This window comes from Chondromyces apiculatus DSM 436, from assembly GCF_000601485.1.
Taxonomy (GTDB): domain Bacteria; phylum Myxococcota_A; class Polyangia; order Polyangiales; family Polyangiaceae; genus Chondromyces; species Chondromyces apiculatus.
On sequence record NZ_ASRX01000071.1, the window covers coordinates 1 to 56,618 of the forward strand.

The following is a 56,618-nucleotide window of genomic DNA, read 5'->3' on the forward strand; positions in this document are numbered from 1 at the left end:
GAAGGAGGACCGCTGGCACGAGAAGGAGGACTGCTGGCACGAGAAGGAGGACTGCTGAGGCGAGAAGGAGAACGGCTGGCGCGTGGAGGACGGCTCGCCGCGACGCGGGAGCGAAGAGCATCGTGCACGCTCGAGCAGGTTGAACGTGCACGCGATGACCGCGGTGCGATCGACCCACAGGATCGTCTCTACGAAGCCGCCACCGAACTTCGCCGGACAGCGGGGCAAGGGCAGCGGCGTCGAGCACGAGCGGGGACCGGGGCGGGCCCGCTACGCCTGCAGCACCTCGTCGAAGTCGCCGGGCCCGGAGCTGGGCAGTCTCTGCGTCGCGCTGAGGTAGCGTCGGGTCTGGGCCTGCCAGGCGAGGTAGCCGCTCATCCAGGCTGCCATCACCTCGACATAGGTATCCACGGCGGCCCGCTCCCGGTCGGGGAGCCCGAGCTGCGCGCGCATGGCCGGCACCTGACGGGCAAGTTCCTGGAATCGGGCGCAGCGCTCTGCGACTTCTCGGCGGGCCGCTTCTATGGCGGTGCTCCTCGATGGGCGCCGGTTTCGCGCTGCCTTCTCGGAGTCCAGGCGATGTTCGATTCGGACGAGCACTGGGGTTGGTTCAGACGCCTCGCCGCTCCCTGGCATTCACGTCTCCTGCTTGCCCGCGGGGCGCTCCGGGCGCAGGCCGGCGAGGACGATGTCCACGTACCGGGCGGCGGCTTCTCTCGGTTTCTCTCCGGCTGCCGCGGCGTGCTCGATGCCGCACACCAGCCTTCGGAGGTCGCTGACCGTCACGTCGCGCCGGAGCGCCTTCTGCTTCCTGGCGCGGGTGACCAGGGTGGCGGCCTTGTCCTCCAGGGCGCGGAAATCGGCGGGGGAGGCGGCGAGGATCTTGGCGACGAGGGGCTGGTGGGTGAGCAGGTCGACCCAGCGGCGGAGGAGCAGGTCGAGGGCGGCGCCGGCATCCTCGCGCTGGAGGGCGTCGTCGATGAGGGCGCGGAAGGCGGCGAGGTCGTCCTCGACGAGCGCGACGAGGAGGGCCTGTTCGTCCTCGAAGTGGCGGTAGACGGTGCCCACGCCGAGCTGGGCCTCCCGGGCGAGGGCGTTGAAGCTCGGGACGGTGCCGGCGCGCGCCATCTCCCGGGCGACGGAGAGCAGGTGCTCGCGGTTCTGCCGGGCGTCGGCGCGCTTGGTGGCCATGCGCGGAGCATACCCGGAAACGGATAGGTTGTCCGTTTCGGGTTGCGGGCGGCCGTGAAACGGATTAGTTATCCGCTTATGCGAACCGTGATGATCACCGGGGCGAACAGCGGCATCGGCTTCGAGGCGGCGCGGATGCTGGCGGAGCGGGGCGACCACGTCGTCATGGCGGTGCGCGACCGGGGGCGCGGGGAGGCGGCGCGCGCGTCGATCTTGCAAGCGTCTCCGGGGGCACGGGTGGATCTGGAGCTGGTCGACCTTGGCGACCTCGACGCGGTGCGGGCGCTCGGGGCGCGGGCGCCGAAGCTCGATGTGCTCGTCAACAATGCCGGGCTCGGGACGATCCCGCTCGCGCGGACGAAGGAGGGGGTGTACCTCCAGTTCGGCGCGAACCACCTCGGGCACTTCCTGCTGACGGCGCTGCTGCTGAAGCACCTCGAAGGAGGCGCGGATCCACGGGTGGTGACGGTCAGCTCGGGCCTGGCGAGGAAGGGGACGTTGAAGCTCGACAACCTCGATGGCAGCCGCGGCTACACCCAGGGAGGCGCGTACGTGCAGAGCAAGCTCGCGAACTCGCTGTTCGCGGCGGAGCTGGATCGCAGGCTGCGCGCGCGGGGATCGGCGGTGAAGAGCGTGGTCGCCCACCCGGGCATTGCCGCGACGCCACTGCAGACGAAGCCGACGGGCCTGATGGGCGTGGGGTCGCGGCTCGTGAGCGCGCTCTTCGGGCGCCCGGCCGCCGAGGGCGCGCTGCCGACGGTGCACGCGATCGTGGGGCAGGACGTGCAGGGCGGCGAGGCTTATGGCCCCGGGAGCAAGCGCGGGGCGCCTCCGCAGCGAGAGGCACCGTGGCCGGCGTTCGCGGATCGCGCGTCGGCACGGGCGCTGTGGGAGCGCTCGGAGGCACTGGCGCAGGTGAGCTGGCTCTGAGCGACGCGGATGCCTCTCGACCATCCCCTGCTCGCTCCCGTGGTGGCCTCGCGGTATGGCTCGGGCGGGAGCACGTTGATGAGCGATTTCAGGACACCGTTCGGACCGCAGGTATTCACGCCCGCAGACGCCGCGTTCGAGCAGCGCGTCCGCGAAAGCTTCGCGCGCCAGCGCGCCATGAGCACCCTCGGCGCAGCGCTGACGTCGGTATCGCCGGGCGAGGTCGTCATCGAGCTGCCCTTTCGAGAGGACCTCACGCAGCAACACGGCTACCTTCACGCGGCGATCATCACCGCCATCGTGGACAGCGCATGCGGCTACGCCGCGTACTCGCTGATGCCTGTGGACGCCGCCGTTCTGACGGCGGAGTACAAGGTGAACTTCCTCGCACCTGCCGCTGGCCGCAGGTTCATGGCCTACGGGCGGGTGACGAAGCCCGGTCGGACGCTCACGGTCACCACAGGTGACGTGGTCGCGGAGACCGAGGGGGGGCTGAAGCCCGTCGCGACCATGCTGGCGACGATGATGACCGTGAGCGGTCGGGGATTTTCGGGCTGATGTCGCGCCTGGGATCGCTGGTATCGACGCGTGGCTGCCGGGGCGCCCTCAGTGCGTGACCGCCTTGGAGAAGACGTTGACGATGACCACGCCCACCACGATGAACCCGAGCCCGATGATCGCCGCCAGGTCCAGGCGCTGGCGAAACACCACGGCGCCCACCGTCGAGATGAGGACAATGCCGAGGCCGCTCCAGATCGCGTAGGCAATACCCATGGGTATCGTCTTCAGCGCATGCGAGAGAAAGTAGAATGCGCCCATGTAACAGATCACCATGGCCACGGTTGGAATCAGCCTGGTGAACTGCGCCGACTTCTGCAGGAGCGTCGTGCCCACGATCTCCAGCGTGATTGCGAGCCCCAACGCTCCATAGGTCATGACGGATGGGTTCATGGTTTCCTCGTCAACGTGATGAGCTGCCTTCGTAGGGTTTCAGCGGGAGAGCCATGCAGGTCATGCGCATCGAAAAAGCCCGATAGCCACATGCCGTCGACCGCGTACCGCGCCAGCTCCAGCATCGGATCGGCGTCGACGCGGCCCTCCTGCTGCAAATGGCCGTCGAGCCACTCCACCCACTTTCGCTTCAAGGATGGCTCGGTGAGGGTGGACATCATCAGGGCCGACCACCCGCCCCGGTCCTCACGTCCGATGAGATCCAGCGTCCCGTTGATGTAGGCCCTGGTGAAGCGCCCGAAAGGCTCCGGGTCGGAGGCCATCTCGCGCTGCACGATCTCCTCGAACGCCTGCATCAGATCGTCGAAGATCGCCTCCACGAGCGCCTGCTTCGAGGGGAAGTGGTGCAGCAACCCTCCCTTGGTGACGCCCGCCGTCTCCGCGACCTCCTGCAGGCTGAGGCCGGCCACGCCCTGCTGACCGCAGAGACGCGCCCCGTGCTCCAGGAGCCGCCGCCGGACGAGGGCGGGCTCCTTCTTGCGCTCGTACGCTCTCGTCACTCAAAGAAGATACCAACTGGTAGGTTTCTTCGCAAGGGGGAATGATTCCGGTGGGTTGGCGGCGGCTCGGGGGGCGGGGGTGCATCCCGGGAGGTGCGGCTCGGCAACGGCTCTCGGCGACTGCCTGGAAGGGATGACGGGGTCGTCTCCTGCGCTCTGACCGCCAGCATCACCTGCGCTGCAAGGGCTTCAGAAATGCCCCACGAGTGCTGCTCCGGCGCCCTTGTCTCCGGCCCATGGCACCACGCCCAGGTCGCGGCGCGACTTCCGTTCCTCTGCGTCGCTCGGGCGCGCCGGTTCCGCCGTCACGATCCCGTAGAGCGCGCTGCCCACGCCGAGGAGCCCGGCAGCCCCGAAGCCCAGGGCAAGCCCCAGGCTGCGGTTCCACTGCGCCTCCAGGGCCGTCGCTTTCGCGTCATCGTAGCGATTCCAGTCACAGAGGTTCGCCGGGCAATCCTCGGAGACTGTCCCCCGCACGGCTGCGTGGTTGATGGCGAAGACCAGCCCGGCGCCCAGTGCCAGGAGGCCGGCACCCCCTGGTATCCAGACCCAGCCTGGCACCTCGGGACCAGCGCCACCCGGCCCGGCCGTCACCTCACCTCGGGACGGGGGCGAGGCGCTGCTCTCGCCAGAGGGTGACATCCGGGCGCCCCCCACGCGCCGCGGGGCTTCCGGGAGCGCACGCGCCGCGCCGGTCTCCGGGGAGAGCGATAGCTCGACCGTGAGGGATTCGGCCACCTTGACGGTGACCTGGCGCGGCTCGGCCTGGAACCCTCTGGCTGCCACGACCAGCAGGTGCTTCCCCGGGTTCACCTTCCAGGGCAATCCCAGAGCTTCCGCGGGAACTGCCTTCCCATCGACGAGGACCTGCACCTGCACGCCAGCCGGCTGCTTCACGGTGATCACCAGCGCCGGGATCTGGTTCGCCAGTTCCTCCGCCAGCTCCGCCGCTGCACGGCGTGCCCTCGTGAATGCCATCGTCTCGTCCGGGGTGGGCGGGATCTTCGTCACCCCCAGCGCAACGGCGCGCGCTTCCATGAGCCTGCCGAGCGCCACCAGGCCCTTCGCCAGATCCAGCCCCGTCGTGGGGACTCCCATGATGGCGTGCGCTGCCTGGAAGTAGCGCACCGCGACCTCACCGTCGCCCGCCTTGAGCTTCTCCCGCCCCTCCAGGAGCAGCGCCCGCGCCCGCTCCCGATCCTCGGCCGTCGGCTCCGCAGCCTGCGCGCTGGCGGAAAGGACCGTTACAGCCACGGCCAGCAGCAGCGTCCAGCCTCGATGGCGGCGAAGCGTCGTCGGTGTGGTTCTCATGCTCCCTCCTCAGAAACCAACGTCGTCGCTGCCGTCACCTGCGGGCGATCGTCGTGGCCTCGCCGGTTTCTTCGTGCTCATCCCCTCGGGCCTGGTCACCGCTCCGTCGGCATGACCTGCAGGCTGGCCAGACCACCCGACCGGGGCGGCCACCGCGTTCACGTTGGTCGCGGCCGGAGTCTTTGCCGGTGCAACCCCGGTGGAGAGCGCCGTGTCTGGCGGTGAGAGATCCGCGTTCGCGCTGACGCTCGGGACCGGGGCCGCAGCGGCGCTGACGCTCGGGACCGGGGCCGCAGTGGTTGCAGGGTCCGTGGCTGCGGCAGCAGGCTCTCCCTGCGCCGGAATCAGACCCTCCGGCACCTGCTGCACCTGCTCCGCGATACTCGCGGGGCCGCCCGGCAACAGCGCTGCTCCCACCAGCGTGAGCGCACCCAGAGAGAGCGCGACGAGCGCGAGCGAGCGGTGCTTCGGTCTGGCGTGTGCACCCGCAGCGACAACACCCTGCAAGGTCCGTCCCTGGGTTCTGTGCTCCGCGATCTCGTGCGGCGTGCTGTCAGCCGCCTTGCCAGCTCCTCCGTCAGTCACCCGAGAAGCTGCACTCTCCTCTGGCGCTGCTACCCAGGGCGCGGAGGTCGCCTCGTGATCTCCCTCGGAGGCCATCGCCCCCTGCCCCCCCTCGGCGCCCACCACGGCTGCCTCCAGCGCCTCTGCCATCTCCCTGGCAGACGCGAACCTGGCCGCAGGATCCCGCTGCAAAGCCCTCGTGACCCACGCATCCACGGCCGGCGGGATACCTGATCGCAGCGCGCTGGGCGCCACCAGCACCCCGGAGCTCACGGCCACCGCCAGCGCCCCGAGGGTCTCGCCGGTGAACGGCAGCTTCCCGGTCAACATCTGATACGCCACCACCCCGAGCGCCCACAAGTCCGCGCGCGCATCCACGTGCTTCGAGCTGAGGAGCTGCTCCGGGCTCATGTAGTACGGCGTGCCCAGCATGCTCCCGCTCTCGGTCATGCCCGGGTCGCCCTGCACGTTCTGCTTCGCGATCCCGAAATCGAGCACTTTCACGAAGGGCTCGCCGTCCAGATCGAGCAGGAAGAGGTTGTCGGGCTTGATGTCGCGGTGAATGATCCCGAGCTGGTGGGCCCGACCCAGCGCCTTCGCCGTCTGGCTGACGATTTGCGCTGCTTCGCGAAACGACAGCCTGCCGAGCCTCGTAATGCGCCGCCGGAGATCCTCTCCCTCGAGCAGCTCCATCACGATGTAGAGCGAGCCGTCCGCCGCCACCCCGTGATCGAACACCTGCGAAACGTGCGGGCTCTTGATCTGGGCGGCGGCCGCGGCCTCGCGGCGGAAACGGGCCACGAGGACCGCGTCCTGCGCGGCAGCAGGCGTCATGAATTTCACCGCGACCTGGGTGTTCAGCCCCAGGTGCTCGGCCACCCAGACACTCCCCATCGCGCCCTGCCCCAGCGGACGCACCAGCCTCAGCGTGGGCGAGATCTGCTGTCCGGCCATCCTTGCCGCCCTCTCCATGGGACCCGACTTCACGGGGCCCGACTTCACGGGGCCCGATCAGACCGAGCATCCAGCCCTTGGGGGAGAGAGTTTGATCCTGCCTGTCCCACCAGGTCAAGAACGTTTTCAAGCTTCTAATGAGCAAGAGTATGAGCAAGGGTATGAGCAGGGGTATGAGCAAGGGTATGAGCAGGGGTATGAGCAAGGGGTTGAGCGGGCGTGTTACGTGTGCCTTGCGGGAAACGTGTGCATATTTGTCGTTTTTGAACCCTCCGCGTCGAAGCACAGAAGTGGAGAAGGATACAGTTGCTCCTCTACCGCATTATCAGTTAGAGTCCCCACCGTGCATGTGGACACCTGGCCTCCAGCGGATTTAGAGACCCCCCGCGTTCTCCGGGTGGCGCTTACGATTCTAGCTCGAAGCGTGCGCATGTACCCCAGCGGCAACCTGGCAACGACGGAGCATCTACCATGCGCATCCATGAACTCTTCTGTGCGGCCTCCTTGCTCGTGGGGACGCTCTTCTTCTCGGGGGCGTCCCGGGCCAACCCCAATTACTTCGAGTACAAGACCAACTATCCTCCCGTTGGCAACAACGGGGAGATCAACGGGTCGCTCGGGGCTGGCACGGCCCGCAGCTTCGTGGCGTCGGGGCTGATGGGGGCGAAGTTCTTCGGCAACGCGAACGTGGCAGGACAGGAGGGCGCTCTCCTGAACGCCTGCAAGAGCATAACCCCCGCAAATTCGACGTGGCCCGAGCGGTGCAGCTTCGGCCAATTTCAGACGGTCCTCAACGACACATTTGGCCAGAACTGGTTCGCCAAGTCATACAGCCCTTCCCAGCAGAGCATCGCCATCAACGCCCAGCTGAATGCCCTCAGGATCTATCAATCGCCTTCGCTCGTTCCAATTTATGGCCAGGCCGATCACTGGGCCACCGTTTACGAGATGCGCGTGGATCTGAACATGGGCGAGGCACTCGTTTACGTGAAATTCTACGATGGCGGACCCGAAGTGCTGCCTGGTACCCCCGCCGGTGAACAGGAGTCGGACGGGGGGTGGAACTATTACGAAGACGGCGTGGGCCAGGCGAGCGGCGCTACGTGGAAAACCACGTTCTACAAGGTCCTCACCAGCGTGGGCACCAGCGACCCCTATTACAACAAGTACCTCGTCGCCTATGATCCGCCCAGCAAGTCGCCGCAACTGCTCGCCATGGACACCGAGAGGATCCAGTCCATGTCGACGACGCTGGTGCCGTTCCCGGGAATCGTCGCCGCCACGGAGAGGATGGACGCCGGGCTCGCCGAGGCGCGCGTCTGGGATGCCATCTTCCTTGCCGGCATCGATGACGATCCTCTCTTCTGGTCCGCCCTGGAGAAAGGCACGGCTGGCGAAGCACGGGAGATACACGGCTATAAGCCCTCGGGCGAAGTGTGGGACTACTTCCTGGTGCCCATCCTGATCAACGACGGGGAGGTCTCGGCCATGGTGCAGCTCGCGAAGAGCGACGGTGCCCTGGAGCAGATCTGGATCCCCTCAAAGCCGCTGCCGTTCCTGGGCATCAGCAGGCAAGAGGCATTCGCGCGCGCCGCGGAGATGCTGCTGCCGGATGAAACCCTCGCAGGGGGTGAGCTCACGTGGGATCCAGCGCTCAATGACGCGCACTGTCGATCGCCGCTGCTGCCGTACTACCAGTTCGACATCCACGGCAAGGAGGGCGAGCTTCGCGGTGGGGTCATCGTGGCGCTCGACGATGGCGTCGCGCGCGGCGTCAAGGCGCTCACGCCCCAGCGTGAGATCTCCGCGGGCTGGTAATCGCAGTCAGACGCACTCAGGGCAACGACGGGGGTCGCCGGATCGCAGGGCCGGAGGGCGGGCTTGCGCCGGCTGAAGGTGAGGAGAAGGGTGGATGAACAAGGCAACGCCGTCACCCGCGGGAGGCCACCCGCCGACCCGCAGGGTCGAGATGCTGCTGGCTTTCCTGAGCACCGCAGGGCTGATCATCCACTGCGCACCGGACCTGAAGGTGGTCGCGCCGACCAGCAGCGGGAGCACGGGGAGCGGTGGGGACCCGACAGGCGGCGGAACCGGGGGTGAAGGTGGCGTCCATGCCGGCGGGGGGACCGGGGGAGTGAACTGCAGCGCACCCCTGAGCGCATGCGGTGAGCGATGTGTGGACCTGTCGATGGATCAGGAGCACTGCGGTGCTTGCGATCATGACTGCCTGGGCGGAGCGTGCTTCGAGGCCACCTGCCAGCAGGTCGTGCTCGCCACGGACCAGAGTGAGCCGCAGGCGCTCGCGGTCGACGCCAAGAGCCTCTACTGGGTGGACAGGTCCGGCGGGAGGGTGAGGAGGAGAGCTCACTCGTCTGGCGCGCTGACCGACCTTGCTTCCGGCCAATCCGGGCCATTCCGGGTGGTCGTGAACGGGTCGCATGCCTTCTGGACGAATCGCGACGACGGTTCGGTGATGAGAGTAGCCCTCGAAGGCGGCAGCCCGGAGGTGCTCGCGACGGGTCAGGCGGAGCCGTATGCCGTCGCGGTCGATCAGAGCTCGATTTACTGGACCTGTAGCGGGAATGGCACCGTGGTCCGACGAGCGCTCTCCGGCGGCGCCATCGTCACCATGGCCTCTCAGCAAGGCACCCCCACCGCGCTGGTCGTCGACGCGAACCTGCTGTACTGGACGAGCTTCGGCGGAGGCGCCGTGCGCAAGCAACCGCTCGGTGGTGGTGGACCCACGAACCTCGCGACCCTGCTGGATGGCCCCGTGGATCTCGCGGTTCGCGCGTCGACGGTGTACTGGCTGAATACGACGGGCGGGGAAGTGATGCGGGTCCCCACGGCGGGCGGAGCGAGCACCCTTGTCGCGAGCACCGAAGCTGGCCTGGAGCGGCTCGCGGTGGACGAGACTCACGTGTACTGGACTGACGGCATCGCCGGGACACTCTCACGCGCTCCACTGGGTGGTGGTGCGGTCGAGGTGCTGGCCGACGGTATGGTGCAGCCCCTGGGGATCGCCATTGATGATCGCGCCGTCTACTGGACGAGCATGGACGCGAACGGGTCGATCATGATCATGGCCAAGTGAATGCTCTGCACGACCCCTGTCCATCGCCAGGGCACGGAAGGTCAGTACCGTGAGAGAGCGGCGCACATTGAATGAACCTGTGAACGCGCGTCGAAGGCGCTGAAAAATTCATCGCTACACTGTCAGAGGGGGCTACCATGATCACCGGACCTGAGGAGCTGTACGCGCAGGACAGGCGTGCATACAGCCAGTTCGGGTCTGCGTCGGCCATTGCTGGGAACACGCTGGTCGTCGGGGCCCGCAGCGCGCTCGACGGGACGGGGGCCGCGTATGCCTTCGTTCGCGGCGAGAGCGGGTGGATCGAGGAGGCGGAGCTGCTCGCCCCGGATGGTCAGGTCGGGGACGACTTCGGCTTCTCCGTGGCCATCTCCGGAGATACGGCGCTCGTCGGGGCCTTGTTCGCCAAGGAAGGCCCGCGTCATACGGGGGCGGTGTACGTCTTCTCCCGAGAGAGCGGCGCCTGGGTCCTGGAAACCAGGCTGGTCGGCAGCGAAAGCGCCCCGTTCGGTCTGTTCGGATGTAGCGTGGCCATCGACGGCGATACGGCCGTGGTGGGTGCTTTCCAGGTGCATGAGAAGACCGGGGCTGCCTACGTCTTCGGTCGGGTCGGCGGCACCTGGCGCGAGCAAGCGATGCTCGTGCCGGAGGAAGCCAAGAGCTTCGATGACGTCGGTATCTCCGTGGCGATCTCGGGCGACACGATCCTCGTCGGGGCCGATACGAGGCATGAGCAGGGAGAGGCCTCGGGAGCGGCTTATGTCTTCAAGAGAGAGGACCAGGTCTGGCACCAGCAAGCCAAGCTGACGGCGAGTGATGGCAAGGAGTACCGGTTCTTCGGCAACCCTGTCGCCCTCGAGGGCGACACGGCATTCGTCGGGACCTACCTGGCCGATGGCGCGGCTCCAGGGTCAGGTGCCGTCTACGTGTACGAGCGGACTGGTGCGCTCTGGCAGGAGCGCACCAAGCTGTCGCCGCGGGACGGTCGGTCGGGAGACGCTTTTGGAATCTCGCTGTCGACCGCACCTGGCAAGCTCGTCGTGGGGTCTTCGCAGGTGGATGACCAGGGGGAATCCTCCGGGGGTGGTTATGTCTTCCTCCAGACGGAGGGGGAATGGAGCGAGTATGCCAAGCTCACCGCGGGGAACGGCGCGGCGGGTGACAGGGTGGGGACGTCCGTAGCGATCGACGGCAACGCGGTGGTGGCCTGTGCACCATGGCGAGATGGCGGCTTCCTGGATACAGGATCAGCCTACGCCTTCCAGCTCGATACAAAGCTCGAGGAGGGAGAGCCTTGCACCACCGCTGCCGACTGTCGCTCCTTCGAGTGCGTCGATGGAACGTGCGGGCCGACCGGCTCCACGCCAGTCCAAGGTGAGACCCAAGATCAGGCGCACGTCGATGAGGGTGGTGACCCTGGGTCCGGTGATGCACCCCTCTCGAATACCTCTTGCCACCAAGGCTACGGCACCCCATCCGTGGCGTGTACCGAGTGGTTTGCTGGCGGATGTCACGCCGGAATGGTGGCGCATACGAGCACAGAATCGGCAGGCCTCTGTCTCCTCGCCGTGATCGCTGGTTGTCGATTCTTCAGGCGTCGAGGTGGCCGGTATCGGCTGTTCGGCTAGGCGCGAGCCTGGAGGCGCCCCCGACGGGCACGTGACGGGTCCGGTCTCGGCCGGCCCGGTCGCGGAGCGCGGAGCGCGGAGCGCGGGGGGAGGGGCGCTCCAGAGCGTCGAGGCGGAGCCTGCCTTCCTTCGCTCAGCCGCCTTCGCGGAGGCGGAAGCGCTGGATCTTGCCGGTGGCGGTCTTGGGCAGCTCGGTGACGAAGGCGATCTCGCGGGGGTACTTGTGGGGGGCGAGGCGGCCTTTGACGAAGGCCTGGAGGGCGAGGACGAGGTGGTCGCCGGGGGCGTGGCCTTCGCGGAGGACGACGAAGGCGCAGGTGCGCATCAGGCCGGAGGGGTCGACCTTGCCGATGACGGCGGCTTCGAGGACGCACTCGTGCTCCTGGAGGACGATCTCGACCTCGACGGGGGCGACGTACTGGCCGCTGACCTTGAGCATGTCGTCGCTGCGGCCGGCGTAGACGTAGTGGCCGGTGGGGAGGCGCTGGTACTTGTCGCCGGTCTTCATCCAGTCGCCGAGGAAGGTGGCGCGGGTCTTGTCGCGGTTGCGCCAGTACAGGAGGGCGGTGGAGGGGCCCTTGACGTAGAGGTCGCCGATCTCGCCGTCGGGGACGAGGGCGCCAGTCTCGTCGCGGAGGGCGACGTCGTAGCCGGGGACGGGGACGCCCGTAGTGCCGTAGACGACCTCTCCGGGGCGGTTGGAGAGGAAGATGTGGAGCATCTCGGTGGAGCCGATGCCGTCGAGGATCTCGGCGCCGAAGTGGGCGGTGAAGCGCTCGCCGACCTGCTGGGGGAGGGCCTCGCCGGCCGAGGTGCAGACGCGGAGGGCGACGTCGGCGCGGGCAGGGAGGGCAGGGGAGGCGAGCATCGCCAGGAAGAGGGTGGGGACGCCGCAGAAGAGGGTGGGCTTGTGGCGGGTGAGGCGGGCGAAGATGGCGTCGCAGGTGGCGCGCTCGGCCATGAGGACGGTGGTGGCGCCGACGCTGAGGGGGAAGGTGAGGGCGTTGCCGAGGCCGTAGGCGAAGAAGAGCTTGGCGGCGCTGAAGACGACGTCGGACTCGCGGATGCCGAGGATGGGCTTGGCGTAAAGCTCGGCGGTCCAGTGGAGGTTGCCGTGGGTGTGGACGGTGCCCTTGGGGCGGCCAGTGGAGCCGGAGGAGTAGAGCCAGAAGGCGATGTCGTCGACGTGGGTGTCGGCAGGGGCGGCGGCGGGCGGCTCGGCGAGGAGGGCGTCGAGGTCGAGGTCACCGGGGGCGCCGTGAGCACCGGGGGCGCCAGGAGCCCCAGGGACACCGGGAGCACCGTCGGCAGCGGCGTCGCGGGCGGCGGGCTGGGAGACGAGGAGGCGGAGGGAGGTGCCGGAGGTGGTGACGGCGGCGCGGAGCTTGTCGAGGAGGGGGCCGGAGGTGACCACGAGCTGGGCGCGGCTGTGGCCGATCATGTAGGCGTAGTCGTCGGCGGTGAGCAGGGTGTTGACGAGGACCGGGACGACGCCGGCGTAGAGGGCGCCGAGGAAGACGACGGGGAGGTCCACGGTGTCGAGCATGGCGACGAGGATGCGCTCCTCGCGGCGGAGGCCGAGGCGGAGGAGGGACGAGGCGAAGCTCCTGATGCGGTGCTCCAGCTCGGCGTAGGTGAGGGTGCCGAGGTCGTCGATGTAGGCGACCTTTTCGCCGCGGGCCTGGTTGAGGGCGAGGAGGTGGGCGGCGAAGTTGAACTGCTCGGGCGGGGCCTTGGGGGCGAGTTCCATGGCTTCCTCGGGGAGGCGACGCGGCAGGGCGGCGTCGCACGGGACAGGGGTCGGGAGCTACGAGGGGACGTTCGTTCCGGATCCTGGGGCGCAGGAGGCTGCGCAACCTGACGCGGCAGGCTGCGCGACGTGGCGCGGCGGGCTGCGCATCTCCAGGGAGTAGCACGTGGCGCGCGCGCCGAGCCTGGATTGTGCTTGCACGATCGGGAGGAGGGGCGGCTACCCTCGGGGGGAGGAGGCGGGGCAGGGCGCTGCGTTCGAGCTCTTCCGGATGTGCCGATGGGAGACCCTGCCAAGAAGCGCGCGACGTACGCCGACCTGGAAGCGGTGCCGGAGCACCTCGTGGCCGAGTTGAGCGCTGGCGTGGGGCACACGTTCCCGCGGCCGGCGTCGCCTCAGTGCAGGGCGGCGGGGCGCCTCTGCATGACCGTGGGACCTCCGTTCGACATGGGGAGCGGCGGGCCCGGGGGCTGGCACATCTACGTGGAGCCCGAGCTGCACCTGGGGGAGGACGTGCTCGTGCCGGACCTCGCCGGGTGGCGCCGGGAGAGGGGGCCGCAGATGCCGCGGGCGCCGTTCTTCACGCTGCCGCCGGACTGGGTCTGCGAGTTCCTATCGCGCTCGATGGTTGCCGAGGACTTCTACCGCAAGGTGTCGGTCTACGAGGCGGCGGGGGTGACGTGGCTGTGGTACATCGAGCCCACGATGCAGGCGCTGGACGTGTATCACCTCGGGCCGCAGAAGCGCTGGACGTTGCAGATGCGGATCCAGGATGTCACCACGGTGCGTGCGCCGCCGTTCGACGCGGTGGCGCTAGACCTGACGGCGCTATGGGAAGGGCTGGCGGACGAGGCGCCCGGAGGCGGCTGAGGCCACCCGGAGAGACAGCCGTCGCGGGAAGGTGGCTGGAGGTCATCCCGACGTCGGCAAAGCATGACGTCGCCAAGCCCAGCGTCTCGCGCGCTCCGAGCACCCAGAAGGGGAGAGTGTGTCTCCGGGTGACGGCCCATCCCCTGGGTACCGCGATAAGGATCAGGATTGACCAGGGACGAAAACATAAGACAGACTGTGAGGCACCCAGCGGCCCTGCATGACGGCTTCATGCCGTCGACGCGGGGCTCCGCTGACGTTGTCGTCCCACGCAATCCCCCATTGTAGGAGGGATGTTGTCGATCCTGTTGATGGCGAGCCAGCGCCCATACGCGCCTCATAATTAGTTGCCGTCCCAGAAGGCTGTCTCCAGCGGTGGGCGGAGCCTCTGCCGACAGTGGCGCGAGCAGTTCCGACTGCGATAGCGCAGGGTCTGCGATGCAAATGTGCCTTGTTTCACAGATGGAGGCGCTTGCTGGGCACACGCCTCCAGCCGGCCCTGTTTTGGGGCGCCTGAGCACGTCCTTGCCGCGGGTCGACGGCTAACCGGTGGCGGCCAGCGCGATGGTCACCAGGTTCGCTGCGATGACGGATCCCATCACGTACGCTCTGAATGACGAGAAGGTGCGCCAGTCACAGCGACCCAGACCGAAGGCACGTTTGAGGTAGGAGATGACGCCCTCGACACCTGCCCTGGAGTTGCGCAGGACGCGGTAGACCCGCGAGCTCTTGACCATCTCCAAGACCTCCAGCCCGCGACGCTTGCTGAAGGCGACGTCACCGACGCCGAGAGCCTTGATCTGAGCGACGTTGGACTGGGAGGCGAAGCCGCCATCGAACGCTGCCTGCTTTGGAGGCTGGCCGCAGATCTCGACGTGCCGCTTCATCATCGTGGTGGCCATGGAGGAGTCGGCGGGGTTTCCTCGGGGCACGACGACATCGAAGATGAGGCTTGATCTGCCGGCCGAGAGGAACACCTTGTGCCCGAACTGCGTCTCGCCGTTGGCCTTCACGATCACGTCGACGTGGGGCTCAAAAATCGAGACGACCTTCTCGTGCGCTGGCACGGACTGGCCTCTCAGCACCCGGCGCTGCGCTTGATCGAGCACGCGCTCGGCAGCGACGACGTGGTACTGGAGCTGTGCCATCAAGCTGTCCACTCTGGCTTGGTCTTTATCGCCCCGCACCTTGCGCAAGATGGCCAGCGCTGTACGTGCATCGCGGAGCGTCCTCTTCAAGCGTCTGCTCGGAGACCGCCTTGATGTTTCGCTGCAACGTGGACTTGCTCGGCCCCGCGTCGGCGACGCCCAGACCACAGAAGGCGCGGTACGTGGCCGAGTCCGCAAGGTGGAACTCCAGCTCCTCGTAGCTGAAGTCCTGCATCTGCTTGAGGACGAGCACCCGGAGCACTTGCTCGGCGCTCATCCCCTGTCGCCCTGTGTGAGGGTCGACGCCAGCCCCAACGAGGTCCTTGAGCACAAGCTCCGCTGCTTCGGGCAGCGCGTCGAGGACCTGGGCAATGTGCCCCAGTTGCTTCGCTTGAGGGTGATTCAGCCACGGCTGCGTGAGGGGTCGCTGTCGGTCGAAGCTCTTGCGCATCGGAGCGCCGTCCTCCCTGACGGTGCAGGGGACCGCCGTGAACGCGATCCCTCCGACATACAAAGTTGCGGACAGCTCGTCGTCTTTTCCTCAGCGCCCACGAGATCGCGGCAAGGTCATCCACCGGCGGACCCCTACGTCAGGAACCCGCGACCCAATCGTCGCAGGGTCGTACCGTTATCGGAGACTCGCGCCAGCTAAAGCTCCTCGGATGCTCCACGGATCGAGGCTCCCCCCCTTTTGGGACGGGAACGAGGTAGTCCGGGGTGAGCGCATCCCCGCAATCGCTTGCAGCTTCCTCCGGATCGCTGCGACCTCCTCTCCCCGTCCCCTCCGTTCCGGTGTTCCTTCGCACATGTTTTTTTGTGCACGGCGCGTGCTCGCACTTCCCGTGCCCGTGCTCGCGCTTCCCGCGCCCATGCCCTCATCTCCCGTGCCCGTGCCCGTGCTCGCGCTTCCCGCGCCCGTGCCCTCATCTCCCGCGCCTGTGCCCGCCCCTCCCGCGCCCGTCCCCCGCCTCCCCGCGTACGTCCTGCCCTCTCCCGCGCCCGTCCCCGACCCCTGCGGGCATCGAACAGCCGCGGCCACACCCTCCGGACCACGCAGCACGTGCTCCGGAGGCCTGCCGAGCTGGGGGTGCGGAACACGCCCTGACGCAGCTCCATGGGCGTCGCGCCTGGCGTGGCGGTACTTCTCGAAGACGAACTGGCGGATGCGGCCGAAGATGGCGAGCACCTTCCGGGTGTCTTCCGCTTCGTTGGGCTGTGACACGTCGATCGCGTCCGAGTAGTCGCGCGGGAGCCGCACCTCGTAGGGGCGCCTGATCGTGACGCGGGGGAGAGACTCGAGGGGCATCCCGCGAGCGCCGGATGGAGCCCGGGTCCGTGCTAGCCTCCGCACGGGCCGAGGTCGCAGCGCTGGCGCGGTTCCTCGCCTGGAGACGCTGATGGGACATCCCGCCGAGAAGCCGCAGCACCCCGCCACCTACGCCGACCTCGAAGCCGTGCCGGAGCACCTGGTCGCGGAGCTCATCCAGGGGGTGCTCTACACCTTTCCTCGGCCCGCCAGCCCGCACACCAAGGCGGCGGGCATCCTGACCATGGATCTGGGCACGCCGTTCACGCGAGGCCGAGGTGGCCCCGGGGGGTGGTGGATCCTGCCGGAGCCCGAGCTGCACCTGGGGGAGGACGTGCTCATCCCGGACCTCGCCGGCTGGCGGCGGGAGCGGATGCCCGAGGTCCCGAGCGTCCCTTATTTCACGCTGCCGCCGGACTGGGTGTGCGAGGTCCTCTCGCCTTCGACCGCGACCCACGACCGGTTCCGGAAGATGCCGGTCTACGCGAAGGCGGGGGTGAGCTGGCTCTGGTTCATCGATCCCGTGGCGCGATCGCTGGAGGTCTTCCACCTGAACGCACGGAAGCTGTGGGAGCGGGAGCAGGCGTTCTCCGGGGAGGATCGGGTGAGGGCTGCGCCGTTCGATGCCGTCGAGCTGGAGCTTTCGGCGCTCTGGACCCCGGATGCTGCGAGGACCTGAGGGTTCCTGCGGAGCATCAGCGCGCGAGCAGGTGGCTCGACCCGGGCACGCCGAAATCTTCCTCGCCACACGGGGAGTCCGGTGGGCCGTCACAGGCGTGGCCGCACCAGGCGGCGTTCGATGCCTGCCAGCACGGGTAGTGGTGCGTCATCGCGTGCAGGGTGAGCACGGGCCAGAGGGGGATCACGAGCGCCGGCCAGAAGCTGCCCGAGCGCGCGCACTGCAGGAAGCAGAGCACGGCGAGGAGCGCGGTGACGCCGAGCCGGAGCGCGTCGAGCGGGGGGAGGCCGCCCTTCCAGAGCAGGGCGTAGGGCGACGCGAGCAGGAGGAGCGCGAGCACCCAGGCGAAGCGTGATGCGGCACGACCTGCCGGGAACGCCCGGGAGAGCCACGGGAGGGGGAGGGGTCGCGGGGGCCGGGTGCGTCGGTCGGCGCGCCAGAGGGCCACGCCGAGCCCCAGGGCCGCGCCGAGGACGGCGCCTCCGAGGGCGCCGACGTGGATCATCACCCATCCGAGCGCGAGGCCCTCGATGCCGAGCGCGAACCCCACGAGGACCGCGAAGGTGAGCGCGAGCGCGGCCGCGGAGAGCAGGAGCCGCGCTGGGCCGGGCACCGGGGGTGGAGGCAGGAGCTGCGCGCCTTCCTGGTCGCTCATGAGCCGAGCATAGACCCTCGATCAGGGACCAGGGGGACGGCGCGGCAGTGCCTCATGGATCTGCATGTGAAGAGGGCCAGCGTCATGAGCGGACATGTCTGTACTCACGTTGAGGCACGCCGGATTGCTTGCTGAATTTCGCCATGATTCCGCGAGGTATGGACCGCTGGTGTCGCGTAACCGCCCGGCCAAAGGCATGGACCATGGCCGGTTGCCGCCCTGCGGCGCCCCGGTGAAGCTGGGTCCCGGGCAGGGCTCAGGCTGAGGGCAGACCGGTGCCCGTCACGCCAGGGAGCGCGAGGAACGTGGCGCAGCGGGCCGCCGTTTCGTGAAGATGGTCAGGCGTCAGGGCGCAGTTGGCTGAACTCTGGCCCAGGCGTCGGGAAGCAACTCGTCGAGGCGGGCACGAGGCCAGCCGTCTTGCAGCTTGGTGAGGACGTCGGTGGCCCAGGTGAGCGGGTTGACGGCGTGCATGCTGCACGACCTGAAGACGCTGAATCCGATGGCGAGGCGCTCCGCGCCCTTGTCGGAGCCGGCGAACAGGAAGTTTTTTCTGCCGAGAGCGACCTTTCTGAGCTGTCGCTCGACCTCGCCATTGTCGATGTCGAAACGGCCATCGGTGAAGCACTGCCGAAACGCTTGCTCTTGGTGAATGGCGTAGAACGTCGCGGCGTACAGCGGCGTCTAGGGGACGAGGTGAGGATGCAGCTCGTGAACCCATTGATAGAAGGCGTCGACGAGAGGCAGGGACTGCTCCTGTCTGCGTGCATGGCGGTCTTGCGGGGAAAAGACTTCGGCCTTGCACGCAGCCTCGATGCGGTAGAGCGCCTGGAAGTAGCTGAGGGCGATGGCCGCGCGGGCATCATGCAGCTTGGCGGCTTTCTCGAACTTGGCGCGGAGGTGCATGGCGCAGCCGAGACGACGGTCCTCGGAGAGGATGGGCTCACCGCTGCGGTCGCTGCGCAGCATGGCGTCGTAGCCGGCGTAGCCGTCGCCCTGCAGAAAGCCCTGGAAGCCGTCGAGGAGCGCCGCTGGGTACTTGGCTTTCCAGTCCGGCGCGTAGAGGAAGGCGGCGAGGTCCGCGCCGATGAAGGACCAGAGGTGTCCGCGTTTGATGCCCCGCGGATGGTCGCGATCCTGCACGGGCATGCCGGTGTCGTCGGCGCGCACGTAGAAGGCGGAGAGCACGCGCTCGGTGATGCGTGCGGCGACGGGGGCGAGGACATCGAGCGCGAACGAGGACCAGTCGCCGAGCGTCGAGGCGGCGAGTGGGACCCCAGCGCATGCGCACTGCTGCGCCTGACGGTAGAGGGGCAGCGAGTCCTCGAACTTGTCGACGAGGAGCTTGGCGAGCAGACCTGCGCCTGGCCGTCCCCGGTCCATGACCTTGTCGCTGGGCGCCGTGGCCACGCCCTGCTCGGGACAGCGCGGGCACGCGAGCTTCTCGCGCTGCTCTTCGATGACCACGAAGTGGGCCGGGACGAAGTCGAGCACCTCGCTGGTGCGGTAGCCGATGCATGCCTTGTCCTTGCCGCAACGCGGGCAGACCCGCTCCGATGCAGGCACGGTCACGCGTCGCTGCTTGCGCTCCAGGTGCGGGGGACGTGGGGAGCGTCCGCCGCGAGGCGAGGGGGGCTTCGGGGGCTCGGGAGGTTGGGGCACGAGCTCACGCTCCGGCTGCGCGGAGGCCTCGGGGCCAAGCTCGGCGAACAGCAGGGAGAGCTGCGCGGCGCTGATCTTCTGGCTCTTGCGGCCGTACAGCTCGCGCAGGGCGGTTTGCAACCGCAGTGACAGGGCGTTGTTGGTCTCGCTCATCTGAGCGAGCATCTGCAGCACAAGCTCGATGAGGTCCGAGGTGCGTCCCTCCTCCGCGAGCTGGCCGAGCTTGCGGCGGACATCATCCAGGTCGTTGGGGGGCTTGAGGGAAGAAGCAGAACGGCGGGCCACGTCGCGCGCTGTAGCCGCCCTGCGCGAAGACACAAGCTTCAATTTACGCGCTGTGTTTACCACCTGCCGGCAGCCGCCAGCGCTTCCTCTGCACCGCGGCGGACAGGTCGAGCCCCTCGAGCATCAGCGCAAGCTCGGCTGCCTCGACCTCGACATGGGTGGCTCCTGCCGACAGCTTGCGGCCGAGGTGGAACCGACCCTGTGCGAGTCGCTTGGCCACGATGCAGTAGCCGGTGCGGTCCCAGAAGAGGATGCGCACCTGGTCCGCCCTGCGATTGAGGAACACGAACAGGTGCCCTGTGCGTGGGTCGGCCTGGAAGCGCGCCATGACCTGCGCCGACAGGCCATCGAAGCCCTTGCGCAGGTCCGTGGGCTCGGCCGCGACATAGACCCGCACCGACGGCGGGAGCATCATCATGGCCGCATCTCCGCCGCGAGCTGAAGCACCCGCTCCAGCGTCTCGGCATCGAAGCCCTCTGCCACGCGCACCAGGCAGCCATTGGGCAAGACCAGCTCGATGGGGGCCGGTGCCCTCGTCGCTATCGCCGAGACCACCGCCGTCGAGGAACTTACCACGCGCACCGGCAGAAACATCGGGGGCTTCCTCTCCGCTTGCTGCGTCGTGCGCAGCTTCCAGCTCCACCAGTGCAGTTGCTGTGGCTTCAACCCCTCCGCTTGGCCGAACTCCGGCGCGCGCAAGCCGCTCCGCTTCCAGCGCTCGACTCTCTCCGCCCACTCTGCTCGCGTCGCCATCTTCACCTCCAGCGATGTGCGAGCAGACCCGCTACGCCCAGTGGCAGCGGTCCGTCACGATGGCGGAGACCGGGCGGATACGGTGTCGCTTCGTCGCGTGCTAGGTTGCGCGCCATGTCCGCAGACTGGCCCAGGATGTACCGCACGATGGTGCCGCAGTCGTCGGTGACACTCGCTGCTCCGGCGGTGGGGACGACAGAGCAGGCATGCGCTCGGTACGAAGCGCTGCTCGTCGCGCTGCACCGCGAGATGCGGGCGGGTAGAGGGGAAGGGCCGTGCGCGGAGGATCTTCGCGGCGAGATGGCCACGCTCTGGTACGAACTCGATGAGGAGCAAGCGACACTCTTGGACGACCTCTCGGAGGACCTCTACCTCATCGAGGGGAAACGCGCAGTCGTGTCGTTCTCCGAAGGAGAGACGGTCTCGGGCATGGGGCAGCAGTTGGAGAGAGCCTTCAAGGCCGGAGAGAGCCGACGAGTGCTGACGCTGATCCGGAAACTGCCGTCCATCGAAGCACCGACCGCCTTTGTGATGGGGCGCTCCTGGGGAAAGCTGGGGCTCCAGCAAGCTACCGCGTGCTTCTACGAGTTCGCAAACGCGTTTGGATCCGGCAATCCGGCGCAATACACGCGGTACGAGGAAGTCCACGACGTGGAAGGTGCCCCGTCTGCGAATGGCCGGGAGCTGAAGCCCCAGATTGATGAGTCCGAAGGTAGAGGTGCGAAGATGAACAACGCGCACAGCTCTACGGTATGACACTCGATAGCGGGAAGTGTCTATGGACAGTAGCTGCTAAAGTCATTATGGAAGGATTCCGACGCCAGACGTGACCATGAAGGCATTGGTCACGTCACATCGCTCCCTGGCGGCTTCCAACTGCTCCCCGCTGAAGGATCCCTCGCGGTTCGCTTCTTTTTGAAGTTCCTTGAGCACCCGTGGGAATACAGCGAGCACTTCGTCAGGTGTGACCTCTCGCTTGCTGGCCAAGAGATACAGTGCAAGTTGACCAGTGCGAACGAACGCGTCAACGGTGTCCTTCGAGTAGCCACCACAAGAAGCCAACATTACAAGCTTATCATTAAGTTCGATGTTCGCCTGTGCGAGAGCTGCCCATGGGACAACAGTGCCTGTCAGCTCGGTGTGTACTGGAGTTGATTCCAAGTCATCATCTTTCACTTCGCCGTGAGCGACAAGAATAAGAACGTTGAATTCGCCTTGCGCTTCGCAAGCATCCAAGAATTCGGCCCACTTACTTGGAAAGGATACGCGCTCAACCTCGACTCCGTCATTCCGAAGCCGTTCCTTAAGGTTGCTTGTCATCCTATGCTCAAAATTTCTTGCGTTCTTCGTCGTATCTATAATGCGAACTACGGGCTGCCCGCTGACGTAGGACGGCACATTGAGGTGCGAATTGGAAGTTTTTCACGGTTACCCCCGTACGCACTATTAGATGATGTGAAGATCTCGCAACGCTTGTGGCGCGCACATGCTGCCACAAATCATTTGTGGCGCACCAGTGGTTAAATCAAGGAACGGGCGCGTTCGCGCGCGTTCCTTGTGATTCCGCAGCATAAGCGCCGCAGGGCGATAGCCCTGAAATAGACCGCTCTAGCTGCGGCCGGTCATTCATAACAAAGAGGGCAAGGACTAAGTTTCACAGGTTGAGGCGCTTGATGGACACACGCCTACAACCTACAACCGCCCGCGCTTGTGGGCGTCTGACCACGTCACCGCCATGGGCCGGCGACTAACCGACAGCGGCGAGCGCGATGGTCAGCAGGTTGGCCGCGATGACTGCGCCAGTTACCCAGCATCTGTTGGTTGCTTTACAACGCGGCCTGTTGCGCGCAAGCCGATGCCAGCAATCTACAGTGTCTTTTTGACCTCGTATGTTGCGGGGGCAGAAGGTGAAACCCCTTCTTCTGAAAGGTCATCCCGCTGGCCAAGGAGGCGCCTGAACTCGTCCTCAAGTCTATCGAATATTTTTTGCGTCCTCCCGCATGAAGTCATCAATCTTTGACCATTCTCCATCGTCGCCAGGACCACTTTTTTCGACCCTGCTCCAGAAGCGGGTCGTTTGTTTGTCGATGGCATCAACAAAGTGTCCAATATCGTTAGCGATTCGCTTGGGGAGATATATCCGTCGTATGTCAAATTCGGCATTAAACAATTTAAAGGCTGCCCCGAGTTTGGAAAGTACAGGAACGGGTCAACTAAGACACTACCAGCGTACAAGACGGCGCCTCCGAGGGCTCCGACTTGGATCATCACTCACCTGAGCGCGAGGCCCTCGATGTCGAACGCGAACCCCCCGAGGACCGCGAAGGTGAGCGCGAGCGGGCCGCGGGAGCACGCGCCGCACCGAGTCGCGAGGCTTTACTTCGTGGCGGGGGCGGCGGGCTTGGGGAGGTGCTCGAAGGCGCCGGCGGGGGCCTGAATGGCGGCGCGGCGGTGGTAGAAGGCGAGGGCGCGGAGGCCGCCCAGCTCTTCGCCGCCGCCGGCGCGGCCGGGGCCGCCGTGGAGGGACTGGGGCATGACGTTGCCGTGGCCGGTGTGGGCCTTGGCGACGGCACCGCTCACGGCGTGGACGCGGCCGTGGGTGTCGGCGAGGTCGAGGGCGAGGCGCGCGGTCTCGGCGTCGTCGTCGCTGTACACGGAGGCGACGAGGGAGCCGCCGCCGCGACGGGCGAGGGAGAGGGCGTGGGCTTCGTCGCGGTAGGGGATGAGGGTGGCGACGGGGCCGAAGACCTCGATGTCGTGCACGGAGGGGGCGTCGTCCTTGCGGAGGCCGAGGAGGTGGGGGGCGACGATGGCGGCGACGGTGGGGTCGGCGTCGACGAGCTGGGTGGCGCTGCCGTCGAAGAGCAGCTCGGTGTCGCGGCGGAGGGCGGCGAGGCCGGCGAGGACGCTGTCGCGCTGGTCGCGGCTCACCAGGGAGCCCATGCGCACGGTCTCGTTCCTGGGGTTGCCGACGGTGATCTTGGCGAGCTTGGCGCGGAGGGCTTCGGCGGCGGCGTCGAAGTGGGCGGCGGGGACGAAGGCGCGGCGGATGGCGGTGCACTTCTGGCCGGACTTGATGGTCATCTCGCGGGTGACCTCGGTGATGAAGGCGTCGAAGGCGCCGGTGCCAGGGGCGGCGGAGGGGGCGAGGAGGGCGGAGTTCAGGCTATCGGCTTCGACGTTGATGCGCGCGGAGCGCTCGACGAAAGTCGGGTGGGCGCGGAGCTTGGCGGCGGTGTCGGCGGAGCCAGTGAAGGACACCACGTCGAAGGGCTGGATGCGGTCGAGGAGGCCGCGGGCGCTGCCGCAGATGACGGAGAGGGCGCCCTCGGGGAGGACACCGGCGGCGATGACGTCGGCGACCATGCGCTGGGTGAGCCAGGCGGTGGCCGTCGCGGGCTTGATGATCACCGGGACGCCGGAGAGGAGGGCCGGGGCGGCCTTCTCCCAGAGGCCCCAGGCGGGGAAGTTGAAGGCGTTGATGAAGAGGGCGAGGCCGCGGGTGGGGGTGAGGACGTGCTGGGCGCGGAAGCCGCCGTCCTTGTTGAGGGAGTAGCCGTCGCCGTCGGGGAGGGCGCGCGCGTCACCGAGCGAGGCGCCGAGCTTGGCGAAGTAGGAGAGGGTGAAGAGGGCGCCCTCGATGTCCATGCCGCTGTCGGCCTTGGTGGTGCCGGAGTTCTGCGTGGAGATGGCGTAGTAGTCGTCGCTCTTCGCCTTGAGGACCTTGACGATCTCGCCGAGGAGGGCGGCGCGGGCGGCGTAGGTCTGGGCGCGGAGGGCGGCGCCGCCCTTGTCGCGGGCGAAGGTGAAGGCCTGGTCGAGGTCGAGACCTTCGCTGGAGACGCGGACCAGCTCCTCGCCAGTCACGGGGTCGAGGAGGGGGGTGCCGTCGCCGCTGCCAGCGATCCACGCGCCACCGACGTAGTTCTTGAGGGTCTCGCTCATGGTCGGCGCAGCATGGGCGTGATGGCTCTTGTGGGTCAAGCACTTTGGTGCATACACTCCGCGTGAGGCGACGTTGACATGAAGCATCATGCGTCAAAGGTGGCGCGCCGAGCACCGCCTGCTGACGAGGAGCGCCATCCGTTTCTGATCGGGCTGGGGAGCCGGGTCCGGCTGTTCCGGGCGCGCCGGGGGCTGACGCGGAAGGCGCTGGCGCAGGAAGCGGAGGTGTCGGAGCGGCACCTGGCGAACCTGGAGACGGGGCTCGGCAATGCGTCGGTGCTGGTGCTGAAGCAGGTGGCGGATGCACTCGGGTGCACGCTGGCGGACCTGATGAGCGACGAGCCTGCGTCGTCGGCGGAGTGGACGCTGATCCGCGAGATCTTGCAGGGGCGCGACGAGGAGGCGCTGAAGCGGGCGCGGCTCGCGCTGGGGCGGCTGTTCCAGGGGAACGGGGCGGACCCGGACCGGAACGGGCGGCTGGCGCTGGTGGGGCTGAGGGGGGCCGGGAAGTCGACGCTGGGGAGGATGCTGGCGAGTGAGCTGGGGATGCCGTTCGTGGAGCTGACGCGGGAGATCGAGAAGCTTGCGGGGTGCCCGCCGAGCGAGATCCACGGGCTCTACGGGGCGAGCGCGTACCGGCGCTACGAGCTGCGGGCGCTGGAGGCGACGCTGGAGGAGCACCGGCGGGCGGTGATCGCGCTGCCGGGAGGGATCGTCTCGGAGTCGGCGACGTTCAACCTGCTGCTCGGGCGGTGCTTCACGGTGTGGCTGCAGGCGTCACCGGAGGACCACATGAAGCGGGTGGTGGCGCAGGGGGACGTGCGGCCGATGGCGGGGAGCCGCGAGGCGATGGAGGATCTGCGGGCGATCCTGGCGAGCCGGGCGGACTTCTACGCGCGGGCGGACATGGCCTTCAACACCAGCGGGAAATCGCTGGGGGAGAGCTTTCTGGGGCTCCGGGATGCACTGGCGGTCCGGCTGGGCAGCGGCAACATGCAGCATAGTGCTTGACCGGGTGAGGGGGAGGCAGTAGTTTGCAGGGATACGCCGGAACCGGGCGGTGATGTGCTGCGGGCGCTCGCCAGGGGAGTGAGGAGCGCCCGGCGCGGATCCTCTGCCTCGCATCTCCGGCGAAGGAGACGTGATGTCGGCTGATGCCCCCCGCGTGGATTACCGCACCGAGCCTTCGCAGTACAAACACTGGAAGCTCTCGTTCGACGGCCCCGTCGCCACCCTCGGCATGGACGTGGTGGAGGATGGAGGGCTGCGGGAAGGCTACAAGCTCAAGCTGAACTCGTACGACCTCGGGGTGGACATCGAGCTGCACGACGCGCTGCAGCGGATCCGCTTCGAGCACCCCGAGGTGCGGACGGTGGTGGTGACCAGCCTGAAGGACCGGGTGTTCTGCTCGGGGGCGAACATCTTCATGCTGGGGACCTCGTCGCACCCGTGGAAGGTGAACTTCTGCAAGTTCACGAACGAGACGCGCAACGGCATCGAGGACTCGAGCCGGCACTCGGGGCTGAAGTTCCTGGCGGCGGTGAACGGGGCGTGCGCGGGCGGCGGGTACGAGCTGGCGCTGGCGTGTGACGAGATCTACCTGATCGACGACAGGTCGTCGGCGGTGTCGCTGCCGGAGGTGCCGCTGCTCGGGGTGCTGCCGGGTACGGGTGGGCTCACCCGGGTGACGGACAAGCGCAAGGTGCGGCACGACAGGGCGGACATCTTCTGCACGACGGTGGAGGGGATCCGGGGGGAGCGGGCGAAGCAGTGGAAGCTCGTGGACGAGATCGCGAAGCCGGCGCAGTTCAAGGAGGTCGTGAAGGCCCGGGCGACGGAGCTGGCGAAGCAGAGCGACAGGCCGGCGGAGGGGAAGGGCGTGGCGCTGCCGCGGCTCACGCGGACCGAGAGCGCGGAGGGGATCGGCTACCGGTACGTGCAGGTGGCGATCGACAGGGCGCGGCGGACGGCGACGTTCGTGGTGAAGGCGCCGGAGGCGGCGCCGGCGACGGAGATCGCGGCCATCGAGGCGGAGGGGGCGGCGTGGTGGCCGCTCGCGGTGGCGCGGGAGCTGGACGACGCGATCCTGACCCTGAGGACCAACGATCTCGATCTGGGGACGTGGGTGCTGAAGACCGAGGGGAACGCGGCGCACGTGCTCGCGGCGGACGCGGCGCTCGTGCAGCACAAGGATCACTGGTTCGTGCGGGAGACGCTGGGGATGCTGCGGCGGACGCTGGCGCGGCTCGACGTGGCGTCGCGGACGCTGTTCGCGCTGGTGGAGCCGGGGTCGTGCTTCGCGGGGACGCTGGCGGAGCTGGCGTTCGCGGCGGACCGGACGTACATGTCCGCAGGCGGCGGCGAGGACGAGCCGCGGATCACGCTCTCGGAGGCGAACTTCGGGGCGCTGCCGATGGTGAATGGGCAGTCGCGGCTCGGGCGGCGTTTCTGCGAGGACGAGGCGCAGCTCAAGGCGGCGCGGGAGGCGATCGGCAAGGCGCTGAGCCCGGCAGAGGCGGACGCGCTGGGGCTGGTGACGGCGACGCCGGACGAGCTGGATTGGGCGGACGAGATCCGCATCGCGCTGGAGGAGCGGGCGGCGATGTCGCCGGATGCGCTCACCGGCATGGAGGCGAACCTGAGGTTCGCGGGGGTCGAGACCATGGAGACGCGGATCTTCGGGAGGCTCTCGGCCTGGCAGAACTGGATCTTCATCCGCCCGAATGCGGTCGGAGAGAAGGGCGCGCTCAAGGTGTACGGGAAAGGCGGGAAGGCGCAGTTCGACACGACGCGGGTCTGAAATCGGTGTCCCCCCTCATTACAGCCAGGAGTCAGCCATGACCTCGATCGATTACAGCGAAAAGATTCCGAACAACGTCAATCTCGCCGGAGACCGGACGCTGCAGCGCGCGCTGGAGCAATGGCAGCCGAACTTCATCTCCTGGTGGAAGGACATGGGGCCGGAGGGGTCGCAGGCGTTCGACGTGTACCTGCGCACGGCGGTGAGCGTGGATCCGGGCGGGTGGGCGCACTTCGATTACGTGAAGATGCCCGAGTACCGGTGGGGGATCTTCATGTCGCCGGCGCAGCAGGACCGGCAGATCCAGTTCGGGGAGCACAAAGGGCAGCCGGCGTGGCAGGAGGTGCCGGGCGAGCACCGGGCGAACCTGCGGCGGATCATCGTGACCCAGGGGGACACGGAGCCGGCGTCGGTGGAGCAGCAGCGGCACCTCGGGCTGACGGCGCCGTCGAGCTACGATCTGCGCAACCTGTTCCAGGTGAACGTGGAGGAGGGGCGGCACCTCTGGGCGATGGTGTACCTGCTCCAGCGGTACTTCGGGCGTGACGGGCGCGAGGAGGCCGAAGCCCTCCTCGGGCGGCGCTCGGGAGACCAGGACAACCCGCGGATCCTCGGGGCGTTCAACGAGCGGACGCCGGACTGGCTGGCGTTCTTCATGTTCACGTACTTCACGGACCGCGACGGCAAGTTCCAGCTCAGCGCGCTGGCCGAGTCGGGGTTCGATCCGCTGGCGCGGACGACGAAGTTCATGCTCACCGAAGAAGCGCACCACATGTTTGTGGGCGAGTCGGGCGTGTCGCGGGTCATCCAGCGGACATGTGCGGTGATGAACCAGCTCAAGACCGACGATCCACAGAAGCTGCGGGCGGCGGGGGTGATCGATCTGGAGACGGTGCAGCGCTACCTGAACTTCCACTACTCGGTGACGCTCGACCTGTTCGGGGCCGATCAGTCGTCGAACGCGGCGATGTTCTACAGCGCCGGGCTGAAGGGGCGGTTCGAGGAGAACAAGCGCTCCGACGATCACCAGCTCAAGGACGCGAGCTACAAGATCCTGGGGGTCGACGGGGGCGCGCTGGTGGAGCGCGAGGTGCCGATGCTGAACGCGCTGAACGAGGTGCTGCGCGACGACTTCATCAAGGACTCGATCGGCGGGGTGTCGCGCTGGAACAAGGTGATCGAGAAGGCGGGGATCCCGTTCCGCCTGGCGGTGCCGCACAAGGCGTTCAACCGGCAGATCGGGACCTTCGCGGGCCTCAAGGTGTCGCCAGACGGGCGGGTGGTCGGCCAGGAGGAGTGGCAGCGGAACCAGTCGGTCTGGCTGCCCACCGCAGAGGACCGGGCCTTCGTGGCGTCACTGATGGGTCGGGTGGTGGAGCCCGGGAAGTTCGCGAACTGGATCGCGCCGCCTCCCATGGGCATCAACAAGCAGCCCATCGAGTTCGAATACGTTCGTTTCAACTGAAACACACGAAGCGCGGCGGCAGGCAGGTCCGGGAGAGAAGGCCCAAGGAGCGAGGCGATGAGCGTTCACCTCGAAGTCATCAAGCAGCACCTGATCGATCCGGAGATCTGCATCCGCTGCAACACGTGCGAGGAGACGTGTCCCGTCGGGGCGATCACCCACGACGGGAAGAACTACGTGGTGAACGCCGAGCTCTGCAACCTGTGCATGGCGTGCGTGTCGCCCTGTCCCACGGGGGCGATCGACAACTGGCGGCAGATCCGCAAGGACGACGCCTACAGCGTCGACGAGCAGTACACCTGGGAGGAGCTGCCGAAGCAGACCACGATCGCGACGTCCGTGGAGCAGGGGGAGGCCGCCCCGAAGACGGACGAGGGGGGCGGCACAGACGGGGTCGAAGGCGGGATCGAGGTGGACACGGTGCTGGGGTCGACGCTGCCGCCATGGTCGGCAGCGCGGCCCTACGTGAACATCTACACGCACAAGGCGCCGATCACGGCGACGGTGGTGGGGAACTACCGGCTCACGGCGGAGACGTCGGAGAGCGACGTGCACCACATCGTGCTCGACTTCGGGCAGATGCCGTTCCCGGTGCTGGAGGGGCAGTCGATCGCGGTGTTGCCGCCGGGGGCGACGGCCGAGGGGAGGGCGCACCACGCGCGGCAGTACTCCATCGCCAGCGCGCGGGACGGGGAGCGGCGGGGGTACAACAACCTGTCCTTGACCGTGAAGCGGGTGGTGAGCGACGCGCAGGGGCAGGCGCGGGGCGGGGTGTGCTCGAACTACCTGTGCGATCTGAAGAAGGGGGACACGGTGCAGGTGATCGGGCCGTTCGGGAGCAGCTTCCTGATGCCGAACCACCCGAACTCGCACCTCCTGATGATCTGCACCGGGACGGGCTCGGCGCCGATGCGGGCGATGACCGAGTACCGGCGGCGGCGGCGGCTGAAGGGCGCGACGGGGAAGCTGATGCTGTTCTTCGGGGCGCGGACGCGGGAGGAGCTGCCGTACTTCGGGCCGCTGATGAACCTGCCGAAGGACTTCATCGACGTGAACCTGGCGTTCTCGCGGACGCAAGGGCAGCCGAAGAAGTACGTGCAGGATCTGATGCGGGAGCGGGCCGAGGAAGTGGCGGGGATGCTGCGCGACGAAAACACGTACATCTACGTGTGCGGGCTGAAGGGGATGGAGGAGGGCGTGCTGCAGGCGCTCGCGGACATCGCCAACCAGAGCGGGCAGCCGTGGGAGCCGCTGTGGAAGAAGCTGAAGCAGCTCGGGCGGCTCCACCTGGAGACGTATTGATTCCCACGGCAGGGGCTCGCGCCCCCGCCCCCCACCGAGCAAAGCTCGTCGGGGCCCCCACTCCGCGATCCACTTGCGGTCCCCGGAGCGCTCTGCCGCTCCGGGCCTGACGCCCGTCGCCTCGGGAAGCGGACAGTATCCCCGGCCGTCTGGTTGAGCGTCACGTCGCGCTGATCGATGCGGTGATCCCGCGATCGCGAGGGGCGTTCGTCGTCGACGGGGGTGCCGGGGGGCGGGTAGCCTGCGCGCGATGAAGCTCGGTGGTGCCAAGGGCATGGGGCGTCCGCGTGCGCGGACGGCGGTTCGGTTCCTGGGCGGCGCGGTGTGCGCGGCGCTCCTGTCGTCGGTGGTCGGCGCGTCGGTGGTCGGCTGCGGGTCGGACGAGGAGGGCGATGGCTCCGGCGGCGGTGGCCAGGGAGGGCAGGGAGGGCAGGGGACCGGGGGAGACGGCGCCGGGGGCGGAGGGCAGGGGGGCCAGGGGGGCGGCAGCGACGAGCGATACCTGCTCCGGGTGCAGCTCTACCCCTACATTCCGGACGCGGCGGAAGATCAGTTCGCGGGGATGCTGCAGCGGCTGGAGAGCGAGTTCGAGGCGCTCCATCCGGAGGTGGACCTGGATCTGAATCCACCGTGCTTCGTGGACGACATCTACGATCCGGAGGCGATCGGTAGAGGTCTGTCGGGCGAGGGCTCGGCGTGCCTGCTCGAACTGGCGGAGGTGGATACGAGCCTGCTCGGGGAGGTGGTGGCGACGGGGGCGGCGCGGCCGTGGGGGGGGCTGCCGCAGGACCGGACCTTCCACGCGGCATCGATCACGGCGTCGACCCACGAGGGGGCGCTGTACGGGGTGCCGCACTGGATGTGCGGTCACTTCGTGTTCTCGCGGGACGCGGCGGTGGCGGGGGCGCAGACGGTGGACGCGCTGGTGCAGGCGCTCGACGATCTGCAGACGCCAGGGCCGAACATGGCGGGGACCATGCTCGGGAGCTGGAACCTGCCGTCGCTGTACCTGGATGCATGGGCCGACACCAACGGGCCGGAGGGGGTGGCCTCGGCGATCTCGGACGCAACGTACGATCCGGCGACGCTGGAGGCGATGATGACCTTCGCGTCGACCTGCGAGAGCAACGGGGAGAACCCCTGCCTGAACGGGACCTACGATCCGGACGCGGCGGGGGATCCGGGGATGGCGCTGTTCGCGGCGGGGGAGGCGGACGCTGCGTTCGGGTTCTCGGAGCGGCTGCACACGATCCTGAAGGGGCTGCCGGTGGGGAGCGAGCCGGAGGAGATCCAGGTCTCGTCGGCGCCGATCGGGGACGGGAATCACCCGCTGCTGTTCACCGACAGCTTCGTGCTGAGCGCGCGGTGCACGGGCGGGTGCGCCGACGCGGCGGAGGCGTTCGTGGCGTACATGAGCCTGCCGAGCACGTACGGGTGGGTGCTGTCGAGCGAGGACGCGCCGGAGGCGACGCGGGTGCCGCGCTACCTGATGGCGCCGGTGCTGGAGGCGTACGAGAGGCCGGAGCTCAGCGCGGATCCGTTCTACCCGCGGATCAACGCGCTGACGGCTGCTGGGACGAGCTTCCCGAACGTGGGGCTGTACCCGGTGAAGGACGCGATGCGGGACGACCTGCTGGCGACGCTGGCGCCTGATCCGGCGCCGTCACCGGCGCCGTCACCGTCGTCGGTGCGCGCGCGTGTGCCGCTTCAGGGTGGGCCGTCGGGTAGCGCCGGCAAGGTGAAGTAGAAGGTGGAGCCCTCGCCCGGCACGGAGTCGGCGCGCATCTGGCCGCCGTGGCGCTCGACGATCTTCTTGCAGAGGGCGAGGCCGATGCCGGTGCCGGGGTACTCCTCCTGGGTGTGCAGGCGCTGGAAGAGGGCGAAGATGCGGTCCGCGTAGCGGGGGTCGAAGCCGATGCCGTTGTCGCGGACCGAGAAGAGCCAGCTCCCGTCTTCGTGACGGGAGGCGCTGACGTGGACGCGCGGGGGGGTCTCGCCGCGGTACTTCAGGGCGTTGCCGATGAGGTTCTGGAGGAGCTGGAGGAGCTGACGGGGGTCGGCGGCGACGGTGGGGAGGGGGTCGTGGGTGATGGTGGCGCCGCTCTCGGCGAGGGCCGCCTGGAGGTTGGCGAGGGCCTGGCCGAGGAGGTCGTTGCAGTCGATGGCGTTCTCGGCGGCGGGGGCGCTGCCGAGGCGTGAGACTTCGAGCAGGCCCTTGATGAGGGCTTGCATGCGGCTCGTGCCGTCGGTGATGAAGCGGAGGAAGTCGTCGGCGTCGGGGTCGAGGCGGCCCTGGTAGCGGCGGGCGATGAGCTGGGCGTAGCTCATCACGGTGCGGAGGGGCTCCTGGAGGTCGTGGGAGGCGGCGCGGGCGAACTGTTCGAGCTCGGCGTTGGAGCGCGAGAGCGCGGTGGCCTTCCTGGCGAGTTCCTCCTCGGCGAGCTTGCGGATGAAGATCTCGCGCTGGAGCTGCTGGTTGGCGGCCACCAGCTCGGCGGTGCGCTCCTCGATCTTCTGGGCGAGGGTGCGCGCCAGCTCCTCCTCGTGCTCCTTCTCCTTGCGGAGGAGCGCTTCGCGGACGCGCGCGGCCTCGGCGGCGAGGCGGTCCTGTTCGGCGGCGAGGCGGCTCTCCTGCTCGTCGGTCTTGGCGCGGGCGAAGTCCTCGAAGGCGGAGAGGAGGAAGCCGAGGATCTGCTGCTTGTCGGCGGTGACGCGGAGGTGCTGGCCGCGGAAGATCATGTCATCGGGGCCGGAGCCGCTCTCGCGGTGGGCGCGCTTGGCGAGGGTCTGGTGGATGCGGTCGACGAGGGAGCGGGTCTCGTAGGGCTTGGTGACGTAGTTGTCGGCGCCGCACTCCAGGCCCTGGAGGATGTCGGTGAGGTCGTTGAGGGAGGTCAGGAGGATGACGGGCAAGGCGTGGAGCGCGGGGTCGGCCTTGATGGCGCGGCACAGGTCGAAGCCGGAGAGGCCGGGCATGACGATGTCGCTGAGCACGAGGTCGAAGTGGCCCTCACCGAGGCGGGAGAGCGCGGCGCGCGCGTTGGCAGCGCGTTCGGCCTCGAAGCCTTCCCGGACGAGGGTGAGCCTCAGCTCTGCAGCCTGGGTGGCGCTGTCCTCCACGATGAGCACGCGTGACATGAGGTCTCCTCGGCGGAACCGGTGGTGAGAGCGGCCGTGGTCGGCGCACACCGGGGCGCACCAGCAGGGGCGCGGGTGACATCGTGGCAGACTGTCCGCGAGGTTCCGTAGAGGTTGGATGTTGGCGGGGCGTCCGCGGAGGTGCGGCAGGACATGGGGGCTTCTTCAGGAGACGCCTGGCCCGTGGCGCGCAGCTTCCGGACCGCGTTCAGGGGGAGCGCTCCGCGAAGACCGGGGATCGCTGCCGCTGCCGGAAGGGAGGGGCGGCGATACGCTGGTGACAGGCCAGCGTGCACGCCGAGCGGGTGGCGCACACTGGCTGGAGACCCCATGTAGAGTAGCCATATGGGCCAGCTTGCGAGGCGCTTCGACATCCTGCTGATCGACGACAGCGCGAGCGATGCGCGCCTGGTGCGGGAAGCGCTCGGCGGTACGGAGGCGCGCTCCAGGCTCAGCGTTGCCTCGAACGGGGTGGAGGGGGTGGCGTTCCTGCGTCGGCAGGGCAAGTATGTCGGTGCGCCCAGACCGGACCTGATCCTGCTCGATCTGAACCTGCCCAAGAAGAACGGGGCCGAAGTGCTCCAGGAGATCAAGGCCGACGAGGCGCTGATGCACATCCCCGTGGTGGTGCTGTCGAGCTCTGCGTCGCAAGAGGACGTGCAGCGGGCATATGGATTGCACGCGAATTGCTACGTAACGAAGCCTGGCGATCTGGACTGCTTCATCCAGGTGATACGCACGATCGAGGAGTTCTGGCTCACGACCGCGCAGCTCTTGAGTGATTGAGTGACCATGGAAGCTCGTTCCATCAGCATTCTCCTCGTGGAGGACAACCCTGCGGACGCCCGCCTGTTGCGCGAGATGGTGTCCGAGGCAGCCGCGTCGGATCTGGAGGTGGTCCACGTGGATCGGGTCGCGCTCGCGCTGAAGGCGATCGCGGAGCGGGCCTTCGACGTGGTGCTGCTCGATCTGTCGCTGCCTGACAGCTTCGGGTTCGAGGGCTTCGTCAAGATTCACATGGCGGCCCCGGCGCTGCCGATCGTCATCCTCTCGAACCTCGACGACGAGGAGCTGGCGCTGCGGGCCGTGCACGAGGGCGCGCAGGACTACCTGCCCAAGGGAAAGATCACGGCGCCGTCCCTGGTGAGGGCGGTGCGCTACGCCGTGGAGCGGGGGCGGCGAGAGGCTGCTCAGCTCGCGAGCGTGGTGGCGCAGCGGGGGGCGATGCCGGCCTCGGTCGCGGTGCCGACGGTGGGTGAGCCGGCGCTGGGCGGAGCGCCGACGGTGGGTGGAGCACCGACGGTGGGCGGAGCGCCGACGGTGGGTGCACGGCCGACGGTGGGTGGGCCGTCTGGGGGCGCGGGGCAGGGAGGGGCGCCGCTGCAAGGAGGCTGGGCAGTCCCGGGGACTCCGCCGGGTGTGGTGCCCGAAGGAACGCCGCCCTCGGGGTGGTCGCCTGCCATCGGTCAGGCGCAGACGGTGCGCGCCGGGGCGCGGCCCCAGGCGGAGAACCTGCCCACGGGGACGCGCATCGGCAACTATGCGATCACCGGCCGCATCGGTCGCGGCGGGATGGGCGTGGTCTACGAGGCGGAGAACACCATCCTGCGGCGCAAGGTGGCGATCAAGGTGATGCCGGATGCGCTCGCGAAGGATCCGGATGCGCTGCGGCGTTTCCAGCGAGAGGCGCGGGCGGCGGCGCAGATCGATCACCCGAACGTGGTGGGGATCTACGACATCGGCGAGTGGCAAGGGGCCTACTTCATCGCCATGCCGCTCATCCGCGGCAGCAGTGTGCAGGGGCTGATCGCGGCGGGTGGGCCGCTCCACTGGCGGCAGGCCACGGAGGTCACGGCAGATGTCTGCCGTGGGCTCGCTGCGGCGCACGCGGCAGGCGTGGTGCACCGGGACATCAAGCCGGACAACATCCTGCTCGGCACGGACGGGGTGGTGCGGATCGCCGACTTCGGGCTGGCCCAGGCGGTGGCCTCCGGCGATTCGATGGTGTCTGCCAGCGATGCGCTGGGGGTGATCGCGGGGACGCTGCACTACATGAGCCCCGAGCAGTGCCAGGGAGAGCGGGTGGGACCGGCAAGCGACATCTACTCGCTGGGCGCCGCCTACCACGCGATGCTGGTGGGCAAACCGCCTTACGAGGGTGACAGCAAGCGCATCCTCTGGGGGCACTGCTTCTGCTCGCCGCCCTCGGTGCACACGCTGAAGACGGATGTGCCCGAGGTCTGCGCGACCATCATCGGCAAGGCGATGGCGCGCAACCCGGCGGCGAGGTTCCCGAGCGTGGAGCGCATGCTCGCGGAGCTGGAGCGGGCGCTCTTCGAGGCGACGCCAGCAGTCGCCATGTCCTGACCCTGCACGTCACTGCCTGGGTGCAGTGGGTCTATCCTCTTCCAGTAGGGCAAGATGAGGGGGAAGGCCGCGACAGAAAGTGCACACCCCGGGGTGAGAACGTCTGTTTGTGGTGATAGGTCATGGCTTGTTCCCGTAAGGATGCGGCGCCATGGCCACGAAGAAGACCTCCAGAGGGGGAGACGCTCCTTCCAGCAGTGATGCGCAGGCTCAGCCAGCGCCCGGCGGCATGGGCGTGTACCCCGGGATGATGCCCGGAATGGCACCCGGGATGGTGCCTGGAGGAATGCCGGGCGCGATGCCGGGAATGGCGCCAGGGATGCCGTACGGGATGGGAGCGGGAGGGATGCCGGGCGGGGTGCCAGGGATGGCACCCGGGATGATGCCGGGGATGGCGCCCGGGATGATGCCGGGGATGATGCCGGGGATGGGGATGCCCATGGGGGGGAACCCCATGATGGCGATGATGCAGATGATGCAGATGATGATGGGGGGAATGGTGGCGCCGCCCCTGGATCCGTCTGCCATTCCCTTCGCTGGCGGGGCGGCCACGGCCGAGGCGGGCGCAGGGCTGGACGCGGACATCATCCGGCCGTCGCTGATCGCCGACCGCATCAAGACGCAGGAGGCCGTGAAGCTCGGGTCGGTGCTGGACCTGCTCTGCCTGACCGAGGACGGCAAGAACGCGCTCGGGGGGGTGCCGAAGGGGTGCACCATCGCGCTCGCGGGGCCGCCGGGGAAGGGCAAGACGCGGTCGGCGCTGGCCGGGATGGCGCGGGTCGCGCAGGGGGGGCAGAAGGTGGCGTTCGTGATCGCCGAGGAGGGCTTCCACGACGAGGAGGGATCGGGGCGCGACGACCTCTGCTCGCGGATGACCAAGATCGGGATGGCCGCGACGCAGCTCGACGAGGAGACGTTCGCCAAGGAGGTGCTGGAGAACGTCTTCGTGCTGGAGAGCCAGTACCACAAGGGCCAGAGCTGGGACGATTTCGTCGGCAAGTACCGCTACCTGGTGGAGCGGGAGAACATCCGGTTCGTGGTGATCGACTCGCTGAACATGCTCGATCCGACGAAGAACCGGACGGCCGACAACCTGTCGGCGCTGAAGACGTACAACCACTCGAAGGGGATCACCTGCATCTGCATCGGTCAGATCCGGGACACGGGCCTGCCGGTGGGCGGAGAGGCGCTGCAGCACACGGCAGACGTGGTGTTCCTGATCGAGGAGATGAGCCTCGGCTCCAAGGAGCAGGCGGAGCAGTGGGGCGGGAAGTACCGCGAGAAGATCGACGTGATCAGCGCGGTGAAGAGCGTGACGACGCCGATCTTCCCGCACCCCATCCGCGTCTCCCGGGAGCCCGGGACGGGGCTGATGGGGGTGCACGCGGCGCAGCCCGCGGACTACGCGGTGCTGCCGGCGAGGTGAGGCCGTGAAGTTCGTCGAGGCGGATGACATCCGGGGCTGGTTCGCCCGGACGGCGCACCTGTCCGATGTGCTGCGCTCCATCGGGGAGCGGCAGCTCGAAGGGAGCTACATCGAGCGGGTGGTGGGGATGCCGGTCCACCTGCGCTTCCTGGTGGAGAGGCTCTCGCGGGAGCGGGTGGCCCAGGGCAAGAGCCCGGAGGTGCCCGCCTCGGCGCTCGATGCGATCCCGTTCCATGCGCTGTGCACCGGGTTCTTCCTGCCGCTCAGCGGGATGGCGCCGGAGCGCGCGGCGCAGCTCTTCGGGATGCGGATCGGGCCGCCTCCGGACACCGCGGGGCGCGAGGCGCTGCTGGGGCAGCTCCTCGGCAAGAAGCTCGGGCTGAGCACGGAGCAGAAGATCGCCTGCATCCTGGGGGACCCGTTCATGGGCCGGTCGGGGACGTTCCAGCGCGACAGCCTGGTGCGCTTGCTGATGAGCGTGCAGCTCATCGGGTGGCGGGAGGTGCTGGATCGGCTCTCGGCGGTGGGCGACGTGGCCGTGCTGTTCGCGATGGCGCGGCCGAGCCTGACCCTGGAGCCGGCGCTGACGGCGGCCGAGGTGCTGGAGGTGCTCCGGTTTCTGCCCGACGCGCGGCGCAACGCGAAGTTCGAGATCCTGCGCGCGCTCCTCGCCCGGTGCGGGAAGGTGGAGGCGTACTTCCTGGCCAAGCTGCTCCTGCGCAAGGCAGGGTTCGGGTTCGACTACCAGGGGCCCCTCATCGCGCGGATGCTCGCGGGGACCTACGGGGCCTCCGAGGAGGCCGTGTCCCACGCGATGGCGCTGACCGATGCGTTCCACGTGGCGCGGGTGCTCTCGCAGGAGGGACCGGCAGGGCTGCGGAAGATCCAGCTCCAGCCGCTGGTGGCGGTGCGTCCCGCGCTGGCGAGCGGGACGACGGACGAGATCAAGAAGCTGCCGGTGTGGGTGGAGCGCAAGTACGACGGCATCCGGTTGATGCTCCACAAGTCGACCGATGCGCGGGGGGCGATGCTGTGCGGCGCGTACACGCGCAACCGCGGTGACTGGCTGGAGCTGGTGGCGGGGCTCGACCTGACCATCAAGAGCCTGGGCGCCAGGAACGCGATCGTGGACGGGGAGCTCCACGGCACGGTGATCGATCTGGAAGGTCCGCGGCCGGCGACGGTGTACGAGGTGTACGCGGCGCTGCAGGGGGAGCGGGCCACGCCGGTGAGCCTGAAGTACGCGGCGTTCGATCTGATCTACCTGAACGGGCAGGACCTCACGGGGCTGCCGCTCTCCGAGCGTCGGCGGTGGCTGTCGATGCTGGTCGCGCCGCTCGCGGGGATGCCGCTCCCCGTGCCCGTGGGGCTCGCGGACGGGCAGCTCGCCGCGACGCGTGAGGACGTGAGCCGGCTCTACCACCACTTCCGCGCGCAACGGTACGAGGGGATCGTGGTGAAGGACCTGGAGGGCCGCTACCGGCTCTCGGAGCGGGACCCTACCTGGCTCAAGCGCAAGCCGGAGATCACCCTGGATCTGGTGCTCACCGGCGCGGTGCTGGCGGTGACCACGAAGGAGCGGGTGGGCGCGTTCGGTTCGTACGTGATCGCGGCGCGCGGCGACGCTGGGTTCGAGGATGTGGGCGACGTGGCGGGCGTGGACCGGGAGCGCGACGCGGAGATCCAGGCGGAGATCCTGCGGGAAGGGCTGCTCACGGGGCGGCGCATCGAGCGCAAGAGCGCCTCGGGGGCGCGGGCCGGCTACGAGTTGCGGCCCTACGTGGTGGTGACCGTGAAGTTCGAGGGGATCGCGCGTGACAGCGACGGGCGGCTCACCCTGCGGGACCCGAAGATCGCGATGATCCGCGCCGACAAGCCGGCAGAAGAGGCAGACCACGTGCGGGCGCTCGAGGAGATCTACCTAGAGCAGCGGGTGGGCTGAGCGTCAGACGGAGATCCCGAGGGACAGCTTCGCCATCTGGCCGATGAGGGTGGCGTCGTCAGAGACCGAGGTGAGCAGGGGAGAGAGGGCAGCTTCCAGGGGCTCGACCTCGGTGTAGCCGAGGATGCGGGCCATGCTGTGGGCGGCGTCGCTGGTCAGCTCTTGCTCGGTGGCGATGGCGACGGCTGCCGCTGCGCCGATGCGGCCCTCGGCGGCCGGGAAGGCGGCGTTGCAGAGCGACTCCAGGATCTCCTCGGCGAGCCTCGGCATCAGGCCCACCTGGGCGAGCGCGGTGCGCGCGAGCAGGGCGGCGAGCGTGGCAGCCTCGGCGCGCAGGGACTCCATCACCGGCTGGCCGAGGAGCCCGTTCCACCGGGCGATCTCCTGGGCGCGGCTCGCCTCGAACTCGCCGGCAGGCGCCTCGGACACGGGGAGGAGCTGGGCGAGCAGTTCCGTGGCGCGCTCGTCGAGGGGGATCCTCCGGATCGTGACCAGGTCGTGGATGCGCAGGAATCCGAGGAGCAGGCGCGTGGTGGCGTCGCGGAGCAGCGGCGAGAGGGCGACGCCGATCTCCGCGAGCGAGGCCCCACGCGGCGGCACGATGGAGGCGGTGACGTTGCGCAGGCTGCTCGAGATGGAGCGGCGCCGCTGCGAGACGGAGCCCGGGCCGCCGCGATGGCTGACCGAGGAAGGAGGGCCGGGCACGCTGCCGGGAGGAAGGACGCTGCTCACCGGGGGCAGGGCGCTGGGAGGGATGGCGCTCGGCAGGGCGCTGGGAGGGATGGTGCCGGGCGGGATGATGCTCGGCGGGATGATGCTCGGCGGGATGGACGCGGGCGCCATGGACGCGGGGGGCATGGAGCCCGGGAGGATGGTGCTCGACGGGCGCCCCGTCGACACCAGCGGGGGACCTGGCGTCGCGTACGTCGCCGTGGGGGAGTAAGGCGTGACGCTGCTCGGCGGTGGCGTGGTGGCGGGGAGGCGGATGTCTCCTGCTGCGCCGGGGGGAGGCAGGGTGGAGGCCCGCCTGCGGGTGTTGCCGCCAAGCTCTCCGAGGACGTGGAGGGCCGCGATGTCCAGGCTGCGGAGCGCCGGGAGCCCGGCCGGAAGGCGGGTGGTCAGGGTGGCGCTGATGCTCTGCTCGTTCCCGAGGAGGTGCTCGTGACCCGGGACCTCGTGAAAGAGGAGCTCCGCCAGATGGGCGCAGCGATCCGCGGCGTCGTCGGCGTCGGCCTGTGTCTGAGCATCACGAAAATGAACGGTCAGCTTGGCGCGGACCCGACGGTGGTCGCGCGTCTCCGCCGTGACGACCCGGGAGGCGGTCTCCACCTCCGCAGGGTCCCGTCCGAACGGCCAGAATCCCATGCCGCCCATTGTGGCGCGAACCGGGGGTCGCGCGCGAGAATCTCGCTGCGGATGACCGCTCCGGTCCGTCCAGGCCGGGTGTCTGTGGCGTCGTACTCTGGCCGACGGTTCGCGACCCCGCCCGTTCCGGCGTGCTGTCAGTGGGGAGCGCTGAGGCGGGTGAGCTGCGCCGCGACGGCCCGGGCATCCTCGGGCCGACCTTCGGGAGACTTCGAGAGCATCCGCTCCAGCAGATCGCTGAGCTCCTGCGAGACCTCCGGGCGCACCGATCGGGCGGGAGGTACCTCCTGGCTCACCACCGCCATCAGCCGCGCCACCATGTCGTCGCCGAGGAAGGCATCGCGGCCGGTGACGCACCGGAAGAGCACGCATCCGAGCGAGAAGACGTCGGCGCGCGCGTCGACCGAGCTCTTTCCGCGCGCTTGCTCGGGAGCCATGTAGCCGGGGGTGCCGATCATGTCGCCGGGCGTGGTGAGCTGGTTGCTGTCGAGGGTGGGGCGGGAGACGCCGAAGTCGAGCAGCTTCACCTGGTGGATGTCGCCGCCGGGGAGGAACAGGTTGGTGGGCTTGAGGTCGCGGTGGATGATGCCGCGCTCGTGGGCAGCGCCGAGGGTGGTCGCGACCCGCAGCGCGAGCGCCACGCTCTCCGCGATGGTGAGCGCTGGCTCGCGGGCGAGGCGCCTGGCGAGGCTCTCGCCTTCCAGCCACTCGGTCGCCAGGTAGGCGTTGCCCTCGCTGTCCGTGCCGTGCGCGACGTAGGCCACCACGCCCGGGTGGGCGAGATCCGAGAGGATGCGGGCCTCCCGCTCGAAGCGCGCGTCGTCCCGCTCGGGGCCTCCCCGCAGGAGCTTGAGCGCGACCGGGTGCCCGGTCACGCGGTCGTGCGCGAAGTAGACGTCGCCGCTCGCGCCCGAAGCTGCGCGCCGGGTGAGCTCGAAGCGGTCGGCGATCACCTCGCGGGGACGCACCGAGTTGCGGGGCTCGCTGGTGGGGGGCGAGGCGGAGCGCGGGGCGCTGGTGGGGGGCGAGGCGGAGCGCGGGGCGCTGGTGATGGGCGAGGGGGACCGTGCGGGGGGCGCGGCCAGGGTCGGGGCGTCGTGAGGGGCGTCGTAGAGGGAGATCGCCGCCTGTCCCTGCGGCTTCTGCGTCCGCTCCGCGGTGAAGAGCTGGTTCACGAAGGAGAGGACGTCGTCGCGGTGGTGGCGGACCAGAAACTCGTGCTTGAACGCGGCCTTCACCACCAGGTCCGGGCCGACCACGAAGGTGACGCGGCGGGCGACGCGGAGCAGGGGGCGCAGCACGCCCCACGCCTTGCTGATCTTCTTGTCAGGGTCCGGTACGAGCGGGAAGGGGGCCCGCGTGGTGCTGGCGAACCGGCACTGGGTGGGCATGTCGTCCGTACTGACGCCCACGACCTTCGCGCCCGCGAGCATCAGCTCGAGGTAGTTCTCCCGGAAGAGGACCGTCTCGGCGCTGCAGTTGGGGGTGAACGCCTTCGGGTAGAAGTAGATCACCGTGCAGAGGGACGTCTGCGCGGAGAGCACGAAGCGTTCGCCGTCGCTTGAGATCGCGTCGATATCCGGCGCGCGGTCACCGACATGGAGCATGCGCCGGTACTCTGCCGCAAGTCGCCCCCGGCGTCGATACGCTCAGGTGTCGAGCCCCAGCCGCTTCAGGCGGTAGTAGAGCGAGGTCCTCTGCATGCCGAGGTAGCGGGCCACCTCCGCCTTGTTGCCGTTGAACCTGGCCATGGCCGCGAGCAGCTCCTGGCGCTCGACGTCCTCGAGCTGGGCGGTGAGGTGCACCTTCGAGGCGTTCGACCCCCTGCCCTGGGACATCGGCGGGCTGCTCTGAGGGATGGGCGGGACCGACGCTGCTGTCTCCTCGCCGTCCGGCGCCGGAGGCGGGGCAGGGCGAGAGGAGGTGCGGGAGGCGTAGGCGAGGTGCTCGGGCTGGATCACGTCGCCTCGTGAGAGGATGGCGGCGCGCTCCACCACGTTCTCCAGCTCGCGGGCGTTCCCGGGCCAGCCGTAGGCCGTGAGCTTGGCGAGGGCCTCCTCCGAGAGCGACGTGGCAGCCCGCGCGTTGCGCCGCGCGTACTTGCGCAGGAAATGCTCGGCCAGCACGCGGATGTCCCCCCGGCGTTCCCGCAGCGGCGGCAGCCGCACCGGGAAGACGCTGAGCCTGGACACGAGTTCGGGCAGCACTTTGCCCCGCTCCCACGCCTCGGCGATGCTGGAGGTCAGCGAGACGATGATGCGCACGTCCACCCGGAGGCTCTCGGTGGCGCCGACACGCTCGACCTCTCCGTCGCTGAGCAGGCGGAGGAGACGCGCCTGGAGCGAGGGGGTGAGCGGCCAGGGTTCGTCGAGGTAGATCGTCCCCCGGTGGGCGAGCTCCAGGCGCCCGGCCCGGTCGACGAAGGCGCCCTCGAAGGCACCCCGCCGCCAGCCGAACAGCTCCCGCTCCAGGGCGAAGGCGTCGACGCGGAAGGCGGCGCACGTCACCCGGACGAACGGGTGCTCCTCGCGCGGCGAGCCCACGTGGATGGCGCGCGCCACGACGTCCTTCTCGCAGCCCTGCTCGCCCTCGATGCGCACGTGGGTGGCCGTGGGGGCGACCTCCTCGATGCGGCTCATGACCTGCTTGAGGGCGGGGCTGTCGCCCGCGAGCTCGCCGAAGTCGATGGGGTCGCGCTGCTCGCGCTCCAGGTAGCCGGCGTAGAGAGAGAGCTGCTCGCGGAGCCTGCGGTTCTCCCGCAGGGTGGAGAACACCTGGATCCCCTGGCGGAGGATGGCCGTGAGCTCCTTCGAGTGCCAGGGCTTCTGGACGTACCGGTCCACCGCGCCCGAATTCACGGCGTCGACGAGCACGGGGATGTCCGCGAACGCGGTGAGCAGGATCCCGAAGGCGTCCGGTCGGCGTTGCTTGGCGCGTTCGAGGAAGTCGATGCCCTCCATGCCGGGCATCCGCTGGTCGCTGATGATCACCGCCGGGTCGATCCGGTCGAGCATGTCCAGCGCCTGCGCGCCGCCCAGCGCGTAGTGCAATCGGAACGTCCGCCTGAACGCGAACCGGAAAGCATCGAGGTTGTCCTGCTCGTCATCGACGACGAGGACATCGAAGCTGCTCAAGTCAAGGTCGAGCATGGGCGCTCCCCCCATAGCCCTACTACAGATGCGGCTGCGCAGGGGGTGCCGCCGCCCCGTGTCAAGGCCAGGCCGCCCCGGGAGGGAGGTTGGCTTCCCTTCTGGTGCTCCCCGCGGACAAATCCGCACGGGCCCGTGGTCGTGTCGACGGCGGGATCGATTTCTGCGCCGCTCCCGAAATCCGCGGTAAGCTCCGCCCCAGCCTGGGAGGTGGGCGGGGCTCGGTGAGCTCCACCGCGGAGGAAGACGGGATCATGCTCGAGGATGTCATCAAGGATCTGCGCAGCGCGAACGAGAAAGCCATCGAGGCGCTCCGACGCGATCTGTCGAAAGTGCGCACGGGGCGCGCCCACGCCGGGATGCTCGACAGCATCCGGGTGGACTACTACGGCGTCCCCACGCCGCTCTCCCAGATGGCCACCGTGAGTGTCCCGGAGCCGCGCTTGATCACCGTCAAGCCCTGGGAGCAGAGTCAGACGAAGGCCGTCGAGAAGGCGATCCGTGAGGGGGAACTCGGGCTCAACCCGCAGACCGACGGGGTCCTCATCCGCATCCCCATCCCCGCCCTGACCGAGGACCGGCGCAAGGAGATGGTCAAGCTGACCAAGCGCTCCGGCGAGGACTGCAAGGTCGCCATCCGCAAGAACCGCCGGGACGCCAACGAGATGATCGACGCCTTCGACAAGGACGGCAAGGTCAGCGGCGACGACGCGGAGCGCACCAAGAAGAAGGTGGAGGACATGATCGCGGAGGCCACGAAGCAGGTCGACACGATCATCGCCAGCAAAGAAAAGGAGATCTTGGAGGTGTGAGCCCCTGCACTGGTCCCCGCGTCTGCTGGCATCCCGGAGACGGCGCCGCGGTTTGACACACATCCGGACACATGAAACGAAACGTTCTCCCGAGCCTCCGACCCGGAGCCATCCCGAGGAATCACGAGGTGCTACGTGCTGTCGCTTCAGGGCTGACTGACGTCGGCCTCCAGCGCGATCACAACGAGGACAGCTACGCTGTACTGTCCGAGTATGATCTGTTCATCGTCGCCGATGGCATGGGCGGGCACCGCGCGGGCGATGTCGCGAGCCGCATGGCCACCGAGTCGATCGCGGACTTCTTCCGCACCACGGCCCGGGAGGACGCCACCTGGCCCTTCCACTTCGACACCAGCCTGTCCGAGGAAGAGAACCGGCTCGTCGCCGGCATCCGGGTCGCGAACCGGCAGATCTTCGAGCGCAGCCTGCGCTCGCGCGACTGCGCGGGGATGGGCACCACCGTGGTCGGGGCCCTCTTCTCTCGCAAGAAGAACCGGCTCTACGTGGGGCATGTCGGCGACAGCCGCGCCTACCGCATCCGGGGTGGGGTGATCACCCAGCTCACCCGGGACCACTCCCTGTTCAACGACTACATCGCGGCCATGCCCGATCTGACCGAGGAGCAGCGCGCGGAGCTCCCTCGCAACGTGATCACCCGGGCGCTCGGCATGCAGGACAACGTCGTCGTCGACCTGATGAACGACGACCCGCAGACGGGGGACGTGTTCCTGCTCTGCTCGGATGGCCTGAGCGGCATGCTCGCCGACGAGCAGATCCTCGAGATCGTCGAGTCGACGGTCGACGTCTCCGAGGCGTGTCGTCTCCTCATCAGCCGCGCCAACGAGAACGGCGGCGACGACAACATCACCGTGCTGGCGATCCGCTTCCAGGAAGAGGAGCCGCTCGTGGACCCGCTCGACGCGCCGACCGAGCCGGAAGGCATCCCGGTGTACGAGGCGGAGCTTCCACCGGCGTCCGAGCAGGTGACGCCCACTGCCCCGAACACCGCCCCGGTCCCACCCTCCTCCCCCGAAGAGTCCTGAGCCGCGCGTCAGCGACGGGCGACGCCGGGGTCCCAGCCTGGCGCCGGCGACAGGTCACGCCGTCTCTCCGAGAGATAGCGCCCGCCGGGAGCGCAGGGGCGCAGGGGGCGTAGGAGCGCGGAGGCCGACGAACCGACGGATCCCTGCTCCAGCGGTGCAGGCCCTACTCTTCCTCGCCCGTGTCGCAGTTCTCGAAGAGCGCGTAGCTCTCGCTGATCTTGCAGGGATTGTTCATGGGGGGGGTGAGCATGCGCGAGCACTCGAAGGCGACCCAGATCTTGCCGCCGGTGACGCGCTGGTCCTCCGACCGGCCATCCGGGAACCAGAAGGTGCAGGGCACCGTGCTGTCCGAGCTGACGCTGCCGCTCGTCAACTCGGCCGAGCGGAAGTTCACACTCCCGGAGGCCGGCGCAGCCTGGGAGGCGCTCGGCGAGATGGAGGGGATGTTGAGCCGGAGGATGTTCGCCCCCTGCACGGCCGAGGCGCTGACCTTGAAGGGACCGGCCCCGGTCACTGAGCACTCGATCTCCGCGCCTTCCTCGCCATCGACGAGCTTCGTGCCGGGGTCGGTCGCGGTGGGGCTGCCGACCTGGGCCCTGTGGCTCCGGATCGGACACTCTTCCACAGGAGAGTCCACCCAGTTGACGTCGAAGCCGCCTCGCGGCGTCGGCGGCACCGGATCGCTGCATCCGCAGACCAGCAGGGAGAGAACTCCGAGAACGGGGGCCAGATCGAGGCGGCTCAAGCTCATCACGCGCTCCATGAGTCGAAGGCGACACCGAAGCGCCGCTCTTCGCTTGTAGCGCACTCGGGTGAGCGCGGGCAAACCCTACCGGGATGCACGCCCGAGCGCCTGCGCGATGTCCCCCCAGAGATCGGCCTCGGCTTCGAGGCCCACGGAGAGCCTGACCAGCCCGTCCGAGATCCCCAGCGCCGCGCGCGCTTCGGCCGGTATCGAGGCGTGGGTCATGATGGCCGGGTGCTCCGCGAGCGACTCCACGCCGCCGAGGCTCTCCGCGCAGGAGAAGATCTGCAGCGACTCCAGGAACGTCTCCGCAAACGGCAGGCCGCCCCGCAGCACCACGGTGATCATGGCGCCCGGCCCCTTCATCTGCCGCTCCGCCAGCGCCCGGTCCGGGTGGGACGCGAGCCCGGGGTAGAATACCCGCTCCACGGCCGCATGCTGCTCCAGCCGTGAGGCGATGGCGGAGGCGGAGGCGGACTGTGCCCGCACCCGCACCCCCAGCGTCTTGAGCCCCCGCAGCACCATGTAGCAATCGAAGGGGCTCGGGATGGCGCCGATGGCGTTCTGCAGGAACCCGAGCCGCTCCGCCAGCGCTCCGTCCGCCGTGACGAGCGCGCCGCCCACCACGTCGGAGTGACCGTTCAGGTACTTCGTGGTCGAGTGCACCACCACGTGGGCCCCGAGCTCCAGGGGCCGCTGCAGCACCGGCGTCGCGAACGTATTGTCGACGACCAGCGTGATCCCCCGCTCCCTTGCGATGGTCGCGAGCGCCGCGACATCGAACACCTTCAGCATCGGGTTGGTGGGCGTCTCGAGCCACATCATCCGGGTCTTCGGGGTGATCGCTTCCCGGACGGCGTCGAGGTTGCGCAGGTCCAGGAAGCGCGACCCGATCCCCATCGGCCGCATCACCTTGTCCAGGAGACGGAAGGTGCCCCCGTACAGATCGTCGCCCGCGAGCACCTCGTCCCCAGGCTTGAGCGTGTGCAGGAGCGTGGCGGTGGCCGCGCTGCCGCTGGAGAAGGCCAGGCCATGCGTCCCTCCCTCCAGCGTCGCCAGGCAGTCTTCCAGCGCCTTGCGGGTGGGGTTGCCGCTGCGCGAGTACTCGAACCCCTTGTGCTGACCGGGCCGCTCCTGTGCGAACGTGCTCGCGAGCACGATGGGCGTCATTACGGCCCCGCTCACGGGGTCCGGGGGCTGGCCAGCGTGAACGGCGAGGGTGTCGAGGGCGAGTCCCTGGTAGCTCCGATCCGGCTTCATCGCGGCCACCTTATCACCGCACCTCGCCCCCGTCGTCCAGCGCCTCGACCAGCACCCGCGCGCTCTCCGGCCTGTCCGCTGGATCGCGCTCCAGCGCCCACAGGAGCGCCGCGCGCGCACCCGGTGTGAGCACCCCCTCCGACCGCAGCGCATCGAGCGACAGCCCGTGCTCCCCGATCTCGGCGAGCGCGGCGGCCTCGCTCTCTGCGCGGACCAGCGGCGCCCCCGTGACGAAGGCCGCGAGCACCGCCGCGAGCGCATACACATCGCCCGTCTGCGTGGGCTGCGACTCCCCCCGCGCCACCTCGGGCGCCACGAACGGGAGGGTGCCGCGATCGGCCGTGAGGAGCCCGGCCTCCATCCCCGCAAAGCGCGCAGCGCCGAGATCCACGAAGCCCACCTCCCCGATCGGTCCGAGGATCACATGATCGGGCGAAAGATCCCCGTGCGCCAGCCCGAGCGGCCCCCCACCATCCACCCGCTCGAGCGCGTGCACCTCGGCGAGCACCTCGATCGCTGCCCGCACCACGTGGTTCACGAGGAGCCGCGGCGGCTGCCGTCCCCGCGCCTGCCACCCCTCCCGCACCATGCGCAGCGACGACCCCTCTTGCCGGCTCTCCAGCACGAACGGCCCGTGCCCATCCGACCCCACCCCGAGGAGCAGCGGCAGCGCCGGATGTCTCCCCAGCGCCAGGACCTTGGCCTCCCGCACCAGCGCTGCCCGCGCTGCCGGCTCACGGAGCGCCCGCCCGTTCAGGCGCTTGCAGACGATCGCGCGGCCTCCTTGCCGCACCACGGCCACATCGAAGACGCTGCCAGCGCCGAGGTGCTCGACGAACTCCGTACCTTCCGGGGCGGGATACATGACCTCTCGGACCGATCCTGACGGGACTCACCGCGGCCCTGCTCGCGGCTGAGCGGTGACGCCCCGTTCGTCGACCATCGCCGTCCGGAGCACCACCACCGCGAGCGTGGCGCCAGTGCGATCCGAGCCGTACCCCACCCGGCCCTCGCGCGCCATACCGACACCAGCGGAGCCACCCGAAATCGCTACGCGTCGCCCCGGTCGGCCTCTCCGCGCGCCCACTGGTCATTTCGAGCGCATTGCCACCCTCTCGCGCGACGCAGGTGAGAGGCTGCATACGCACCGGGCGGCGATTGCATTGCATTCGTTCTTCGGCGGGAGCAACAGCCGACCCCTGCTGGACTCGGAGTAATGTTGATCCTAGTATGGGTTCAGGGGCCGGAAGCCAGGGTGGCGCGAGACGTCCACTACCGAAGACGTATGCCTACGTCATTCGACTGCCCTGATTTCGTGGCGGATGGAAGTGGAGAATTTGAGAATGAGCAAGCTCGGAAGGTTCATCTACACAGCGCTCGCTGCGCCATTCTTTCAACTCATTGCCACGGGGTGTCTCGAAGCACCGCGCGACATGCGCGACATGCGCGACGGGGACCAGGGTGAGGCCGAGATTCCTCCTGATGGCGACCGGCGCGCGCCTCGCGCCGATCTCCCGAAGCTCCGGATCCCGGAAGGCGCATCCCTGCTCGTCGAGGGCAGGTACATCGTCACGCTGCGCGACGGCGAGCTGCTCGAGGGCGCAGATCCCGCGGAGCGTCTCCTGAGGCCCCAGGAGACGCAGGAGCCTCACCGCCGCGCCGAGCGCCTGCTCTCCCGCCTCGGCCTCCAGCGGACCGCGCTCCGGCATGTGTACCGGGGCGCCTTGAACGGCTTCGCTGCCGACATGACCGAGGAGGAAGCCCTCCGGCTCGCGGAGGATCCCGACGTCGATTACATCGAGCAGGACCAGGTGATGCACGCCAGTGTCGTCTGGGGGCTCGACCGCATCGACCAGCGCAACCTCCCGAGGGACGGCACCTATGCGCCAGGCTATGCCGACGGCGCGGGTGTCCACGCCTATGTCCTCGATACCGGCATTCGTGCCACGCACACCGAGTTCACGGGCCGCGTCGGCGCTGGCCGCGACATCGTCGGCAACGACGCGAACCCTGCCGATTGCAACGGCCATGGCACCCACGTCGCCGGAACGCTCGGAGGCGACACGGTCGGCGTCGCCCCCGGGGTGACCCTCCACGCCGTGCGCGTCCTCGACTGCGACGGCACCGGATCGAACGCCGACGTCATCGCCGGCATCGACTGGGTGCGGCTGAACCACGTGAAGCCTGCCGTCGCCAACATGAGCCTCGGCGGCGCCTCCTCCCAGGCCCTCGACGCCGCCGTGGCGGCCGCGATCGGCGCCGGCGTGACCTTCGTCGTCTCCGCGGGCAACGACGGCAGGAACGCCTGCTCGGCCTCCCCGGCCCGGACCCCGGCCGCCATCACCGTCGGCTCCACGTCCTCCTCCGATGTCCGCTCGTCGTTCAGCAACACGGGCCCGTGCCTCGACCTCTTCGCCCCCGGCGCCGGCATCCAGTCCGCCTGGTACACCGGCAATACCGCCTCGAAGGTGCTCAGCGGCACCTCCATGGCGAGCCCCCACGTGGCTGGCGCCGCCGCCCGGGTTCTGTCCAGCAGCCCCACCGCGACTTCCCAGGAGGTGCGCGACGCGCTCGTCGCCAATGCGACCCCTGACAGGGTGCGCAACCCTGGCAGCGGCTCCCCGAACCTCCTGCTCTACGTCGGCGCCGACGTGGACGAGACACCTGCTGCCGCGGGGACCTTGCAGAATGGCATCGCCCGGAGCGGCCTCGCCGCCGCTGCTGACGGCTGGACGCATCACACCCTGGTCGTCCCTGCGGGAGCGGCATCCCTGCAGTTCCAGATCTCCGGGGGTACGGGCGACGCCGACCTCTACGTGAAGCATGGAACCCAGCCCACCCTCACCCTTCACGATTGCCGACCCTATCTCGTGGGCAATGCCGAGCTCTGCACCTTCGACGCTCCCCAGGCCGGCACGTACCACGTGTCGCTCAGGGCCTACGAGGCCTTCGCGGCCGTGACCCTCGTCGGCACCTACGCCGCTGCCGGTCCCTGAACCGGCCCCTGCACCAGCCCCGGTAGGCCGGGACACCGCACCCCCGAAACGACGGGTTCCCCGCGACATGGAGGCATTCCCGGATGCCTCCTCGTCCGTCGCCCACCCCTCGAAGAGACCGTAATGCCGATCGCGCCCTGACATCCTGCGCTGCTGGCGTGCGTCACCGGTGCGTCGTCCACAACAGCATGGCGGTATGCCCGCATGGGGCGTTTGCGCAGCCGAGACGCATTCATCCAGCGGCACGCGTCCTTGCCGCCCAGCTCCCACTCCTCGGCGCGCGTAACACCCATGATCCTGACCGGCCGGTCACCGTGCACTCCGTCGGTCTGGATACTGACGCATCAAGCCATTAACGCGAGCATCCATGACCCGGCACGGTTATCCGTGCTGTGCAAACGAAATTTTGAAACGTTTGAGTCTGAATTGTGCGTACCGCTGCGCGTTGGTCTATCAATTTTGGAACCGATCAAGTATCTCGCTATTCCGCATCGTCGCACCGGTTGTAGGTGCTCGGACGAGGCATACGTAAAGGAGTCGGGTGCATGATCTCTGCAGGGTCGAAGAAGAGCGGCGGTCTTATCCTGAAGCTTGCTTTGGTTGCGTGCAGCGCCACCCTGGCCGGGGTCGGCTGCGTCGCTGATGTGGGCGACGAAGGCGTCGAAGAGGTTGGCACCAACCAGATGTCCTGGGAGGAGTTCCGGGCGAGCGTCTTCCAGGAGGAAGAGTCCGGCGTCTTCATCGTCAATGGCGACGAGATGATTGCCGACGTCAAGCTGCTCCGCGAGTTCTACGAGCAGCACGTGCGCGACGGCGCGCTGATCGTGCACAGGGTCGGCAGCGCCGACGCGAAGTGGAACGACACCCAGAAGTTGAACATCACCTACTGCGTGAGCACCACCTTCAACGGCAACTACAATGCCGTCGTCGCGGCGATGAACAGCGCCACGACTGCCTGGGAGAACGTGGCGAACGTCAATTTCGTCCACAGCTCGAACCTCGATAGCAACTGCACCGCGAGCCAGTCCGGCGTCGTCTTCGACGTCCGGCCTGTGAATGTCGGCGGCCAGTACCTGGCGCGCGCGTTCTTCCCGAACGACGCCCGCTCGGCCCGCAACGTGCTCATCGACAACACGGCATTCGGCAGCAGCGGGGATCCCTCCCTGACCGGCATCCTGCGCCACGAGCTCGGCCATACCCTCGGCTTCCGGCACGAGCACACCCGCCCCGAGTCGGGCACCTGCTTCGAGGACAACAACTGGCGCGCGCTCACCACCTATGACCAGTCCTCCGTCATGCACTACCCGCAGTGCAACGGCATCAGCAGCTGGGCCCTCAACATCTCCACCAAGGATGCGCAGGGTGCGGCAGCCCTCTACGGCGCGCCTGGCGGCGGCGGCAGCGGCGGCAGCGGCGGCAGCGGCGGCGGCGCGACCACGGAGAACCTGACTGGCAGCGTCGCCGCGGGCGTGTTCAGCCACCTCGGCTATGCCGACGTGAAGCCCGGGACCGCGTTCACGGCGTCGATGACGGGCACCGGCGATCCCGACCTGTACGTGCGGTGGACCTCGCAGCCCACCACGACGGCCTACACCTGCCGTCCCTACCTCTCGGGCGCCACGGAGAGCTGCAACCTCACCGTGCCCGCCGGCATCACCAAGGCTTACGTTTCGGTGCGTGGGTACTCTGCCGGTACCTACAACCTCAACGTGACCTACACGGCTCCCTGACGTTCGTTCCCCTCCCAGCCGCGCTGGAGTGACGTCTTCGCGACGCTCCTGCACCTTCAGCGCCAGCGCGGCCTTCTCCTCCCCCCCGCTTCCGAGCCGCCTGAACCTGCGCGGCCTCTCTCCCCCCATCGCGGCCTTTCTCCCCGCCAGCGCGGCTCCTCCTGAGCCCGCGCTCTCTGCGCGGGTTACGCCCCGCTTCCCCGCCCCCGCCATTCCCGCAGAGCGCCGCGTTCGCCCTCCGCCAGAGGATTCCAGCGCAGTCGCGCTCTGGCTTTCGTGGCCACGCGAATTTGGCGCCACCATTCTGTCTTTTCTCGCCTACACAATTGCTCACACTTGATTGCTTGTAGGTGCTCTTCGGCAGGCGTATTCGTCTCGGCGTCTGCGGCGAATCGCGCTCCACCCCGCGCTGTGGGGAGAGCGCCCGAGCGCCGCGGCGCGTCGGACCTGTTCCCCACAGTCGACCCTCTTCTCCAGGGCTTCACGGGAAGTCTCTGGGACCGGCATGTCCGGAGGGGTCGACCTGGCGTCGGGGAGCGGTCCTCGTCCATCGCATCGTGTGAGAACCGGAGGAGCGTGCCGTGATGAATCGAAAGCTGTGGCGGGGCCTGGCGGTGGTGTGGGCTGCGAGCACGATTGCTGCGTGCCAGAGCACGGACAACGGTGACCTGGGGGTGCAGGGCAACGACCTCGACGTCCAGGTGTTCCTGGACGCCCTGCCTGACGCGCGCGTGCTGGACCGAGACGAGGCCGGCACCCCGAGCTTCGTGGCTGGATCGCTCGGCCAGATCGCGGTCGCCAAGGACCTCGACGCCACGAACCTCAGCGCCGCGCTCGCGGCGATCGCCCCGGCGCTCCGGGCAAATCCCGCGGAGCTCACCCTGCGGCGCGCCCAGACCGACCGGATCGGCGACCACCACTTCCGCTTCAAGCAGACCAAGAACGGCCTCCCGGTCATCGGTGGCGAGCTGATCCTGCACGTGCGTGACGGCGAGGTCTTCGCCGCGAACGGCCGCGCGCGCTCCGACCTGCCCGCCGCCACCAAGGCGAGCATCCCCGTCGCGGATGCCCTCGAGGTGGCGCGCGACGACGTGAGGCTCGCCGAGGCCACCGTGGCCGAGAGCGCCCCGCTCGCCTACTACCTCGGCGAGGACCGCCTCGACCTCGTGTACCAGGTCGAGCTGACCGGCGCCCTCGAAGACGGCACGCCGGTGCGCGACACCGTGCTGGTGAACGCGGTGGACGGCTCGATCGCCCAGCGGATGCCGCACATCCACACCGCGAAGAACCGCAAGGTCTACTCGGCGAACAACGGCTCGAGCACCCCCGGGACGCTGAAGCGGAGCGAGGGCCAGGCCGCGGTGAGCGACACCATCGTCAACACCAACTACGACCGGCTCGGAAGCGTCTACGACTGCTACAGCACCCTTTTCGGCCGTGACTCCATCAACGGCTCGGGGCTGACCCTGATCAGCACGGTCCACTACTCGAGCAACTACGTGAACGCCTACTGGGACGGCACCCAGATGGTGTACGGCGACGGCGACGGCGTGACCGCCTCGAGCCTCGCCACCTCCATGGACGTCACCGCCCACGAGCTGACCCACGGCGTCACCGAGTACGAGTCGAACCTCACCTACTCGGGCGAGTCCGGCGGCCTGAACGAGGCCATGAGCGACATCTTCGGCAACGTCTGCGAGTGGTTCCGCGACGGCCAGGTGGTCAGCGCCAACACCTGGAAGGTGGGCGAGGACGTCTGGACCCCCGCCACGTCGGGCGACGCCCTCCGCTACATGAACAACCCCTCGCTGGACGGTGACTCGCTCGACTACTGGACCAGCTCCGCCGGATCGGTGGACGTTCACTACAACTCGGGCATCGCCAACCTGGCGTTCTACCTGCTGTCCCAGGGCGGCACCCACCCGAAGGGCAAGAGCACGATCAACGTGACCGGCATCGGCATCGCCAAGGCTGCGCAGATCTTCTACCTGGCGAACACCAACTACCTCAGCGCCAGCTCGAAGTTCGCCAACGCGCGCACCGCCACCGAGCAAGCCGCAACCCAGCTCGGCTACACCGCGGCGGAGATCAACGCGGTGTCCAGTGCCTGGTACGCGGTCGGCGTCGGCAGCGCTCCCAGCGGCGGCGGCGGCGGCACTGGCGGCAGCGGCGGCACCGGCGGCAGCGGTGGCAGCGGCGGCAGCGGCGGCAGCGGCGGCTCGACCACCACCACCGTCACGGGCACTGTCGGCTCGAGCAGCACGCTCACGCAGGTCGGCTCCTTCGACGTGACCGCCGGGACGACCTTCGTTGCCGCGATGACGGGCACCGGAGACCCCGACCTGTACGTGCGGTGGGGATCGGCGCCCACCTCCACCAGCTACGCTTGCCGCCCCTACCTCTCCAGCGCCACGGAAACCTGCTCGCTCACCGTGCCTGCCGGCACCACCAAGGCGTACATCGCGGTGCGCGGCTACTCCGCCACCAACAACTACAGCATTGCCGTGAGCTACACGCCCCCCGCGGGCGGCGGCGGCACTCCCCAGAGCACCACGGTCTCTGGCAGCGTCGCGGCCAGCGCAGCCAACAACCACGGCCCCTACTCGGTCAAGGCGGGCACCACCTTCAAGGCCGTGCAGTCCGGCACCGGAGACCCCGACCTGTACGTGCAGTTCGGCGCGGCCCCCACCGACACCGCGTACGCCTGCCGCCCCTACCTGAGCGGCGCGGCCGAGACCTGCGAAGTGGTCGTCCCGGCGGGCCAGACCCAGGCCTACATCCGCGTGAAGGGCTACAGCGCGGCCACCTACTCCGTGGCCCTGACCTACACCGCGCCCTGACCTACACCGCGCCCTGACGTCCCTCCCTCCCGCCGCGCTGGCGTGACCTGCCTCCGCAGCCCCTGCGCCTGCAGCGCCAGCGCGGCTTCCCGCGCGCTATGATCGCCCGGTGGTCGTGAAATCCACCCCCGATCTGCCCGACCCCTGCCCCCTCTGCCAGCGCCCGAACCACCACCCTTCGGACCATCACCTCGTGCCCAAATCACGAGGTGGCCGGGTCACCGAGACCATCTGCGCCGACTGCCACCGCGGCATTCACGCCACCTTCACCAACAAAGAGCTTGAGAGCACCTACAACACGGCCGAGGCGCTCCTCTCCCACGAAGGCTTCCGCGCCATGGTGAAGTTCATCTCCAGGCAAGACCCTGGCGGCAGGGTCCGCGTGCGCGTATCGAAGGCCCGGCGCTCCCGCTGATCTCACCCCGGTGCTGCCTGCGGACACGGCGCTGACCCAGGAGAGACACCCATGACCAGCATCCTCGACCACGTCACCTTCAGCGTGCGCGACTACGCCGTCTCCCGCGCCTTCTACGAGAAGGCCCTCGCCTCGCTCGGCATCAAGCTGCTCAGGGAGTATGGCCAGTTCGGAGGCTTCGGCCGCACCAAGCCCGAGTTCTGGATCGCCCAGGGCCCGGCTTCCTACCAGCAGCCCGAGCACCTCCAGACCATCACCCCGGTGCACGTCTGCTTCGCCACTGCGAGCCGCGCCGAGGTCGACACCTTCCATCGCGCCGCCCTCGACGCCGGAGGCAAGGACTTCGGCGCCCCGGGCCTGCGCCCCGAGTACCACCCCGGCTACTACGGCGCGTTCATCCTCGACCCCGACGGCCACAACGTCGAGGCTGTGTGTCACGGCGGGTGAAGAGCGACCCGGCCCTCATTCCATCAGAGGGCTCGTCTCTCCTCTGCTCGTCCACTGAAAGTACCGGAAACCTGGGGTGAGTAACGGGACTCGAACCCGCGGCAACTGGAGCCACAATCCAGTGCTCTACCACCTGAGCTATACCCACCAGACGCCGCCAGAAGCAGCAGGGCAGAGAGCATACTCAGATCAGCTCGGAGTGCAATCCTCTTGATCGCGCTTCTCTGCGATCGCTCCGTATACCTGAGCTTCACACCTGAGCTTCACACCTGCCCTGCGGCTCAGAGCGTCGTCCAGTACCGCTGCGCATGCCGCCGCGCCCGGTCCAGCTCGAACCGATGCCGTGGCGTCACGGGCCCGTGTGCCTCCACATCCTCGCGCGGACCGGCAACCTCGCCCCTCGCCGCCTCTTCTCCCGCCGCCGGCATGGCCCTCGGCGTGGACCCCGTCGCCGCGTTCAGCGTCGCCGCGATCGACTCCTCCAGCGCTCCCAGCGAGTAGCCCCCCTCCAGGAACAACCCCAGCCGCCCCTCTGCGCTCTTCGCGGCTGCCTTGCGCAGCTTCGCCGCCATCGCCCCGTACCCCGCGGCCGTGAGCTGCATCGCCGCCAGCGGATCCCGCATGTGCGCGTCGTACCCTGCCGACACCAGGATCAGCTCCGGCGCGTACTCGTCGAGCACCGGCAGCACGATCTCATCGAACGCCGCGCAGTAGACCGCGTCTGTCGCGCCCTCCGACAGCGGCACGTTCACCGTGTACCCCTGCCCCTCGCCCTCGCCCACCTCCGTGGTCAGCCCCGTCCCTGGATAGAATGGCCACTGGTGCAGCGACACGAACAGCACCCGCGGGTCACGCCAGAAGATGTCCTGCGTCCCGTTCCCGTGGTGCACGTCCCAGTCCACGATCGCCACCCGCTTCAGCCCCTTCTGCAAGGCCGCGTGCGCTGCGATCGCCACATTGTCCAGCAGACAGAACCCCATCCCCACCCGCCGCGTCGCGTGGTGTCCCGGCGGCCGGAGCAGCGCGATCCCCACCGAGGAAGCCACCGCGGCGCCCTCCCCACCAGCGCTCCTTGCGCTCCCCGCGCTCCCTGCGCTCCCCGCGCCTCTCATCCCCGCAGCCCCCGCAGCCCCCGCAGCCCCC

General features: G+C 68.6%; 46 protein-coding genes, 1 tRNA gene and 2 pseudogenes. 24 read left to right on the forward strand and 25 right to left on the reverse strand.

What is annotated here, in order from left to right:
- Window positions 1-270 precede the first annotated feature (270 nt).
- Window positions 271-462, reverse strand: a complete 192-nt coding sequence (locus tag CAP_RS34195; protein WP_156041393.1) for a hypothetical protein — start codon at window positions 460-462, stop codon at window positions 271-273.
- Between the two features lie 174 nt (window positions 463-636).
- Window positions 637-1,191 carry a TetR/AcrR family transcriptional regulator gene (locus tag CAP_RS34200; protein WP_044248632.1) on the reverse strand — a complete coding sequence of 185 codons (555 nt, stop codon included), beginning with the start codon at window positions 1,189-1,191 and terminating at the stop codon, window positions 637-639.
- Window positions 1,192-1,269: 78 nt separating this feature from the next.
- Here CAP_RS34200 and CAP_RS34205 point away from each other — a divergent pair, with 78 nt between their 5' ends.
- Both CAP_RS34205 and CAP_RS34210 read left to right on the forward strand, forming a co-directional pair.
- The gene (locus CAP_RS34205; RefSeq protein ID WP_044248634.1) at window positions 1,270-2,121 is read left to right on the forward strand and encodes an SDR family NAD(P)-dependent oxidoreductase; all 852 of its coding nucleotides are present in this window, start codon (window positions 1,270-1,272) and stop codon (window positions 2,119-2,121) included.
- A gap of 9 nt (window positions 2,122-2,130) precedes the next feature.
- On the forward strand, window positions 2,131-2,679 hold the full coding sequence (locus tag CAP_RS34210; RefSeq protein ID WP_231511851.1) for a PaaI family thioesterase: 549 nt from the start codon (window positions 2,131-2,133) through the stop codon (window positions 2,677-2,679).
- Between the two features lie 48 nt (window positions 2,680-2,727).
- Here the strand turns inward: CAP_RS34210 and CAP_RS34215 are convergent, their stop codons facing one another.
- The 4 genes from CAP_RS34215 to CAP_RS34230 all read right to left on the reverse strand — a co-directional run bounded on the left by CAP_RS34215 (window position 2,728) and on the right by CAP_RS34230 (window position 6,494).
- Window positions 2,728-3,072, reverse strand: a complete 345-nt coding sequence (locus CAP_RS34215; RefSeq protein ID WP_044248636.1) for a DMT family transporter — start codon at window positions 3,070-3,072, stop codon at window positions 2,728-2,730.
- A complete protein-coding gene (locus CAP_RS34220) occupies window positions 3,069-3,632 on the reverse strand; it encodes a TetR/AcrR family transcriptional regulator (RefSeq protein ID WP_044248638.1) in 564 nt (187 codons plus the stop codon). Before CAP_RS34220 ends, CAP_RS34215 begins: the two co-directional genes overlap by 4 nt.
- Window positions 3,633-3,821: 189 nt before the next feature.
- Window positions 3,822-4,943: a hypothetical protein gene (locus tag CAP_RS34225; protein WP_052376506.1), complete on the reverse strand. Its 1,122-nt coding sequence runs from the start codon at window positions 4,941-4,943 to the stop codon at window positions 3,822-3,824.
- 9 nt (window positions 4,944-4,952) lie between these two features.
- On the reverse strand, window positions 4,953-6,494 hold the full coding sequence (locus CAP_RS34230) for a serine/threonine-protein kinase (protein WP_231511852.1): 1,542 nt from the start codon (window positions 6,492-6,494) through the stop codon (window positions 4,953-4,955).
- Between the two features lie 438 nt (window positions 6,495-6,932).
- On the opposite strand from CAP_RS34230, the gene CAP_RS34235 reads away from it, so the two are divergent.
- The 3 genes from CAP_RS34235 (at window position 6,933) to CAP_RS46170 (ending at window position 11,180) form a co-directional block, all read left to right on the forward strand.
- A complete protein-coding gene (locus CAP_RS34235; protein WP_044248640.1) occupies window positions 6,933-8,279 on the forward strand; it encodes a hypothetical protein in 1,347 nt (448 codons plus the stop codon).
- A 94-nt stretch (window positions 8,280-8,373) separates the two neighbouring features.
- A complete protein-coding gene (locus CAP_RS34240; protein WP_044248643.1) occupies window positions 8,374-9,555 on the forward strand; it encodes a hypothetical protein in 1,182 nt (393 codons plus the stop codon).
- Window positions 9,556-9,692: 137 nt separating this feature from the next.
- On the forward strand, window positions 9,693-11,180 hold the full coding sequence (locus CAP_RS46170) for an FG-GAP repeat protein (RefSeq protein WP_052376508.1): 1,488 nt from the start codon (window positions 9,693-9,695) through the stop codon (window positions 11,178-11,180).
- Window positions 11,181-11,313: 133 nt separating this feature from the next.
- On the opposite strand, the gene CAP_RS34250 is transcribed toward CAP_RS46170, so the two are convergent.
- On the reverse strand, window positions 11,314-12,930 hold the full coding sequence (locus tag CAP_RS34250) for a benzoate-CoA ligase family protein (protein ID WP_044248644.1): 1,617 nt from the start codon (window positions 12,928-12,930) through the stop codon (window positions 11,314-11,316).
- Between the two features lie 279 nt (window positions 12,931-13,209).
- Between CAP_RS34250 and CAP_RS34255 the strand changes: the two genes are divergently transcribed.
- Window positions 13,210-13,800, forward strand: coding sequence for a Uma2 family endonuclease (locus CAP_RS34255; protein ID WP_044248647.1), 591 nt, complete (start codon window positions 13,210-13,212; stop codon window positions 13,798-13,800).
- A gap of 542 nt (window positions 13,801-14,342) precedes the next feature.
- On the opposite strand, the pseudogene CAP_RS49085 reads toward CAP_RS34255, so the two are convergent.
- A pseudogene (locus CAP_RS49085) lies at window positions 14,343-15,399 on the reverse strand (transposase).
- Window positions 15,400-16,345: 946 nt separating this feature from the next.
- On the opposite strand from CAP_RS49085, the gene CAP_RS34270 reads away from it, so the two are divergent.
- Window positions 16,346-16,933, forward strand: a complete 588-nt coding sequence (locus CAP_RS34270) for a Uma2 family endonuclease (RefSeq protein ID WP_044248652.1) — start codon at window positions 16,346-16,348, stop codon at window positions 16,931-16,933.
- A 16-nt stretch (window positions 16,934-16,949) separates the two neighbouring features.
- Here the strand turns inward: CAP_RS34270 and CAP_RS34275 are convergent, their stop codons facing one another.
- The 4 genes and pseudogenes from CAP_RS34275 to tnpA form a co-directional block, all read right to left on the reverse strand.
- Window positions 16,950-17,588, reverse strand: coding sequence for a hypothetical protein (locus CAP_RS34275; RefSeq protein WP_044248654.1), 639 nt, complete (start codon window positions 17,586-17,588; stop codon window positions 16,950-16,952).
- A 345-nt stretch (window positions 17,589-17,933) separates the two neighbouring features.
- Window positions 17,934-19,535, reverse strand: a pseudogene (tnpC, locus tag CAP_RS34280) (IS66 family transposase).
- Between the two features lie 43 nt (window positions 19,536-19,578).
- On the reverse strand, window positions 19,579-19,953 hold the full coding sequence (tnpB, locus tag CAP_RS34285; protein ID WP_044248656.1) for an IS66 family insertion sequence element accessory protein TnpB: 375 nt from the start codon (window positions 19,951-19,953) through the stop codon (window positions 19,579-19,581).
- Window positions 19,950-20,288 (reverse strand): IS66 family insertion sequence element accessory protein TnpA, encoded by a 339-nt coding sequence (tnpA, locus tag CAP_RS34290; RefSeq protein ID WP_044248658.1) that lies wholly within the window; start codon window positions 20,286-20,288, stop codon window positions 19,950-19,952. The genes tnpB and tnpA overlap by 4 nt, the downstream gene beginning before the upstream one ends.
- Before the next feature lie 114 nt (window positions 20,289-20,402).
- Between tnpA and CAP_RS34295 the strand changes: the two genes are divergently transcribed.
- On the forward strand, window positions 20,403-21,044 hold the full coding sequence (locus tag CAP_RS34295) for an HAD family hydrolase (RefSeq protein WP_044248660.1): 642 nt from the start codon (window positions 20,403-20,405) through the stop codon (window positions 21,042-21,044).
- Between the two features lie 45 nt (window positions 21,045-21,089).
- On the opposite strand, the gene CAP_RS51325 is transcribed toward CAP_RS34295, so the two are convergent.
- Entirely contained in the window at window positions 21,090-21,608 is a 519-nt protein-coding gene (locus tag CAP_RS51325) for a hypothetical protein (protein ID WP_156041394.1), read from the reverse strand.
- A 1,056-nt stretch (window positions 21,609-22,664) separates the two neighbouring features.
- The gene (locus CAP_RS34300) at window positions 22,665-24,233 is read right to left on the reverse strand and encodes a 3,4-dehydroadipyl-CoA semialdehyde dehydrogenase (RefSeq protein ID WP_044248661.1); all 1,569 of its coding nucleotides are present in this window, start codon (window positions 24,231-24,233) and stop codon (window positions 22,665-22,667) included.
- A 78-nt stretch (window positions 24,234-24,311) separates the two neighbouring features.
- Between CAP_RS34300 and CAP_RS34305 the strand changes: the two genes are divergently transcribed.
- The 5 genes from CAP_RS34305 (at window position 24,312) to CAP_RS34325 (ending at window position 31,547) form a co-directional block, all read left to right on the forward strand.
- Window positions 24,312-25,244 carry a helix-turn-helix transcriptional regulator gene (locus tag CAP_RS34305; protein WP_044248663.1) on the forward strand — a complete coding sequence of 311 codons (933 nt, stop codon included), beginning with the start codon at window positions 24,312-24,314 and terminating at the stop codon, window positions 25,242-25,244.
- A 133-nt stretch (window positions 25,245-25,377) separates the two neighbouring features.
- On the forward strand, window positions 25,378-27,033 hold the full coding sequence (gene boxC, locus CAP_RS34310) for a 2,3-epoxybenzoyl-CoA dihydrolase (protein ID WP_044248665.1): 1,656 nt from the start codon (window positions 25,378-25,380) through the stop codon (window positions 27,031-27,033).
- A gap of 37 nt (window positions 27,034-27,070) precedes the next feature.
- Window positions 27,071-28,498, forward strand: coding sequence for a benzoyl-CoA 2,3-epoxidase subunit BoxB (boxB, locus tag CAP_RS34315; protein ID WP_044248667.1), 1,428 nt, complete (start codon window positions 27,071-27,073; stop codon window positions 28,496-28,498).
- A 57-nt stretch (window positions 28,499-28,555) separates the two neighbouring features.
- Window positions 28,556-29,800 (forward strand): benzoyl-CoA 2,3-epoxidase subunit BoxA, encoded by a 1,245-nt coding sequence (gene boxA, locus CAP_RS34320; RefSeq protein ID WP_044248670.1) that lies wholly within the window; start codon window positions 28,556-28,558, stop codon window positions 29,798-29,800.
- A 250-nt stretch (window positions 29,801-30,050) separates the two neighbouring features.
- Complete coding sequence (locus tag CAP_RS34325) at window positions 30,051-31,547, forward strand: type 2 periplasmic-binding domain-containing protein (protein ID WP_052376510.1); 1,497 nt, start codon at window positions 30,051-30,053, stop codon at window positions 31,545-31,547.
- On the opposite strand, the gene CAP_RS46175 is transcribed toward CAP_RS34325, so the two are convergent.
- Window positions 31,508-32,938: an ATP-binding protein gene (locus tag CAP_RS46175; RefSeq protein ID WP_052376511.1), complete on the reverse strand. Its 1,431-nt coding sequence runs from the start codon at window positions 32,936-32,938 to the stop codon at window positions 31,508-31,510. The two genes, CAP_RS34325 and CAP_RS46175, sit on opposite strands and share 40 nt — an antisense overlap.
- Window positions 32,939-33,283: 345 nt before the next feature.
- Here CAP_RS46175 and CAP_RS34335 point away from each other — a divergent pair, with 345 nt between their 5' ends.
- Together CAP_RS34335 and CAP_RS46180 are read left to right on the forward strand one after the other, a co-directional pair.
- Window positions 33,284-33,724, forward strand: coding sequence for a response regulator (locus CAP_RS34335; protein WP_044248673.1), 441 nt, complete (start codon window positions 33,284-33,286; stop codon window positions 33,722-33,724).
- 6 nt (window positions 33,725-33,730) lie between these two features.
- Entirely contained in the window at window positions 33,731-35,305 is a 1,575-nt protein-coding gene (locus CAP_RS46180) for a protein kinase domain-containing protein (protein ID WP_156041395.1), read from the forward strand.
- A 210-nt stretch (window positions 35,306-35,515) separates the two neighbouring features.
- Here CAP_RS46180 and CAP_RS52835 read toward each other — a convergent pair whose 3' ends face one another.
- Window positions 35,516-35,761, reverse strand: coding sequence for a hypothetical protein (locus tag CAP_RS52835; protein ID WP_197041480.1), 246 nt, complete (start codon window positions 35,759-35,761; stop codon window positions 35,516-35,518).
- On the opposite strand from CAP_RS52835, the gene CAP_RS46190 reads away from it, so the two are divergent.
- Both CAP_RS46190 and CAP_RS34350 read left to right on the forward strand, forming a co-directional pair.
- On the forward strand, window positions 35,745-36,731 hold the full coding sequence (locus tag CAP_RS46190; RefSeq protein ID WP_197041481.1) for an RAD55 family ATPase: 987 nt from the start codon (window positions 35,745-35,747) through the stop codon (window positions 36,729-36,731). The genes CAP_RS52835 and CAP_RS46190 overlap by 17 nt on opposite strands.
- Window positions 36,732-36,735: 4 nt before the next feature.
- On the forward strand, window positions 36,736-38,673 hold the full coding sequence (locus CAP_RS34350) for an ATP-dependent DNA ligase (protein ID WP_044248675.1): 1,938 nt from the start codon (window positions 36,736-36,738) through the stop codon (window positions 38,671-38,673).
- Window positions 38,674-38,676: 3 nt separating this feature from the next.
- On the opposite strand, the gene CAP_RS34355 is transcribed toward CAP_RS34350, so the two are convergent.
- From CAP_RS34355 to CAP_RS34365, 3 genes are all read right to left on the reverse strand, one after another.
- Window positions 38,677-40,038 carry a hypothetical protein gene (locus CAP_RS34355; protein ID WP_156041397.1) on the reverse strand — a complete coding sequence of 454 codons (1,362 nt, stop codon included), beginning with the start codon at window positions 40,036-40,038 and terminating at the stop codon, window positions 38,677-38,679.
- Between the two features lie 137 nt (window positions 40,039-40,175).
- Window positions 40,176-41,645 carry a protein kinase domain-containing protein gene (locus CAP_RS34360; protein WP_044248680.1) on the reverse strand — a complete coding sequence of 490 codons (1,470 nt, stop codon included), beginning with the start codon at window positions 41,643-41,645 and terminating at the stop codon, window positions 40,176-40,178.
- Between the two features lie 42 nt (window positions 41,646-41,687).
- Window positions 41,688-43,187: a sigma-54-dependent transcriptional regulator gene (locus tag CAP_RS34365; RefSeq protein WP_044248682.1), complete on the reverse strand. Its 1,500-nt coding sequence runs from the start codon at window positions 43,185-43,187 to the stop codon at window positions 41,688-41,690.
- 254 nt (window positions 43,188-43,441) lie between these two features.
- Here CAP_RS34365 and frr point away from each other — a divergent pair, with 254 nt between their 5' ends.
- Window positions 43,442-43,999: a ribosome recycling factor gene (frr, locus tag CAP_RS34370; RefSeq protein ID WP_044248719.1), complete on the forward strand. Its 558-nt coding sequence runs from the start codon at window positions 43,442-43,444 to the stop codon at window positions 43,997-43,999.
- A 128-nt stretch (window positions 44,000-44,127) separates the two neighbouring features.
- A complete protein-coding gene (locus tag CAP_RS34375; RefSeq protein ID WP_231511853.1) occupies window positions 44,128-45,042 on the forward strand; it encodes a Stp1/IreP family PP2C-type Ser/Thr phosphatase in 915 nt (304 codons plus the stop codon).
- Between the two features lie 163 nt (window positions 45,043-45,205).
- On the opposite strand, the gene CAP_RS34380 is transcribed toward CAP_RS34375, so the two are convergent.
- The 4 genes from CAP_RS34380 to CAP_RS55320 all read right to left on the reverse strand — a co-directional run bounded on the left by CAP_RS34380 (window position 45,206) and on the right by CAP_RS55320 (window position 48,068).
- Complete coding sequence (locus CAP_RS34380) at window positions 45,206-45,793, reverse strand: hypothetical protein (protein WP_052376515.1); 588 nt, start codon at window positions 45,791-45,793, stop codon at window positions 45,206-45,208.
- A 78-nt stretch (window positions 45,794-45,871) separates the two neighbouring features.
- Window positions 45,872-47,047 carry a trans-sulfuration enzyme family protein gene (locus CAP_RS34385; protein ID WP_044248684.1) on the reverse strand — a complete coding sequence of 392 codons (1,176 nt, stop codon included), beginning with the start codon at window positions 47,045-47,047 and terminating at the stop codon, window positions 45,872-45,874.
- Between the two features lie 13 nt (window positions 47,048-47,060).
- Window positions 47,061-47,912, reverse strand: a complete 852-nt coding sequence (locus CAP_RS34390; RefSeq protein ID WP_044248687.1) for a protein kinase domain-containing protein — start codon at window positions 47,910-47,912, stop codon at window positions 47,061-47,063.
- A 27-nt stretch (window positions 47,913-47,939) separates the two neighbouring features.
- Entirely contained in the window at window positions 47,940-48,068 is a 129-nt protein-coding gene (locus CAP_RS55320; RefSeq protein WP_269324900.1) for a hypothetical protein, read from the reverse strand.
- A gap of 322 nt (window positions 48,069-48,390) precedes the next feature.
- On the opposite strand from CAP_RS55320, the gene CAP_RS34395 reads away from it, so the two are divergent.
- The 5 genes from CAP_RS34395 (at window position 48,391) to CAP_RS34415 (ending at window position 55,475) form a co-directional block, all read left to right on the forward strand.
- A complete protein-coding gene (locus CAP_RS34395; RefSeq protein ID WP_052376516.1) occupies window positions 48,391-50,043 on the forward strand; it encodes a S8 family peptidase in 1,653 nt (550 codons plus the stop codon).
- Window positions 50,044-50,588: 545 nt separating this feature from the next.
- Window positions 50,589-51,773, forward strand: a complete 1,185-nt coding sequence (locus tag CAP_RS34400; protein WP_081865559.1) for a matrixin family metalloprotease — start codon at window positions 50,589-50,591, stop codon at window positions 51,771-51,773.
- 584 nt (window positions 51,774-52,357) lie between these two features.
- Window positions 52,358-54,613 carry a M4 family metallopeptidase gene (locus CAP_RS34405; RefSeq protein ID WP_044248690.1) on the forward strand — a complete coding sequence of 752 codons (2,256 nt, stop codon included), beginning with the start codon at window positions 52,358-52,360 and terminating at the stop codon, window positions 54,611-54,613.
- Between the two features lie 109 nt (window positions 54,614-54,722).
- Entirely contained in the window at window positions 54,723-55,028 is a 306-nt protein-coding gene (locus CAP_RS34410; RefSeq protein WP_044248692.1) for an HNH endonuclease family protein, read from the forward strand.
- Between the two features lie 60 nt (window positions 55,029-55,088).
- Window positions 55,089-55,475, forward strand: coding sequence for a VOC family protein (locus CAP_RS34415; protein WP_044248732.1), 387 nt, complete (start codon window positions 55,089-55,091; stop codon window positions 55,473-55,475).
- Between the two features lie 72 nt (window positions 55,476-55,547).
- Here the strand turns inward: CAP_RS34415 and CAP_RS34420 are convergent.
- Both CAP_RS34420 and CAP_RS34425 read right to left on the reverse strand, forming a co-directional pair.
- Window positions 55,548-55,623 (reverse strand) — tRNA-His (locus tag CAP_RS34420).
- 133 nt (window positions 55,624-55,756) lie between these two features.
- On the reverse strand, window positions 55,757-56,618 hold an 862-nt coding region (locus CAP_RS34425), incomplete at its 5' end, for a histone deacetylase family protein (protein ID WP_044248734.1).

Bases quoted from the DNA above. Each gene is read 5' to 3' on its own strand.
- boxB (WP_044248667.1), top strand. From the start codon at position 27,071: ATGACCTCGATCGATTACAGCGAAAAGATTCCGAACAACGTCAATCTC.
- CAP_RS34400 (WP_081865559.1), top strand. From the start codon at position 50,589: ATGATCTCTGCAGGGTCGAAGAAGAGCGGCGGTCTTATCCTGAAGCTT.
- CAP_RS34205 (WP_044248634.1), top strand. From the start codon at position 1,270: ATGCGAACCGTGATGATCACCGGGGCGAACAGCGGCATCGGCTTCGAG.
- CAP_RS34380 (WP_052376515.1), bottom strand. From the start codon at position 45,793: ATGAGCTTGAGCCGCCTCGATCTGGCCCCCGTTCTCGGAGTTCTCTCC.
- CAP_RS34335 (WP_044248673.1), top strand. From the start codon at position 33,284: ATGGGCCAGCTTGCGAGGCGCTTCGACATCCTGCTGATCGACGACAGC.
- CAP_RS34305 (WP_044248663.1), top strand. From the start codon at position 24,312: ATGAAGCATCATGCGTCAAAGGTGGCGCGCCGAGCACCGCCTGCTGAC.
- CAP_RS34210 (WP_231511851.1), top strand. From the start codon at position 2,131: ATGCCTCTCGACCATCCCCTGCTCGCTCCCGTGGTGGCCTCGCGGTAT.
- CAP_RS34355 (WP_156041397.1), bottom strand. From the start codon at position 40,038: ATGGGATTCTGGCCGTTCGGACGGGACCCTGCGGAGGTGGAGACCGCC.
- CAP_RS46180 (WP_156041395.1), top strand. From the start codon at position 33,731: ATGGAAGCTCGTTCCATCAGCATTCTCCTCGTGGAGGACAACCCTGCG.
- CAP_RS34250 (WP_044248644.1), bottom strand. From the start codon at position 12,930: ATGGAACTCGCCCCCAAGGCCCCGCCCGAGCAGTTCAACTTCGCCGCC.
- CAP_RS46190 (WP_197041481.1), top strand. From the start codon at position 35,745: ATGGGGGGGAACCCCATGATGGCGATGATGCAGATGATGCAGATGATG.
- boxA (WP_044248670.1), top strand. From the start codon at position 28,556: ATGAGCGTTCACCTCGAAGTCATCAAGCAGCACCTGATCGATCCGGAG.
- CAP_RS34295 (WP_044248660.1), top strand. From the start codon at position 20,403: ATGTCCGCAGACTGGCCCAGGATGTACCGCACGATGGTGCCGCAGTCG.
- CAP_RS34270 (WP_044248652.1), top strand. From the start codon at position 16,346: ATGGGACATCCCGCCGAGAAGCCGCAGCACCCCGCCACCTACGCCGAC.
- CAP_RS46170 (WP_052376508.1), top strand. From the start codon at position 9,693: ATGATCACCGGACCTGAGGAGCTGTACGCGCAGGACAGGCGTGCATAC.
- CAP_RS34325 (WP_052376510.1), top strand. From the start codon at position 30,051: ATGAAGCTCGGTGGTGCCAAGGGCATGGGGCGTCCGCGTGCGCGGACG.
- CAP_RS34235 (WP_044248640.1), top strand. From the start codon at position 6,933: ATGCGCATCCATGAACTCTTCTGTGCGGCCTCCTTGCTCGTGGGGACG.
- CAP_RS34385 (WP_044248684.1), bottom strand. From the start codon at position 47,047: ATGAAGCCGGATCGGAGCTACCAGGGACTCGCCCTCGACACCCTCGCC.
- CAP_RS34200 (WP_044248632.1), bottom strand. From the start codon at position 1,191: ATGGCCACCAAGCGCGCCGACGCCCGGCAGAACCGCGAGCACCTGCTC.
- CAP_RS34405 (WP_044248690.1), top strand. From the start codon at position 52,358: ATGAATCGAAAGCTGTGGCGGGGCCTGGCGGTGGTGTGGGCTGCGAGC.
- CAP_RS34215 (WP_044248636.1), bottom strand. From the start codon at position 3,072: ATGAACCCATCCGTCATGACCTATGGAGCGTTGGGGCTCGCAATCACG.
- CAP_RS55320 (WP_269324900.1), bottom strand. From the start codon at position 48,068: ATGGCGCGCGAGGGCCGGGTGGGGTACGGCTCGGATCGCACTGGCGCC.
- CAP_RS46175 (WP_052376511.1), bottom strand. From the start codon at position 32,938: ATGTCACGCGTGCTCATCGTGGAGGACAGCGCCACCCAGGCTGCAGAG.
- CAP_RS34395 (WP_052376516.1), top strand. From the start codon at position 48,391: ATGAGCAAGCTCGGAAGGTTCATCTACACAGCGCTCGCTGCGCCATTC.
- CAP_RS34275 (WP_044248654.1), bottom strand. From the start codon at position 17,588: ATGAGCGACCAGGAAGGCGCGCAGCTCCTGCCTCCACCCCCGGTGCCC.
- CAP_RS34365 (WP_044248682.1), bottom strand. From the start codon at position 43,187: ATGCTCGACCTTGACTTGAGCAGCTTCGATGTCCTCGTCGTCGATGAC.
- CAP_RS34300 (WP_044248661.1), bottom strand. From the start codon at position 24,233: ATGAGCGAGACCCTCAAGAACTACGTCGGTGGCGCGTGGATCGCTGGC.
- CAP_RS51325 (WP_156041394.1), bottom strand. From the start codon at position 21,608: ATGACAAGCAACCTTAAGGAACGGCTTCGGAATGACGGAGTCGAGGTT.
- CAP_RS34225 (WP_052376506.1), bottom strand. From the start codon at position 4,943: ATGAGAACCACACCGACGACGCTTCGCCGCCATCGAGGCTGGACGCTG.
- boxC (WP_044248665.1), top strand. From the start codon at position 25,378: ATGTCGGCTGATGCCCCCCGCGTGGATTACCGCACCGAGCCTTCGCAG.
- tnpB (WP_044248656.1), bottom strand. From the start codon at position 19,953: ATGATGATGCTCCCGCCGTCGGTGCGGGTCTATGTCGCGGCCGAGCCC.
- CAP_RS52835 (WP_197041480.1), bottom strand. From the start codon at position 35,761: ATGGGGTTCCCCCCCATGGGCATCCCCATCCCCGGCATCATCCCCGGC.
- tnpA (WP_044248658.1), bottom strand. From the start codon at position 20,288: ATGGCGACGCGAGCAGAGTGGGCGGAGAGAGTCGAGCGCTGGAAGCGG.
- CAP_RS34360 (WP_044248680.1), bottom strand. From the start codon at position 41,645: ATGCTCCATGTCGGTGACCGCGCGCCGGATATCGACGCGATCTCAAGC.
- CAP_RS34255 (WP_044248647.1), top strand. From the start codon at position 13,210: ATGGGAGACCCTGCCAAGAAGCGCGCGACGTACGCCGACCTGGAAGCG.
- CAP_RS34240 (WP_044248643.1), top strand. From the start codon at position 8,374: ATGAACAAGGCAACGCCGTCACCCGCGGGAGGCCACCCGCCGACCCGC.
- frr (WP_044248719.1), top strand. From the start codon at position 43,442: ATGCTCGAGGATGTCATCAAGGATCTGCGCAGCGCGAACGAGAAAGCC.
- CAP_RS34390 (WP_044248687.1), bottom strand. From the start codon at position 47,912: ATGTATCCCGCCCCGGAAGGTACGGAGTTCGTCGAGCACCTCGGCGCT.